The organism is Deltaproteobacteria bacterium (assembly GCA_005879535.1).
Taxonomy (GTDB): Bacteria; Myxococcota; Myxococcia; order Myxococcales; family 40CM-4-68-19; genus 40CM-4-68-19.
Map to the genome: position 1 here is coordinate 1 of VBKI01000077.1, position 56,257 is coordinate 56,257.

Here is a 56,257-nt window from a genome sequence, read left to right on the forward strand (position 1 = left end):
CCCGGATTCGAACCGGGGAATGAGGGATTTGCAGTCCCTTGCCTTACCAACTTGGCGACGGTGCCGGAACGGCGGGGACCGAGCGAGTAGCGCGAGTTTCCGGCGCCGTCAAGGCGACTTCTGCACGACCTTGGGCCGCCGCGGCACCACCAGGCCGCGGGACAGGCGGCGCAAGACGCGGCGGAGCTGGCGGCGCTTGTAGCGGGAGTGCGAGTTCTCGCCGCGCTCGTTGTCGACGGCGGTGTCGCGGTCGACGAGCTGCAGCTCCACCATGCAGAAGACGATGCGGCCGTCGCCGGCATCCACCGCCCGCTCCGGCAGTCGCACCGGCAGCTCGGCAACGAAGTTCAGCACCTTGTAAGAGTCGCCGGAGAACTCGTTCTGCTGTGGCTCCTCCTGCTCTTCGTCCTGGAAGCCGACCTGGAGCTGGGGCGCGAGCGGCTTCAGCGAGGGCCAGTCGCGAACCAGCTCTTTGAAGCAGATGAGCGTGTTCTGCGTCTGCCCGGGAACGACGAAGTTGAACGGGATGAGCAGATCGCAGAGTCGGACCAGCACGGGCAGGACGTGGTCGCGGTCGGCCGTCTCCACCCGGTAGCGGACGCGATCGTAAATCTGCGCCGCCAGCGTCTCCTTCTTCGCCAGGAGCTTGGTGATCAGGCTGTGACGCGTCTTGACGCTGCCGGCGGCGGCAACCACGGGAAAGCCTTCGCGCCGGAGCTGGGCGATGCAGTGATCGACGCGCTGGGTGACGAGCTGGCAGAGCTCGTCCTCGCTGACGCGGGCGCGGTGGAGCAAGCCGCGCGCCTCGACGTGATGGACGACGTGCATCACTTTCAGCACGAGGCAAGCGATGCGGCGGAGCCGCGAGTCTCCAACGCCGGAGGCGAGAAGGAACAGGTCCTGCACCTGCGCAGGCTGCGCGACCTCTTCCGCCACCACGTAGCGGAAGGTGGTCCGCAGATAGTCGACTGCCTCGTCGAGAATACGTTGCAGGCGGGCCCGATCGAAGGGGTCGCTCGGCTCGAACAGACAAAGGCGGAGGTAATGGTCGACCTCTTCCTTGGTCTGGAAGTGCAGCCTGCGCCAATCGATCACCGATCCGCCGCCCAGGATCAGCCGCATGCGCTCCAGATCTCCGAGCGTCCAGCGATCCGGCAATGGAATGGGAGGCTGCGCGAGCATGCCGGCGGCAGCATGCTGCAACCGCGACCCGGCTACAAGCAACCTTCCGGGGGACCTAGAACGTGCAGCGGAGGGACGGCAGGACTGCCATTCCTACCGCGCTGCGCCATGCGACCGCATTCGCCTCGAGGCCAAGCGTGAACCGCGTCATGAACGGCTGGAAGGTGAGCAATGCGCCACCGAAACCCATCGGCCCGTGCTGGCCATCGCCGGCGACCGGCACACCCCATCCAGCTCCGCCGTGCAGCCAAAGGCCGAACTTCCCGCCCGGATCCAGCCGGGTCACGAGGAGACGCGCTCCGCCGCCGCCGGCGAGTAGCGCATGATCGCCCGGCGTTGCGGGCGGCGCGTTTTCCATTGCGCCGCTCAGCCAGAGCTCGGCAGCGACACGGTCGGCGACCGGATATCCCACTTCCACGCGCACGAGCGGACCGCTTCCCACCCCGGCGCGTCCGCTTTCGCGAAGCAGGACAGGCCCGGCGGAGATGCCGATCCACGGTTGCAGCGCCGCAGCCGCGAGCGCCAGCGCGAGCAGCATCATCGCCTCACCCTCCGGGCGTGAAGATGAAGGGATACGTGACGAAGACTTCGCCGCCGCCCTTCGGAATGGGGAAGCGCCAGGTCCTGATCTTGGAAGCGACGCAGCTCTCCACGGTGCGGTCCCGCAGAGTGGTCTCCTGCGTGTGCGCTTCCGTCACGGCGCCGGTGGGATCGATGGTCCAGGCGGACACCAGCTTTCCGGCGAGGTTCGGCTTGCTGGTGAGCTCCGTCTCGTAACAGGTGCGGATCTGCGCGCGGTGCTCGTGCACGACCTTGCGGATCAGCTCAGGGTCGATGGACCCGACCACTTCCGGCTTGCCGGGGCCGAGCCCGATCTCGCCGTTCTCCTTGCCGCGCAGGCCGCCCTTCCCGTCGCCGTAGTTGGCGAGCCCGCCGCCGATGCCGTTGGTCCCGATGCGCGCGAGGCCGAGGCCCGACCCGTCGCCGCCGCCGCCGCGCCCGCCGAGCGACTTCAGACCCATGCCGCCGTCGCCGTGCGCCTCGCCCGCTTTTGGACCCGTGAGATGGCCCATCGCGTCGCGGGTGCCCTTCTCGAGCGCGACGCCGAACACGTCGCTCTTCCCGTTTCCGCCGCCCAGCGCCTTGAGCAGGCCGGTCTGCGCGATCAGCGCGCGGTCATCCATCTTCCGCTCGGCGCGTGCATCGCGGCGCGGCGCGGTCTTGCTGCCCGCCTCGCCCTCCTGCCCCATGTGCCGTGCCACCGCCTTGCCCGGATCGCGGCGCGCCTGGTTGACCTTCTGTGCGTCGAGGACCCGAGTCTCGTTGGGCTTCGGCGGAGCCGTGCGCACCACCAGCGGCCGCGGCTTGATCAGCTCGGGCTCTCCGGCGCTCACCTTCGGCGGCGGCACGCCGGCGCTCCAGAACTTCATGCCGGTGACCATCAGGATCGCGGCGATGCTCGCGACCAGCACGCCCTTCCAGTCCGTCTGTTCTCCACCGACGCGCGCGACCCCGCTCACCCGGCGGATGCGCAGCGCGAGACTGCCGCTGGAGAGGACCGCGATCGAGCGATGCGGCAGCGGAACCACGAGACCATGCGCGTCGGCCTGGCTCCGGCCGCGGACAAGCAGCTCGGGTCCGCCGAGGACGCGGCCCTCCTCCTCGAGCACCAGTTGCAGCGGCCTCGGCGCGGCGACCGTCCATCCGTTGACGTCGCTGGTGAGGACCACGGCGCGGTCGATGCCTTGGAGCAGCGCCTGGCACCCTGGCGCCGATCCGGCATGGAACTGATCGCCGGGCTGGAGCTGCCAGACGCTGACGCGGGTGTCGCCCCAGAACAGCTCCACTTCGGCGCAGTCGCCGCCGAGAGGCGTGGTGATCGGCGGCAGCGACATCGTCGGCAGCGGAGCCGGCTGCTCCGCGCGCACCGCCACCGCGGCAGACTCGTTCACCGGCGCCGCGGCAGGAGGGAGCACGGGTGGATGCGCCGGCGTCGGGGCGGGCGGCAGCGCGGTGGGCTCGGGCTCGGGTGCGACGGGCTCGATCTCGTCGTGCAGGCCCTGATCGGTGCCGGCCTCCACTTCGAAGGCGCCGTCCTCGCGCACGACCTGGAGCGCGGGCACCTGGGCATGGGACCGCTCGAGGAGCGGTTCTTCCTCGCCGTGGATGAGCTGCAGCCGCGGCCTCGGCTTCTGCGTTCCCGGCAAAGGCAGCGTGCGCGCGTGCAGCTCGACCATGATGCGCAGCTCGCCGATGGAGATCAGGTCGCCGTGGCGCAGCGGAGCGGCGAGGATCGGCTGTCCGTTCAGGTACACCGGGGCGGCGGTGGTAGCGCGAAGCACCGCGCCCATCGCGCCGGTCTCGATCACTGCGTGAGTCGGCGCGACGCTCGAGGATTCGAGGACCAGATCGGCGGACGCGCTGCCGATCCGGATCCGCTCCGTCCGGAAGGCGCGGGAGGTCTTCAGCTTCCCGCCATCGTAGACTTTGAGGACGATGGGAATCATCGCGTCTTCGCCTCAGCGGCCCTGCAGGGGCGCGGCCAGCGCGCGGTCCACGAACGAGCGGCGGACGCGGAGCATGCTGGGCTCCGCGACCTTGCGCGGCGCCTGCACCAGCTCGCCGTCGGGGCGGGTGATGTCGCCGCGAATGTCGTCTTCCCCGAAGTGAAGGATGGTCCTGCGTGGGCGATGGGATCCGGGCTGCCTGCTGTCCGCCTCCCTGGCCGCCGCCGCGCCGGTGGCGACGAGTGCGGCTGCCGCCGCGGCAACAACGACGCTTTTCAGCATTCCCCCTCCCCGCCGACGCCCGGCTACCGCGTTTGCACGACCGATGCCTGCGCGCGCTGCTTGAGCGCCTCCTCGCACCGCTGGACGAGCGCGTGGACGGGGTGTGTCGGAGGCGGCGGTTGGGTACTCAGGCTGAGGAAAAGTTTTGCCTCGGCGAGCGCACCTTGGGCATCGCCGTCGCCATCGAGCTTCAGCCGCGCGAGCTCGAAGTGCGGGTCGGCGGCCCGCGGCGAGAGGGCGACCGCCCGGTCGAGCGCCTCCTTCGCCGCCTGGTTCTGCCTCGCCCCGGCAAGCGCCTGCCCGTACGCGAGAGCGGCGGCATACGAAGAGGGATCGAGGTCCGCCGCGTCCTCGAGCGCGTTCAAGGCGGCGTCCTGCTGGCCGCGCTCGTACAACGCTCGGCCGAGTGCGACCTGCGCGCGCGACCACGCAGGATCGAGCTCGACGGCAGCCTGGAGAGCGGCAAGCTCGGCCGCGGGTTCGCCGGTGACCCGCGCGATCTCCGCCTGGACCAGGAGCGCTTCGGGATCGAGAGGGTCCGCCAGCGCCGCGCGGGATGCGAAGAGCTTCGCCGTGCCGGACTGACCCACGGAGAGCTGCGCGCGCGCCATCGTGCAGAGCGCGCTGGAATCGGTCGGCGCCACCGCGAGCACGGATCTGACCGCCGCCAGCGCGCCGTCCGCGTTCCCCAGGGCCAGCTCGATTCTCGCCTGCAGCAAGCGCGCAGCAGGCTCGCTGGCCAGAGCGGTCGTCGCCGCGACGACGGCGTCGCGCGCGGCTTTTGCGTCACCGCGGGCAGCCGCGAGCGCGCCCGCACGCGCACCCGCCTCGTAGCCAAGAGCGCCCTTCTCCGACGCTGCGGCGCGATATGCCTCCTCGGCCTCGATCCCGCGGCCCGCGCGATCGAGGGCGACGGCGAGATCGAACTGCGCCGGTGGCAGGTGCAGCGCCTGCACGAGAGCCTGGAACTTCTCCACCGCCTGTGGCGGCGTCGCGCGCGCGGCAGCCGCGACGGTCTCGCTCATCAGGCGCTTCGGCCGCTCCCCAGCCACGGTGCGCGCGTCGACGAGCTCCGGAATGTCGACGACCGGCGATGCGGCCACGCTGAGCTGGACGCGCTCGGCCGGCTTCACGGACATCTTGTCGAGCAGCGTCGCCACGCGCAGCGCGCAGGGTCCGGTGACGCCGAGCTCGCGCGCCTTCGCCTCCGCGCTCTTCAACGTCTCGCGAGCCTCGCCGTAGAGCGGTTCTGCTCTCTCCGACAGCGCCGCGCGATACAGCTTTCGCTGTTCGCCATTGAGCCCGGGTGGAAACGGGCTGGTCGCGATGGCCTGGCCGAGCAGCATCTGCGCTTCGCCGAGTTGGGCGAGCGCGCACACCGCCGGCTCCGCCTGCCGCATCGCGACGGTCTCCTCGGCGCGGCGCTTGACCGCCTGCAGCAAGGCGATCTTGCGGTTCAGCGTGGCCATCAGCGGCGGCCGGATTTCCTGCTTGCGGAAGCTTTCGAAAGCGCCCGCTCCCAGCTCGAAGTGCGCGTCGGCGGCCGCCGCCAGCGCATCGAGCGGGAGCTTCTCGCGTCCCTTCGGCCCCAGCGCGCGGTACACGCGCTCCAGCTCGGTCCACGACCACTGCGCGTTGCTTGCCTCACCGGCCTTGGCGAAGAGCCGTGCGGCCTCGCGCCAGGCAGCGATCTGCAGGGCCGGCTTCTGCTTCACCGATCGCGCCAGGTCCGCCATGTCGCGCGCCACGCGCGCCGGCTCGTCGACTCTGGCGCGGAGTTGCGCGAGCGCGTAGCGCTGCTCGTCGGGATCCGCCGGGCTCTTCCAGAGCTGGAGGCCGAGCGCGCGATCGGCGACGGCCTGCCGCAGCTCGCCGCGGGCCTCCCGCAGCACGGCGGCATCGTGGAGGGCGACCTGTGCCTTCGACTCTTCGTAGACCGCGCTCTCCGATGGCCGGCTGCCGCGCGAATGCGCCCGCCGGTCGCGCGCTGTTGCGAGTTGCCTCTGGTAGCCCGCGGCGTACCGCTCGAGCAGCGTGGCCGCGTCGCCCAGGTTGCCAATCGCTGCCAGGTCCGAGGCCGACGCGAGCAGGGCACGGGGGACCAGCGGCGAACGCGGCTGTTCCTTCCAGACCCTGGCCCGGGAAACGAGCGCCTCGTCGATGCGGCCTGCCCGCGAGAGGGCGGCGGCAGCTCCGAACAGCGCCTTGTCCGCGAGCTGCCCGCGAGGATGAACCTGGACGAACGCGAGGAGCGCCTCTGCCTTCTTCGGGTCCGGAGCGACCGCGTCGGCAAGGGCATAGGCGCTCTGCTCTTCGACCCGCCGCAGGTCGTGCAGGAGGGCTCCGTGCGCGGTGAGCCGCCGGTCTTCGAGGAATCTGAGCGCCCAGCGGCGCACGGCCTCCCAGTCGCCCCGAAGGTTCTCGATGTCGAGGACCAGATTCGCCGAGTACTCGGCAAGCTCGTGCTCGGGATGGTCGAGCGCGATGAATGAGAGGTGCTTGCGGGAGGCGTCGTAGTCGCCGGAGATGTACTCCAGGCGCCCGACCTTGAACGCCACTTCGACGGCGTGTGGCCCTTGCGGAAGCGCCTTCAGATACAGGTTGCAGGCTTCCGCAAGCCTCTGTTCGTCCGCGGTCAGAGGCCGCTGCGCCCGCCGCTCGCCAGTGTCCTTCTGCTCGGCGCCGCCGTGAAGCATGGCCTCGTTGCGCGCAAGCACCGCGCTCCAGGCGGCCTTCTGCAGCCAGCGGCCTGGCGTTTTCGCGGACAGGTCCTGCTTCACCACCGCTTCGTACTGCTCGGCGGACTCGGCCTTGAGGCCGCGCGCGTACAGGAGCTCGCCGTAGAAGAAGCGCAGATCGTAGGCGTCCGCCGCGTCGGGGAAGAGGCTGAGGTATTCGGCGTACAGAGCGCGGGCCGCGATCCAGGTTTCCTCCAGGCGCGTCTTGCGCGCCTCGTTGTGGATCTCCACCGCCAGGTTGCGCAGGGTCTCCTCACCCAGGCGTCGCGCCTGCTCGTATCGTTCGTCGGCGACCGCCATGCCGCGCGACGGCGCTCCTTCGCGCACGCGCTGGAAGATCTCGACCAGCCTCTTCGACTCGGACAGAAGATCCCGCCTCCTGCCTCCGCGCTGGGCGAGGACGAGGAGCCGGGTCTGATCCAGCGCCGCCGCGGGCACCTCTCCGTGGACGGCAAGGAGCTGGCGGTGGACGACCTGCGCCTCGGGGTCACGCCCGGTGTCGAACAGGAGCTTGCCATACTGCTCGAGCATCTTCAGGCCGTTCTCAGCGCCGAACTTCTTCGCGAACTCGTCCTTCGCCGACTCGGGCTTGCCGATCCGCGCGTACGCCAGCACGTAGTCCCGCCGCGCTTCGCGGGCCAGCTGGACCTTGTTCACGTCTCCCGACTTCTCGGAGATGTCGGCCACCCGTTTGAAAAGCTTCATCGCGTCGGTAAACGCGCTCTGGTTGAACCGGCACCAGGCGGCCTTGTAGAGCGCGTAGGGGTACACGTCGTCGTCCGGAACCTCCGCGGCGGCGCGGTACTCCTTCAGCGCGGCGTCGAGCTTCGCCCCATCGAACAGGTGCTCGCCGATGAAGACATGGCTCGCCGGCGCCCAGACCGAGCGCGGGAACCTCTTCGTCAGCTCACGCGCTACCGCGATGGCTTCGGGATCGCGCCCCGCTTCCTGCAGGGTGTCGGCGAGGAAGAACAGCGTCTCGTCCGTTCTCGGCGCGCGGGGGTACTTCTTCAGCAGCTCGCGGTAGCGGGCGATGGCCTCCGCGCGTGCATCCGCGGCAGCGCGCCGATCCTTCGCGGCGGCCGCCTCGTCACCGCTGTCGGCCGCTGCCTGGGAGCGGATGGTGAGCGCCAGGCCGCGCGCGCGCAAGAAGCCCGCGAGACGTGCGAGCGCCTCGGCTTGACCGGAAGGCGCGCCGCCCAGCTCCAGCATCCTCCGCAGCGTCGCTTCCTGCTCCTGCTCCTTCACGGCGGCGACCGGCGGCGCGCCCCGGTGCAGCAGCGCCGGATCGCGGCCCGGCTGCGCCACTGCCGCGGCGATGAGCAAGGCAAGCATCAACAACCCTCCCTGCCGGCGGCGCGCGGACAGCCGCCTGCCGTCCTTTCGCGGCGGTGCAACCTCCGTTCCCTGCGTCCGTCGCTCTCAGGGTGGGGGAACGGGAACGGCATGGTTGGGAAATCCGGTTCTCAGTTCCCGGGCGTTCCGGCGACCTTCGCCGGAGTCGGTGCCGACTGCGAAGCTGTCGGGATGGGAGCGCGGGGCCGGCGGCACCGCTGGCCGAGCTGATACCGGTAGCTACCCAGCTCGTCGCGCCAGTACTCGCCCTGGAACGGCCACAGCTCTTCGTCGTCCGCCACCTGCGGCGGATCCTTCTGCGGCTGCGCGCCGAGGGCCGCGCCTGGTCCGGACGTCGCCAGCTCACGCTCACGGCCGGCGATCTCGTACGAGAGCCGCAGCGACTGACCGAGCAGCTCGCGGAGCGTGGCGCGCTCGGCGTCGAGCCGCGCGATCAACTTCCTCCCGGCAGTCTCCAGGAGTCGGCTGCGGGCGTGACGGGCGAGCGGAGCCACGCGCGCGACCAGGGCCGAGCCGCGGAACGGTTCCGGGCGCCGATCGATGGAGTCGATTTCCTGCGCGAGCTGCGTTGCCGCCTGCAGCGCCGAGTGCAGGTCGCCGCCCTGCTCGATCCGCGCCACTTCCTCGCGCGCCGCGGCGGGAATGGCCTGCTGGACGCCGACTGCACCTCGGGCGAGAAGTTCAGCTGCGGCCTGCGGACCAGGCAGCGCCGCGAGAGCTTGCACGATCCCGTCGTGGAGCGGCTGGTAGCGCTGCTGGAACTCCGCGAGCGATGCGCGCGCGTCCGCGTAACGGCAGTTCTCGTACAGGACCAGGGCTTTCAGGATGAACGACTCGGGGAAGAACCGCTCCTGGAAGAAGGGCGCGTGCAGCGTGAGGAGGTTTCCCAGGGCCTTCTCGTCCTCGCCGCGACGGAAGTGCGCCCAGCTCGCCTCGAACAGGGCGTCGAGCCATTCGGGCGCGCCGCGGCCGACGCGCTGGTACAGCTGCGCGGCCAGAGCGTCGTCGCCGCGCTGGTAGGCGAGGCGTGCGAGCTGCAGATATGCCTTGTCGCGCCGCTCTGCCGCGGCGGCGTCGCCGCGCCGGACGGGAAGCTCCGCGACCGCGAGGAACTCCTTCGCCGCCGCGGCGGCGTCTCCCGAAGCGAGCGCCGCCAAGGCCCCGACCTCGCGCGCGTCGCCCTCGGCCGCATCGCCGGCCGGAACGGAACCTGCGAGCGTGCGCGCCAGATCGAGCTCGCGCTGCGCTTCGGCTGGAAGCTTCTGCTGCGGAACAGCCGGCGGAGCGGCGGAAGGCTCGGCAGCGGCGAAGCCCATCTCCGCCGCCAGCTCCTTGTCGAGCGGTTTTGGACTCGAAACCAAGGCCGGCTGCGAGTCCGGCGAATCCTGCAGCGGCTCGAAGGCGACTCCCTCTTCCGGCGGAGCGATCTGCAGCGCCCGCTCGAGGTGGCCGCGGGCGATCGTCACCGCCACCGCTGGCGGCAGCTTGCCGGGATCGCCGCGATCCGAGACGAGGAGCTGCGCCAGGGCGCCGTCCGCGCTGGCCCGCGCCACAAGCTGCGCGCGCGCCGCCGTCCGAACGCCCTCGGACTGTTGCGGATCGGAAGCGAGCGCCGCCAGCAGCACCGTTGCGCTCCGCGGCATTCCAGCGTCGTTCAACGCCTCGACGACCGTGGCGATGCGGGCGCGCGCGTCCTCTGCGGTGAGCTTCGCCCGATCGACATCACCGTACGCGCCTACTGGATCCGCGGCCGCCAGAACGAGCGCGAGTACCAGAGTCATCCCAACCCCCGTCAACGCCCGCCGAAGAGCCAGGCGACCCCGCCTTCGATGGTGAGCTTGCGCTCGATTTCGGCGCGTCCCCGCACCCGCCCCGAGTAGACCAGCTCGCTGGCGGCGATCCGCACCATGAAACGGTCGGTGAGGAAGAGGCGTTCACCGATGGAAACACGGCCGCCGAGGGCCCAGCGACCCGACTCCGGCGACGTCGCATCGGGCGCAATCATCTCGCGGACCAACTCGGGACCGGCGGCGATGTACGCGTCGAAATGCAGCGTGCGCTCGCCCATCAACGAGAGCTTCCCGTATACCGGCGCCCACCCCATCTGGACGCCGGCGAGGATCTGGAGCTTGCCCGGAGTGGAGCGGAGCTTTCCTTCCGCCGGGCTGCCGCAACTATCGCTGCACACCTCCACGGGCGCTGCCAGAAGCGAGACCCCGCCAATCGCGTGGGTGGAGATCGACCAGCGCTCGTCGAAATGGTGCTCGACGCGCACCCCCATCCCCAGCGTTCTCCAGAACGGGTCGCCGATGGAGAAGGCGAAGATCGGCTGGATTTCGAGCATCCCGCCGATGTGGAAGAGCTGGGCCGTCACCGGCGGAAGCGATGCCGGAGCGCCATACTTCGGGACCGACGCCACGGGCGGCAGGCTCGCGGGCGTGACCTGGGCGACCTTCGTTTCGGGCGGAGTCGCGGGGTCCTCGGCGGCGCGCGCCTGGACAGCGACGAGCACGAGGGCAGCGAGCAGCCCCTTCATTGTCCGCCACCGAAATAGAAGGAGAGCCCGAGACGCACCGTCCAGAAGCCCATCGCCTTCGTCTGCGCGGAGCCGTCGACCATCACCCGCTCTGCGTAGAGGTTGCCGCCCACCCGCAGGGTCAGCGCGACGCTCTCTCCAAGAGAAATGCGCTGTCCGATGCCGGCGGCGATCATCGGACGGACTCCGCGCGTCGCGTCGGTTTCCGTCCAGGCGGCGCCGAGGCCAGCGTCGAGAAACGTCTCGAAATGCACAAGCGCATCGCCGGGCAAAGCGACCTTTCCGTACAAAGGTGCAATCGCCGCGAAGCCCGCGAGCGAGCCGCGCAACCGCGACTCGACGATGCGCGCGTGCAGCTCCCGCTTGGCGATCACCAGCTCCTGCGTCTCCCACGTACCGAAGCCGCTCCCGTCCACCCCCACCGAAAGGCCCTCGCGCAGATGCCACATCGCCCTCAACCCCGCGCCCCACCGCTGTAGGTATGGATCTCCGATCCCCATCTCCCCGTACGGCGAGATCTCCAGCCGGTTCGCCTGGCGCAAAGGGCGCTTCTGCACCGCGGTGATCGTGTCCGCCGGATCGGCGGATTGCGCCCGCGCTGCAGCGGCGGAGCAGGCGATGACGCACAGCACCCAGGGACGCATGGCGCCGCAAACATGGGGGGTGCTCCACAGGCGGGCAACCCCTTGCGGCCGCCGAGCCGGGAACCAACTTTCCCTCGCCATGGTTGCCCTGCGCAGAGTCGTGCTGCTGACAGTTCTCCTGGCTGCTGCCTGCGCGCGGACGGATTTGGGCGCGGCCTGTCATGTGGAGAATGGGGCTGGCGGCGAGCTGATCCCGCTGCCCGGTCGTCAGTACCTGTACCTGGGTTCGAGCGAATGCGAGAGCTTCGCCTGCCTCGCCACACAGGGCGCCGCGGGTTACTGCTCGCAGCCGTGCAGCGGCGAGGGGGCGACGTGCCCGTCGGGACTGGCGTGCACGCAGCTCGCGCTGAACCAGCAGTACCTCGACATCATGCGGACACGGCTGAGCCCCGATCGGTACCAGCAGCTCTTCGGCCAGCTCGGCTCGACCTGGTATTGCGTCCGTTCACAGTGAGATAACCTGCCGCGCATGCGCCGCATGGTCACCGGCCTTCTTTGCATCGCCGCCTGCCACGGCGAGGCCGCGGTGGAGAAAGGCCCGGCGTTGTCCCAGGGAGCGGTCCGCTTCGAAACGGCGCGGGGGCCGTGGATCGTGCGCGTCGAGATCGCCAGCGACGATGCGTCGCGCACCCGCGGGCTCATGTACCGGCGATCGCTGGAGCCGGATCGGGGGATGATCTTCGTGTTTCCCACCACGGAGGACCATACGTTCTGGATGCACAACACGCTCATCGCTCTGGACATGGTCTTCCTCGACGAGTCGCGATCCGTGATCGGCGTGGTCGCCAGCGCATCCCCGCAGACCGACGCGCTGCGCGGAGTCGGCAAGCCTTCGCGCTACGTCGTCGAGGTCGCCGCCGGCGAAGCCGCGACCCATGCCGTCGGGCCCGGCACCCGCGCGGCTTTCATCGGTATTCCCGAGTAGATGCGCTCTAGCCCGGCGCGGGGTCGCGCCGGCTGTCCCGCAGCGCCGCGGGGGTCCGCGCGCTGCCTCGGGACTCTTCAGCGCCGGAGCAGCCGGCGCGCGATGGTGGGACCGAGGCTCTCTTCCATCATCCGCTCGACGACGCGCTCGAAGCGGCGCCGCCCCGCGTCGTCGGCGAACACGAAGCGCACTCCCATGCCCGGCTCCGCCCCGCTCTGCCGCGCCTGCTCGGCGGAAAGGGCCCAGATGACCTCGCCCTCCATCAGCAGCGGTTCGGACCGCGCGGGCAGCGAGAGCAAGAACTGGCAGCGGGTCCCGACCTCCTCGGGGCGCGTGGTCTTGATGAAGGTCCCACCCTTGGAGATGTTCTTCGTATAGTCCGCGAAGAACGCGTTCATGCGCTCGTAGTCGATGCGCAGCCGCAAGGGCGCGCGCGGGTTCCGACGCTGGTCCTCCGGAGGCGACATCGTAGATCCATCTGACAGCAGCGACCGGCTGGGAGCAAGAATCGGCCCGCGGCTGTACCTGGCGCTCCTCGCCGTGCTCTCGCTCGTCGCCTGCTTCCTGCCGCTCGCGGACCATCTCGGGTACGAGCTCAGTGAGCTGGTCGCGCTCGCGGCAGGGCTGTTCGGCGGCGTGCCCGGCATCGCCGCCGCGCGGATGGAGCGGGATTCGTCGGCGCGGGCGCTCTCGCGCGCTCTCTGGTTCGCGCTTTGGGCGCTCGCCATCCCGGTGACGCTGAGCCTGCTCAACGGCGTGCGCAGGCCAGCGTGCGATCCCCTCGGCGGGTTCGCCTTGTACCTGGCGATCGCGGTTCCTTCGGCGGTGCTGGCGTGCGCGCTCGGCGTGGCCTGCGGCTTCGTCGCGCCGCGGCGCGCCGGCTGGGTCTATGCGGGCGTGTTTGCCGGCTCCCTGGTGGTGGCGCTCTGGCCGGTCGTGCGCGGTCCGCAAGTCTTCGCCTTCCATCATCTCGGCGGGATGTATCCGGGGCCGATCTACGACGAGGCGATCACCACGTCGCGCGCGCTGTGGCTCTTCCGTGCCGATACCCTGCTGTACGCGGGCGCCTGCGCCGGGATCGCGCTGATCGCGGGGCCGCCACGACCGCGCCGCCGGGGGATGCTCGCTCTCGCCGCGTGCGGGCTGGGCGCCATCTGGATGTCGCTGCAGGCGGAGAAGCTCCATTGGAAAGCCGGAGTGGCGCAGCTCGACGGCGAGCTGGGCGGCCGGATCGAGACGGAGCATCTGGTGCTTCATTTTCCCCGGGAGAAGAAGGACGAAGAGCGAGCCCTGATGGCCCGGGACGCGGAGATCGACGTCCGTGCCGTGGCCGCTTTCTTCGGGATCACGCCCGGCCCGCGCATCGACGTCTACCTCTATCGGTCCGCCGACGAGAAGCGCACGCTGATCGGCGCCGCCGAGACCAGCTTCACCAAGCCGTGGCTCCGCCAGATCCACACCAACGACGCTCCCCCGCCACATCCGATCCTCCGCCACGAGCTCGTCCACGCGCTCGGGGCGCAGATCGCCGCCGGCCCCTGGGGAGTTCCCGGCGGGATCGTGCCGCAGATGGCGCTGATCGAAGGAGTGGCAGTGGCGGCGGATTGGCCTGCGGGCGAATTCACGCTTCACGAGGAGGCGCGCGCGCTGAAGGATCTGCGCCGCCTTCCCGATCTTCCCCGCCTCTTCCGGCGGGGACTCTTCTATGCGGAATCCGGAGCGCGCGCGTACACCGCCGCGGGATCGTTCTTGCGCTGGATCTGGGAGACCCGCGGTCCCGCGGTCTTCTTCCGCCTCTACGCCTCACCCGAATCGCTGGAGCTTCCTCCGCTGGTCCCCGACTACCTGCAGTTCCTCGATGGCCTGCGGGAGCCGGAACGCGCCGTGACCCTGGCCACCCAGCGCTATGCGGCGCCGGGAATCGTGCGCAAGCGCTGCGCTCACGAGGTCGCGGCGCTGCAGCGGCAGGCGCAGACCGCGAAGGATCCCCAGCGCGCCTCCGAGCTGTGGGCGCGGTGTGCCTCGCTCGAGCCCGACGATCCCGCGCTGCTCGTCGCGCTGCGGCGCGCCCAGCAGGCGGCGAAGGATCCGGCGGCTGCCGAAGCGACGGAGGCGAAGGCGCTGGCCCATCCCAAGCTTTCGCGACCCCTGCAGGCGCAGGTCCTGATCGACTCCGGCGACGCAGCGTGGAAGGCGGGTGACGTGCCGCGCGCCCTCTCCCGCTATCAGCAGGCGGCTCAGTTCGCACAACCCGAGGCCGGCGAGCGCGGCCTGACCGTCCGGCTTCGCGCCGTCGCCGACCCGCAGAGCTGGCCGGCGCTGCGCCCGTTGCTCGCCGAAAACAACAACGCGCCGGAGGTCCTGCTCCACCTGCGCGATCTCGATCTCGCGCGACCGCGGGACGGTCTGGCCGCTTACCTGTTGGCGAAGCAGATGCAAAACCGCGCCGCCTGGCGCGAGTGCGCGACCTTCGCCGCGAGCGCGCTGCGGCGCGAGCTGCCGGGGGCCCTCTTCGTCCAGGAAGCGCTGCGCATGCGCGGGATTGCAGCGTGGCACGTCGGCGACGATGCTTCCTCGCGCGCGGCGTTCATCGCTCTGGGAAAGGACGCGCCGCCGGGCCGCAGGCTCGAAGTGCAGCGATGGATCGATCGGCTGCGCTAGACGACTTCTGCGTCCGCCGCCTTGCCCGCGAAGATCTCCTGGTTTCCCGCAGGGCGCACACCGCGGATGTTCACCTCGAAGAACAGGCGCTCGCCGGCGAGTGGATGGTTCAGGTCCACCACCACCATGTCGTGTTTCACTTCCTTGACGGTGATGGGATAGCTCTGCCCGCCGCTCGCGCGCGCATACAGGCAGAGACCTTTCTCCAGCTTCACTTCGGCGGGAAAGAGAGTGCGCGGCAGTGAGACGACGTTGTCGTCCTTGCGCTCGCCGTAGGCGTCGCTCGCAGCGATGCTGAACGCGGCCTGCTCTCCCTCTTTCAGGCCGTCGAGCGCGCGCTCCAGGGCTGGAAGGATCTGCCCCGCCCCGTGCAGGTACTCGATGGGCGCCTTGCCGGCGCTCGTTTCCACCACCCGTCCGGTCCCGACGCGGACCATGTAATCGAGCAGCACCACCCGGCCCTGCTTCACGCGCATGAGCTGAAGCTGGCCACAGCTTTGGCGTGGAGCAGCTAGGCGACGGGCGCCCGTTCGCCCGGTCGGGGTCCAAAACGAAGCACCGCGCTTGCGCCGAACGCAAGGAACGCGCCGAAGAGGAGCGCCGCCGTGGGCGATGCGCGTTCCCAGATCTGCCCGGCGAGGACTGAAGCGGCGACGAGTCCAGCGCCGGTGACGAGGTTGTAGATCCCGAGTGCACGGCCGCGCGTTTCGGGCGGTACCGCGTCGGCGACCATCGCGCGCTCGGTGCCTTCGGTCAGCGCCGCCACGAGGCCGTACGCAGCGAAAAGGATCCAGAAGTGCGCGGGAACGCGCGCGGCGGCGAAGCCCGCATAGCAGGCCGCGTACCAGAGCCAGCCCACGATCAGCGTCCGTTCGCGTCCGAGCTGGTCGGCGATGCGTCCCAGCGGCCACGACGCGAGCGCCCGGACGACATGAAGGGCGGCCCAGAGCAGCGGGAGCTGGACGGTCGGGACGCCCAGCGACTCGGCCCGCAGCAACAACAGGGCATCGGTGGAGTTCCCGACCGTGAAGACGCCGATCGCCGTGAGCAACCGCCCCGGTACCCGTCCCGGCGCATCGCCCCCCTGCTCCCGTCGCACGGGCGCCGGCGACTGCTCGCGAACGCCGAGGAGTGCGAACACGGCCAGCATTCCGGGAATGGCCGCGAGCAGGAACACGCGGCGGATCTGCTCCGGCCAGACGACCAGGAACGCTGCGGCGAGCAGCGGACCGATGGCGGCGCCGGCGTGGTCCATCCCGCGCTGGAAGGCGAAGGCCTCCGCCAGCCGGTGCCGTGGCGCGCTCGCCGCCAGCAGCTTGTCGCGCGGAGAAGTGCGGATCCCCTTGCCGATCCGGTCGACGTTGCGCACCGCGAGCACCTGCCAGGGCGCCTGCGCGACGGCGAGAAACGGGCGCACCGATGCCGCGAGCGCGTACCCGACGACGGCCAGAGGAAGCAGTCGCCGCACGCGGTCCGCCCAGCGGCCGGAGACGTACTTGAGGAGCGCAGCGGTACCCTCCGCCGCCCCTTCGATCACGCCGATGTAGGCTGCACCACCGCCGAGCGTCACCACGAAGGCGGGCAAGAGCGGCACCACCATGTCGCCGGAGACGTCGGCGAGCAGCGAGACGATGCCGAAGACGACCACGTTGCGGGAGAGCATCGGCCGCCGCGGCTACGCTCTCTTGAGCTGCTCCGCCTCCAGCACGCGCAGGCGCGGCGGCGGCGCGTCGCTGCGCGACAAGATCCGCTCCAGGGACTCCGCAAAGCTCCTCGCCGTCTGCTCCAGGTCGCGCAGGGTGATCTCGCACTCGTGGAGCTGGCCCTCCGCCACCACGGCCTGGACAGCGCGGTCCACCAGCGCTCGCAGCTTCTCCGGCGCAGGCGCCGCGAGGTTGCGCGAGGTGGCGACGACCATGTCCGCGATCATCACCAGGGCGGCTTCGCGCGTCTGCGGCTTGGGGCCCAGGTATCGGAAGTCGTCCTCGCTCGGCGGCGCCGCTCCGGCCCGCTCCGCCTCCTCCTTGGCCCGGTGGAGGAAGTACGCGATCAGGCGCGTCCCGTGATGCTGCGGGATGAAATCGGTCACCTGCCGCGGGAGGTTCGCCTGATCCGCCAGCTCGATTCCGTCGGCGACGTGGCGGCGGATGATCTCGGCGCTCGCCTGGGGTGTCAGCCCGTCGAGCCGGTTCTCGCCCTTCTGGTTCTCGCCGAAGAAGAGAGGATTCTTGCCCTTGCCGATGTCGTGATAGTAGGCGCCGACGCGCGCGAGCAGCGGGTTTGCCCCGATTTCACGGGCAGCGGCCTCGACCAGCTGACCGATGAGGATCCCGTGGTGGTACGTCCCGGGCGCCTGCACGATCAGGTCTTTCAGGAGCGGATGGTTGAAGTTGGCCAGCTTGAGGAGCTCGATGTCGGTCACGTAGCCGAAGAGCAGCTCCAGCAGCGGCGAGAGCACGAGCGCGCACAAGGGAAGGATCACCGCTCCGGCCAGCCCGCTGGCGAGGACGCCCGCGAGCGTTTCCCACGTCCAGAGACGACCCTGGAACATCGCGAACGTCGCCACCACCACCGCCGTCGTCACTCCCGTGAACAGGCCGGCATGGAAGACGGCGCTCTTGCGCCCTGCATGACCGATGCGATCCGCGGCAACCAGGCCGCCGATGAGCGCCACGGCGGCGATCTGCAACGAACCGCCCACGAGAAGGCCGCAAAGCGGCGCGAATGCCGCGGTCCAAAGCAGCGCGGCTTCGCTGGTGAGCAGGAAACGGACCAGGAGCGAGCCGAGCGCGTAGGGCACCAGCAACGGAAGCGCCTGCGCCACGTATCCGGCGAGCGGCGGTGGGAGCTCGTCGCGAACCGCCTCCTGCAAGACGTCGGCGCCGGAGAGCGCACCTTTGACCGCGAACAGCTGCGCGACGAGCAGCGCCGCGAGCAGGAACACGTCCCGGCTCCGGGGCCGGAACTTGCGCAGATTCCTCCGGCCGAAGCCGAACACCGCGGCGCAGATCAACGCCGCAAACAGGCCGCCGCCCCAGCGCAGCTGGTCGCTGCCGGCCGCCTTTCCCGCGGCGCGCAACGCCTGGAAGATCAAGAGGTGCGTCTTGGTGATCTGCTCGCCGTCTCCGATGATCTTCTCGCCCTTGCGGACCTGAAGGAGGACGTCCTTGACCTGCGCGCGCTTCCCTTCCTGCCGCCGGCGCGTCTCGGCGTCGTCGTACGCGAGGTTCGGCTTCAAGGCGCGCCGGACGAGCTGCGTGACGGCGCGGGCGGTGCGCGGCGGCAGGTCGCCGAGCTGGGCGGCGCCGATGCGCTCCACGTTCTGCCGCGCGGACATGAGATCCTGGATGCGGTCGATGTCGCGCACCGCCTGCTCGGGCGCGCCGACGCCTCCCAGCGTGCGGACCATGATCCCGCGCTCCCGGTCGGCGGCGAGGAGCCCGCGCTCCTCGACCACGAACGCCGAGGCAGCGAGCCCGGCCACCCGCAGCGCGGCCCGCTCCACGGCGGGATCGAACCCGCTGCGCGCGAGGTCGACGTAGTCGTCGTCTTCCACCACGGCCTGTAGCGCCTTCCAGAACTCGTCTCGCTGCGAGCGCAGGAACCGCAGCGTCTCGGCGTCGGCCTTGCGCTCGCTGAGCAACCGCTCAGCCTTCTCCGGGCTCTGCTGCTTCCACTGCGCGATGGCGTCCCGCCCGCGGGCGAACGCGCTGGAGGTGCGCCGCTGCAGCGTCTCTGCCGCTGCGCCGTCGAAGTCGTAGACCGGCCAGACCGATCGCGCGGCCTCCTCGCGCTTTTCACCCGTCGCCGCTGGATCCGGAACGTCGTAATCGCGATTTGCCTTGAGGGTACCTGAGAAGAGCGTCCCCATTGCCTCGTCGCCGGGGATCGCCGGCGTGAACCGCGAGGGCGTGAGCAGGAACGCCGCGCTCACCGCGATGCCCACGAGCAGCAGCAGCGCCAGCGCCTGGCGCACCCTGCGAACGCGGAGGATGCGCGACGTCAAGGACGGTACGGCGGGCTGCATGGCGGGCGGCACTATGCCAGCAAAGCAGGGGGCTTCAAAGAACTCCGCTCACCGGCTAGCGGTGCCGAGCTGGCGCTCGATCTCCGCCTCGCGAGCGGGCTTGCGCTGCGTCTTCGGCAGCGAACGCAGCACATCGAGCTGCTCCCGAAGGACCGCGGTGGTGCTCTTGCCTTCAGCCTTCAGGATCTTCGCCTTCAGATCGAGGATTCCGACCCGACGTTGGCCCCGGTCCATCTTCGCCAGCGCACGATCGACGGCCGCTTCCGCTTCGGGCAGCTTCTTCTCCTCGAAGAGGACGCGCGCCAGACGCGCCGGCGGGTTGTAGTCCGAAGCCATCTCCTTCTCGCGCTGCGCGAGCAGCTTTTCCGCCTTCGCGGGCTCCTTCAGGTACAGGTACGTGTCGGCCCGGTGCGCATCGAACGTGGATGCGAGCGTGGCGTCCGGCGCGGCCGAGGCCGCCTTCTCCAGCACCTGTGCGCGCTCCTGCATGGCCGCGACGGCCTCCGGATGCCTCCCCTTCACATCGAGCATCTCCGACAGAGTCGCCAGGGCGTCGCTCCGGTCGTCCGCGGCCAGCGGAGCATCCGGTTTCGCGAGGATTTCGCGGATGCGCGCGATGGCCAGATCGTGCATCCGGACCGCGTCCGGATCTCCCTTGGGCAGATTTTGCACGCAGGAGAACGCGTAGCTCTGGAAGTCGGTCCCCAGCGCGCTGTCGGGTGTGTTCCGCGCCTCTTTCAAGCCAGTCTGCACGCAGGTGCGGTCATCGCGCGCGCGCAGCAGCGCCGACATGTACAGGTTGAGCCGCTGGGGCCGCTGCGGATCGTCCGCTCTGCCCAGCTGCACCGCGCGTCCGTACGCCTCGGCCGTCGACTTGAGATCTCCGCGGGCGCGCGCCGCATCTCCTTCCCGCTGCGCCGCCCAGGCCGGATCGGCGGGCTTGCCCTTCTCCCGGTACGCGCGAACGCCGTCCTGTACGAAGGCGCGCATGTCCTGGACGGTTCCCGATCCGAGGAAGCGTCCGAGCACTCCCTCCGTGTCGGGGTCGACGATCAGGAACGTCGGCCAGGCATCGACCGGATACTTCTCGACGACCGGCTTGTTCGGCTCGCGCTCCGTCTCCACGGAGCTCCAGACCACCGCGTCGGCGACGGGCTTCATGCCCGGATCGCTGAGGACGAATCGCTGCATCGAGAGACAGGAATGGCACCAGGTCGCCCACAGATCGACGAAGAGCGGCTTGTGCTCTGCCCGCGCGGCTGCGAGGGCCTTGGGATGGTCGTCCTCGATGAAATGCAGGGAGCCGTGGGCGACGGCGATCAGCAGCAGGGCGGGAACCATCCCCGGCTTCTAACCCGGCTCCGCCTTTTTGGCAGCCTGCTCCGCCTCGCGGCGCGCCTGGGCGGCGTCATAGGCGCGCACCACTTCCTGGACCAGGGGATGGCGCACCACGTCGCGGTCGGTGAACTCGCAGAAGCGGATGCCGTCCACATCCTTGAGGATGTGCGTCGCGTCCATCATTCCCGACGCCTTCCCGGAAGGGAGATCGACCTGCGTGCGGTCGCCGGTGATCACCGCCTTGGACCCGAAGCCCAGGCGCGTGAGGAACATCTTCATCTGCTCCGTAGTCGTGTTTTGCGCCTCGTCGAGGATGACGAACGCGTCGTTCAGCGTCCGCCCGCGCATGAACGCAAGCGGCGCAACCTCGATGGTCCCCCGCTCGATCAGGTCCTGCGCCCGATCCATGTCCATCAGGTCATGCAGCGCGTCGTAGAGCGGCCGAAGGTAGGGGCTCACCTTCTCCGCCAGATCCCCGGGAAGAAACCCGAGCTTTTCACCGGCTTCCACCGCGGGCCGGCAGAGCACGATCCGCTTCACGCGCCGCTCGACGAGGGCGGCGACCGCCATCGCCATGGCGAGATAGGTCTTCCCGGTTCCCGCCGGTCCGATGCCGAAGACGATGTCGTGCTTGCGAATCGCGTCGATGTACGCCTTCTGGTTGAACCCCTTCGGCGTCACCGGACGGTTCCGGTTCGTCACGTAGACGGTGTCGAGGAAGATGTCCTTCAGGTCCGCGTTTGCGTCGGCGAGGAGCACCTTGCTCGCCTGCTCCACGTCTTCGAGCCCCAGCGGGTACTTGCGCTGGATCAGCTCGGTGAGGCCGCCGAGCAGCTTCTCCGCGAGGGCGACCTTCGCCGGCTCACCGGAGATGAGGAAGACGTTTCCGCGTTGTCCGATATGGACCCCGAACCTCTGCTCGATCAGCTTGAGGTTCTCGCTGCGCCCGCCGGCCAGCGTCCGTGCACCATCGTTGTCCAGCAGCTCCAGTCGCGCAGAAGGTTCTGCCAATCCCACCTCATGGGCCCAGGAGGGCCTCCACGAATGATCTAATCAAGCGGCGGCAACAAGACAAACCCTTGGGCTGTGCGGCGGTAGTACCACGGCTGTTTCCATGGGTACCGCAAGTCGTTCTCGCTCACGATCTCGCCTTCCACCAAGGCGCGGAGCGCGGCCGGATATTCGCCGTGTTCCATGCGGTACAGCGCCAGTGCGCTCTCCAGCCGGACCAGCTGATCTCGCGAGATCAGGCGGGCCACCGCGCCTTTACGGGCAGGGGTATCCCCGCTCGACGTCCCCAGCGTCGGCGCCATTGACCGGACGAGCAGAAGCGTGGCCCCGAAGAAGGCCAGCGACAGCGCCAGCCGGACGAGCGCTCCCGCCCAGGAGAGCGTCTTGCGATGTCCCTTGCGGATGCCTTCCGCCAGCGCCTTGACCGGACCTGCGGGTACCGCCTTCAGGTACTCCCACTCGATCAGCTCCTGCAGGGCTTTGCGCGCCTCGAACTCGCCAAGACGCGAGGCGTCCACCAGCTGTTTGACGTTCTTCCCGTTGGCGGCGAGCTTGTAGATCAGCTTGTGGCGGCCGGTGGGTTCTCCCTCCTTGACCGCTCCTTCGTCGAGACCGGCGTCGCTGGATGGAAGGTCATCGGTCTCCAGCTCCTTGAGCGGCTCGAACGTCGCATCCGTCCACGGGACCTTCTTCTTCAGCGCCGGCCACTCATCCATCCGCCGGAAGCCTTCCAAAAGGACGCTTTCCGCGCGGATGGGATCGAACGTGCTCCTCGCCGCGTCGACCTGCTCCTGCGAGAACTCGTACGACCCGTTCTTCCAGGAGAACAGCTTGTAGAGGGTCTCGGTGGTCTGCAGCCGCATCATCTGCGCGAGCTGCGGGCGCGTCACCACCGCCGACTCCAGCAGGATGTCGCCAAGGCGCTTCAGCGTGCGCTGCTGCATGGACAGGGCGTCGTCGAGCTGTTCCTTGTTGAGCAGCTCCGCCCGGAGGAGGAGGCTCCCGAGCAGGTCCTTCGAGTCGCGCGCCTTCTCGCTGGCGAACACCACCTTGCCGTCGATGAAGTAGACCTCGACTTCGTCGTTGCCGGTCTTCAGCATCAGCCGGCCGGTCTTGGTCTGATGCCCGATGAGCTGCAGGATGTCGGCGATACCGAAGTCCTTGAGAGTACCGGAGAGCGCCATTACGCGCCCTCTTCCGCCCGCTGCCGGGCCAGCAAATCGCGCAAGCAGATGGCGTAGACGCCAACGAAGAGCACCGCGGTCAGTGCCAGGCGGGCGACCGAGACGCCGCTTCCGACGGCGAGCGGATCGTGCGTGATGCCCCGCCACAGCACGATGCTGGCGAGCAGCGACGCCGTTACCAGCAGATAGAACGTGCCGCGAATCGCCTGGCCCATCATCAGATGGCCGGCGCCGGAGAGCACCGCCAGCGCGCGCACCATGAGGTGCCGCCGCCGGTGGTACGCCTCCACCAGAGACTCCTTGCGCATCCGCTCCTGCGCGTCCACGCCGTTGCGGCGGATGAAGACGTTCACGCATTGGGCGCAGAGCGCCGCGCTCGGCCGGGCGTCGGCATCGCAGCGGCGGCAGACCTCGCGGCCACAGCGGTCGCAGCATCCGCTCGGGCGGATTCGCGCCTTCGAGACCCGGAGGGCAATCAACAGGATGGCCGCGAGGATCGGCATCACCAGGGCCATTGGTGCGGGCAGATTGCCGGCGAGCTGCGCCCGGACCTCGTCTCCGACGACCTCCGCCGCCCTTTCCTGGAGGTCGAGGAGCGGGTCGAGCTGGCTGATGTCGAGCGGAACGTCCATGAGGAACTTGTTCGACTTCCGGTTCGCCTGGAGCTGTCCCCCGGTGAAGGACTCGACCAGCGCCCGATCCAGTTGCAGGGCGCGTGCTTGCTCGGCCTGGACCTTCTCCAGGGTATCCACCCCTCCCATCGCCAGCGCTCGGCTGATGTTGAAGTGGGGCGCGGCGAGGGTTTCTTTCAGGTCGATCGCCTGCTGGTACTGCGCGATGGCCTTCTGCCCGTCGCCCTGCAGCAGGTAGACGTTGCCGAGGTTGTTGCGGACGGCGGCCAGGCCGGCGGAGCTGGCGCCGCCCTGCACTTCCAGCGCCTTCACGTAGAGCTTCTCCGCGGTGACGAGGTCGCCGTCGCGCTTGGCCTTGCGCGCGAGCGCGAAGGAGACGGGAAGCTCGTTCACCGTTTCCAGCCGCTTCTGCAGTCGGGCGATCTCCAGCCCCGTTCCTTCGCCGTGCTCGACCAGCCAGACGTCGGCGGCTGGTCCGGAGAAGGCGGCCACCTGGCCGATCCCCTCCGCCGCCCAGGGAGAGAGTGTGAGGCCGACCAGCAGGGAGATGGAGATGACGGCCTCCGCCGTGGTGGCATAGAGCGCACACGCGAGAAGCGTCGTGAAGACCAGCGGGAGCGGGCCCATCTGCAGCAGGACGGGTGAGAGAAGGAGGACCGCGGCGAGCATCCGCGACTGCCACCCCCGCCGCGTGCCACCTGGGACGAGGTGGTGCACGTCATGCGCGTACAAGCTCGCGTGGCGGAGGAACAGCACGATCACGAACGCGAACCCCGCGACGACGGAGCCGATGAAAAGCACCGCAAGCGCGTTCGCGATCAGCGCGCCGGAGATGCGGGGATCGTTCCAGGCGGCGGCAGCCGCGGCTCCCAAGTGCGTGAAGACCGGCTTCAGCGAGACCGGGCTCTCCGCGAACGACGCCCGGGCGAGGCAAGTGTGCGCCGCGGGCAGAGCTGGAGACAGATCGACGGCGAGCTTGCAGCGCTGGACGGCGACCGCCGTCGCCCCCGAATGGAGCGCCAGCCGGCTCTCCCGGACCAGCGCTGCGCCCACGGAGAACAGGTTCTCGATGGCGAGCTCGTCCTTGAGGAAACGGACGCGCTGCTCCTCGTCATCGGCGCGCCGCTCGTCGCGGTCGCGGACGTATTCCCGCCTGGCCGTCCAGTGGAGCTGGATGTCTGCGCTGCGGCCGCCCGGCATGAGCACGGCGCGGTTCGTCACCGGCATGGTCAACGCCGCTGCGACGGCGGAAGCGGCAACCGGAAGCGGGGGGGCGGGAACCTCCTCGGCGGAGGCCGGCGCGGACGCGGCGAGAGCCGCCGCGGCGACGCTCAGCAGCACGCGCCCGCGCAGGAAGGACCCGCTCGAAGTCACCCGGTCATCCTAGACGGCCACCGCTCGCATCAGCAAGGAATCAGCCCGGAAATCCGGGGCGTGGATGTGGTATTTCGCCGCTCATGCGCGAGGCCGAACAGGCGATGCGGCGGCTGCTCGAGATCATGGACAAGCTGCGCGATCCGGGCGGCTGCCCTTGGGACCGCGAGCAGACGCTGCGGACGCTGACCCCATACCTGCTGGAGGAAGCGCACGAGGTGATCGAGGCCATCGAGGTCGGGGACGTCGCACACCACAAGGAAGAGCTGGGGGATCTTCTCTTCCAGGTCGTCTTCCAGGCGCGGATCGCGCGGGAGGAGGGCAAGTTCGACTTCACGCAGGTGTGCGACTCGATCTCCGACAAGCTCACCCACCGCCACCCCCACGTATTCTCCGACGTCGAGGTGTCGGGATCGAAGGAGGTGGTGAAGAACTGGGAGAGGATCAAGGCCGACGAGCGCAAACAGAAGGGGCAGGCTCCGCGCTCCGCGATCGGCGGCGTCCCCGTCTCGCTTCCCGCCCTGGTCCGCGCCGAGCGGCTGACCGAGAAAGCCGGCGCCGTGGGCTTCGATTGGCCGGATGCAAAGTCCGTCCTCGCCAAGGTGCGCGAGGAGCTGGACGAGCTGGCCGAGGCGATGGAGGGCGACTCGGCCGAGCGCGTCGAGCATGAGCTCGGCGATCTGCTGTTCGCGGTGGCAAACCTCGGCCGCTGGGTGAAGGCGCATCCGGAGGAGGCCTTGCGCGGGTCGCTCCGCCGCTTCGAATCGCGTTTTCACCATATCGAGAACAAGCTGGCGGAGCGTGGGAAGTCGCCGCGGGAATCGACGCTCTCGGAGATGGACGCGCTTTGGGAGGACGCGAAGGAGATGGAAAAATCCGCGAATTGACGCGCCCTCCCGACCCTTACCCACAGTTTCACCCTCCCTGTGGAGAACCTGTGGGTGCGGCCTCCGCCGAAACGGGAAAATATCCGGGCCGTTCAGAAATCGAAAATATTCGTGCCGAATCGCAGCTGAAAACCCACGTAGCTACGCTGGCATAGGCTGATTGCCGCAGCGCGATGACACCTTCGGTGAAAACCCCGATAGTGCGAAAAATCGTTTCGGACAGGACCGTGGACAACCTGTGGCCCCGCCCTGATTTCCTTTGCGCGTCCGCGTTGACAGTGCCGCAGTGCGGTGCTATCTGCCTGCGCCCTTCGCAGGGAAAGATTTTTCTTTTTTTTTGGAGCCATCGTGGCGAATACGCACTCCGCAGAGAAGCAGAACCGCAAATCGCAGAAGAACCGCACCCGCAACGCGCACGTGATGTCGACGCTGCGGAGCAGCGTCCGGAAGTTCCGCGAGGCTGCGGCATCCGGCAACAAGGAACGGACGAAGCAGGAGCTGGCGTTTGCCGTGCGGCAGATCGCGAAGGCCGCCTCGAAGGGCGTGATCCACAAGGGCCAGGCGGCGCGCCGGATTTCGCGGCTCACCAAGGCGGCAACGGGCGCTCCACAGGTACAGGCAAAAACATAGTCGCTAAGCCGCCTCCGGTGGCAGCGGCTACCGGCCCAGCCTCTCGCTGACCTCGTAGCGCTGGATCGCCTCGATCGCCAACGATCGGGCCAGCCGTCGCAGGGCGGCGCGGCGATTCGCCTCGGTCCCGAGCACGTCCACACCAGTCAGATAGTCCTCTCCACCGGTCACCGCGTCCGCGTAGTCGCCGGCGCGGATCCGCAACTCGGCGTCGATGCGGTACGAGACTGCCCCGCCCTCCGCTCCGACCCCGCTGGGGACGGAGCGAAGCATGGCCAGCTCGGCCTGGAGCTCCTTCGCCTGCGACCCGTCGGGTTCGAGCCGGCCACGCCCCGCCAGCTCGTGGCGCAACTCGGTTGCGAAGATGCCGCCCGCCTCCGCCTGCGCAGTCGCGTTCTTCACCGGCGCCACCCGCAGACCCTCGACGGATCGCCCTCGCACGGGCGCGTACCCGCACCCCGACGCGACGACGGCGACGGCGAGGAAAGCGGAAGCGCACCTCATGGGCTTAGGCGACGACAAAGTTGACCAGCCGCTTGGGAATGACCACCACCTTCTTGATCGTCTTCCCCTGCAGCCAGCCAGCCACCTTCGGGTCGCGCGCCGCCGTCTCGCGGATTTCGGCATCGTCGGCGCTCGCCGCCACCTGCACCTCGCCGCGCAGCTTCCCGTTCACCTGCACGGCGATCTGGTACGCGTCGTCGACGACCAGGCCCGGGTCTGCGTCGGGCCAGTGCAGCAGCGCCAGCTCGTCAGTGCGACCGAGCCCGCGCCAGAGCTCCTCGGCGATGTGGGGGGCGAACGGCGCGAGCAGCTGGACCAGCACCTCCAGGCACTCGCGCAGCGATGCGGCATCCCCGGTCCAGTCGGCGGCCGCGTTCGACAATTCCATGAGCGAGGAGATGGCGGTGTTGAACTGCAGCCGCTCCAGCTGTTGCGTCACCCGCAGGATGGTCTTGTGCGTTCGCCGCCTCAGGTCGTCGACGGCGCCGTTCGCCTTGGCTCCTTCGATCTTCGGCAGGCTCGAGTGCACCAGGCGCCAGATGCGCCCGAGGAACCGATGCTGGCCCTGGACCTGTTCGTCGGACCAGTCCATGTCCTTTTCTGCAGGGGCGGCGAAGAGGATGAAGAGCCGGGCGGTGTCTGCCCCGAACTCCTCGATGATCTCGCGGGGCGAGACGACGTTTCCCTTGCTCTTGGACATCTTCTCGCCGTCGCGGCCTTTGACGATGCCCTGCGTGACCAATTTCTGTGCCGGCTCGTCGATGCGGCACAGGCCCAGCTCCCGCATGACCTTGGTCCAGAAGCGGAAGTAGAGCAGGTGCAGGACGGCGTGCTCCGGGCCCCCGACGTAGACGTCGACCGCCAGCCAGCGGTCGGCCTTGGGCCGCGCGAACGGCTCCCGCGAGTTGTGCGGGTCCAGATACCGGGCCCAGTACCAGGCGGAGTCCACGAACGTGTCCATGGTCTCGGCTTCCCGGCGTGCTGGTCCGCCGCAGATCGGGCACTTGGTATTCACCCAGGAGGCCACCTTCGCCAGCGGGGGCTCTCCCAAGCCGGTGAGCACTTCCTTGACGTCGATGTCCGGCAGCTTCACCGGCAGCTGCGAGTCTGGCACCGGGATGCCCTTCCCTTCCGGATCGTCCTTCGGACAGTAGACGATGGGAATGGGCGTGCCCCAATAGCGCTGCCGGGAGATGCCCCAGTCGCGCAGATGGTAGTTCACGGCGGGCTTTCCGATACCGCGCCGCTGCGCTTCGGCGGCGATGGCCAGCCGGGCCTGCTCCGAGGGCATGCCGGAGAACTCCCCGGAATCGAAGAGGACGCCGTAGTCGACGTACGCCTTGTCCTTGGGCAGCTCGGAGTCGTCCGCGGGCCGCACGACGGGGACGATGGAGAGCCCGAACTTCGTCGCGAACTCGTAATCGCGCTGGTCGTGCGCGGGCACGGCCATCACCGCGCCGGTCCCGTATCCGGAGAGCACGAAGTTCGCGACCCAGACCGGGATCTCCTTGCCCGTAAACGGATTTTTGGCTCGGATCCCGGTGTCCAGCCCGTCCTTCTCCGCCGCCTGCGCCCCTTCGCCCAGCTCCTTGGAGGCCCGGCGGACCTTCTCGGCAAACGCCTGTAGCTCACCCTTCTTCGCCGCCGGTGCCAGTTCGGCGACCAAGGGGTGGTCCGGCGCCGCCGCGACGTAGGTGGCGCCGAAGATGGTGTCTGCGCGCGTCGTGAAGACGCGGAAGGACTTCCCGCGCGCTCCCTTGATGGCGAAATCGATCTCCAGGCCGTCGGATCGGCCGATCCAGTTGCGCTGCATGGCCACGACGCGCTCGGGCCAGTCGATGCGGTTCAGCCCCTCCAGGAGCTGGTCGGCGTAGGCGGTGATCCGCAACGCCCATTCCGGAATCTCCCGCTCCACGACCACACTGCCGCAGCGCCAGCAGCGGCCCTCCTCGACCTGCTCGTTGGCGAGGACCGTGTTGCAACTCGGGCAAAAGTTGACCTTGGCGCGCCGCCGGTAGGCGATGCCGCGCTCGAGCATGCGCAGGAAGAACCATTGGTTCCAGCGGTAATACTCGGGGTCGGACGTGGAGATCTCCGTGGACCAGTCGACGGAAATGCCCAGCGAGACGACGTCCTGCTTGAAGGACGCGATGTTCCGGGGAGTGCGCTCCGCCGGGTGTACGCCCTCCTTGATGGCGGCGTTCTCCGCCGGAAGACCGAAGGCGTCCCATCCGAAAGGGTGGAAGACGTCGAACCCGCGCTTGCGCGCATAGCGGGCGAGCACGTCGGTGATCGAATAGACGCGCGCATGGCCCATGTGCATCTCGCCGGACGGGTACGGCAGCATGGCGAGCACGTACTTCTTCGGGGCGCCGGGACGCGTGCCCGCCCGGAAGAGGTCTTTCTTTGCCCAATGATCCTGCCAGCGTGGCTCGATCGACTTCGGGTCGTACCGGTCCTGCACGGTGACGTTCTCCTTGCGGGAGGCGCATTCTAGCCGCTCCCGCGCCGAAGGCGCGGGTTTGCGGCTACGCCTGAGCGCGGTTCATCGTTGGCCCAAGTTCACGAGATCCGTTCTAACGCGGTGCGCCAGATCGTGGGGGTTCGAGTGCGGAAAGGGTCGTCGAATGTACCACCTCGGTGCCCTGCGTCGTCCCGCCAGGCGGCAACCGGCGGGAAGCGCGGCGCGAAGCTTCCGCGGCATCCGCCCGTGAGAGTTCCGCGAGACCCTCGATCCGGATTGCGCGCCCGAATCCGACGGCGAGCTGCGCCCCTTGGGCGAGCAGCCAGGCGAGCGCCAGGGTAGGGACGCCCCGTTGGGGGATCTGGAGCCGGATCGCCATCAGGACGAGGGCGCCCCCCACGCCCAGGACCGTCCCCACGGCCCCGATGCCGGCGGCGCGTAGAGGCAACCGCCAGACCATCTTCGACCCGGTCCAGAGCGCCGCGAGGGCCGAGCGGCGGACCGGATCCGCGGCGAATTGCGCTCGCGCCGCGTCAACGACAAGAGCGGCGATGAAGATGACGAGGGCGGCCGCGCACCCTGCAACGATGAGCGCTCGCCCGGCATCCGTTTCGGTGATCGCGCGATCTGCCGCATGGGCGGCGGCCAGCTTGAGTGCTCCCGCCGCGACCGCAGCGCCCGCGCCGAGCGGAATCAGCCCTGCGACCGCCGTGCGCAACATCCGGCCGTACAGCTCGCCGGCGGAGGCCAGAAGCCGGGAGAAGGGCAGGCTTTCGTCGCCGTGCGCCGACGCGACCATCGCGGCGGCGACGAAGGGTGCCCAGAGGAGCTGCGTGGCCAGGGCCACCGCGAGCGCGACGAGAATCCCCTGCTCCGCGCCGCTCTCGCGGACTTGCCGGACGAGCTCCAGGAGCGTTGGGCCGTCCATCCACGCCACGGCATCGCGCGCGGCCGTCGACCGATCGAGCTGGCCGCGCAGGAAAGCGAACACGGGCGCGACGGCGATGGCGCCAGAGACCGCGAGCGCCGCCCACCAGAGGAGAAGGACGCGCCAGCGCAGCGCGCGACGAAGCGAGCGACGGAAGATTCCCGGCGTGATCACAGCACGCCGACCATGGCCAGGAGCAACTCCATCCAGGCCTTGAGCTCCATCGTCCACCGCCGGGAGGCCGCGGGCGCGCGCTCACGCGTGCGGCCGTCGTCGAGCTTGTTCAGATCGAGCAGCACCTTCCGGTCCGGATCGATCTGGACGGAAGCGACCCGCACCGGCTTTTCGAAGACCCAGCGTTGCCAGCGATCGCCCGCAACCCACTGCACCGTCTCGGCCGTGTCGTCGTCGAAACGGACGACGACGCTCTCGGGGACCGCCGCCGCGTATCGTCGCAGCTTCACGGTGGAGCGCCAAGGGAAAGGGCCCGGTTCGCCGGACTTTGCGTTGGGGTGTGCCCGCCGGAACTCGTCGCGGATCTGTCGCTCCTTTTGCCGCGCCTGGTCCTCGTCCACCTCGACGCGGACACCGCCCGCCTCGAGAAAGGTGCCGGGCCGCGGGACCATCTCCTCCGCCTCGATCGAGTCGACACGGTCGTCCACCGGCACGCGGTCGTGAACCTGCTCGCGGAACCACGCCCGCACCGTCTCGCCGCCGGACTCGGCCAGCACGGCTTCCAGGTCCGCGGTGGACGGGTGCCGGAAATGCCAGCGACGGTAGTATTCGGCGAACGCTCTCGCGAGAACGTCCCCACCGAGGCGCTGCTCCAGATCGTGGAAGACGAGCGCGGTGCGCGTGTAGACGAGCGCGTAGCTGCCGCCCGACCACCGATTCCAGGAGTTGCCGGCGACGGGGTCCGCCTGGAACCTCTGCGTGCCGGTGCGCTCCAGATCGAAGTAGCCGATCTTCGGCGTGCGCAGACCGAGCGCGGCCAGCGGTCCGGGAGCGGGGATCTGGAGGGCTTCATTCAGCAGCATCCGCGCATCCCAGAAGTCGTTCAGGCCCTCGTCGAGAAACGGCTCCTCCGCCTCGTTCGAGGCCAGAAGGCCCATGAACCAGCCGTGCCCGAGCTCGTGCACGGTGACGAACCGCACCAGCGGCAGCAGCGGGGGGCCGAGCGCGCCGATGGTCGTGAAAAACGTCTCGTATTCCATTCCGCCGGATTCGAGCGCGTTCCAGGGCGGGACTACGAGGGTGACCTGCCGGTAGGGATAGGGGCCGAGCGTGCGCGAAAAATAGTCCAGCCCGTCGCGCGTCGCCTGCAGGGCGATGCGCGCAGCTTCGGCGTACTCGGGCGGGTGCAGGACCTTGAGGTGGATGCCGTTCCAGTCCGCCTCCAGAGGCGACGCGTACCCGTCCCATGCCGTGAAGGCGAAGTCGTGCACGTCGTCCTGCGCGACCCGGTGGATGACGCCGGCGGCGCTCTCCGCCGGAGGCGAGGTCTCGACACCCACCGACCCGAAGGTGTACCCGCGCGGCACCGTGATGGCCGCGCGATAGCTGCCGAAGTCCGCGTAGAACTCGCTGTAGAGGTGGAGCTCGTGGCAGTTCCAGCGCGGCTCCGTCGCGCCGCGCTCGCCGGGCAGCTCGAGCACGCCGACCTTCGGAAACCACTGGGCGACGAGATGGTACGAGCCGAACCAACCCGTCCGCGCCACCACGCGCGGAAGCTGATCGTGAAATTCGATCTCGAGAACCGCCGTTCCACCCGGGGATACCGCGCGGGGCAGATCGAAGCGCGCGACGGTGCGATCGGTCGATGGACCGCCATCGGGATGCACGAACGTCCACGGCACCGCCTGCCCGTGCTGCGTCACGCTGCGGAGCTCGATGTAGCCCCACTCGCCGCGTTTCGTCCGGGTCTCGCTGCGGAATCCACCGTACCGCTTCCGTTCGCGCGCGAAAGTGGTCTCCTCTCCCTCGAACGCGTTCAGGTACAGATGGACGTACAGCTCGCGGACGGGCTCGGTGCTCCGGTTGCGCCAGGTGAGGCGCTCGTGCCCGTCGAGACTGTGCCTGACCGGGTCGAGCGTCGCCTCCAGATCGTAGTCCGCGACGCGCTCCGGTCCCTTGCCCTCCCGCACGCCACCCCATGCCGACGCGCTGCTCGCGACGCGCACCGCACCGGCCGAGGCACCGGCAAGATCGGCGGCGAGAAGCAGCGCTGCGAACATACGCGCGTCGTACTCGACGCGCGACCGTGCTGGCAATAGTATCCGCCGTCCGCATGGATCATCGTGTGTACATCCGCGACATCGCCGCCGAGGATGGCCGGGAGGTGCTGCTGCGCGGCTGGCTCTACGGCAAGCGCTCCAGCGGCAAGCTTCACTTCCTCCAGATCCGCGACGGTACCGGCGTCATCCAGTGCGTCGTCTCCAAGAAAGACGTCCCCGAAGAGGCGTTTGCGGCGGCGGACAAGGCGCCGCAGGAGGCTTCCGTCGAGGTTCGCGGGAAGGTGGCAAAGGACCCGCGCAGTCCCATCGGCTACGAGCTGCACGTAACGGGTTTCCGGGTGCTCCAGGGAGAGCCCGGATATCCCATCCAGCCGAAGGAGCACGGAGTCGGCTTCTTGCAGGAGCAGCGCCATCTCTGGCTCCGCTCGTCGCGGCAGCGGGCGATCCTCGCCGTCCGCCATACGATCATCAAGGCGATCCGCGACTACTTCGACTCCCGCGGGTTCACGCTGGTGGACTCGCCCATCCTCACTCCCGCCGCCTGCGAAGGAACTTCGACGCTGTTCGAGGTGCCCTACTTCGATCTGGGAAAGGCCTATCTGACGCAGTCGGGCCAGCTCTATGGCGAAGCCGCGGCGATGGCGGTCGGAAAGGCGTACGTCTTCGGCCCTACCTTTCGGGCGGAGAAGAGCAAGACGCGCCGGCACCTGACGGAGTTCTGGATGGTCGAGCCGGAGGTCGCGTACATGGACCTCGACGGCAACATGGACCTGGCGGAGGACTTCATCGTCGAGATCGTCAAGACGGTGCTGGCGAAGCACGAGCCCGAGCTGAAGGCCGTGCTCGAGCGGGACCTCGAGCCTCTGAAGCGCGTGCAGAAGCCGTTTCCTCGCATCACCTACACCGAGGCCATCGAGGCCATCCGCAAGACCGGCCACCCGATAAACTGGGGCGACGATCTGGGCGGCGACGAGGAGACCATCCTCTGCAGGCAGTTCGACCGGCCGGTGATGGTCCACCGCTATCCGGCGGAGATGAAGGCGTTCTACTTCAAAAAAGATCCGCGTGATCCCAAGGTCGCGCTCGGCGTCGACGTCCTCGCCCCGGAGGGCTACGGGGAGATCGTGGGAGGTGGCCAGCGCGAGGACGATTACGCGACGCTGAAGGCAGAGATCGAAAAGCACAAGCTCCCGCTGGACGCCTTCCAGTGGTACCTCGATCTGCGCAAGTACGGCAGCGTGCCGCACGCCGGCTTCGGACTCGGCGTGGAGCGGACGGTGGCCTGGATTTGCGGCCTGCACCACGTGCGGGAGACCATCCCGTTCCCGCGGATGATGGAACGGCTCACGCCTTGAAGCTGCTGGCCGCGCTGTTCGCGCTGATGCTCGCCGTCGGCCTCGTAACCCTCTGGCTGTGGCGCCGTTCCCCCGAGCCGGAGCCGTGTCAATCGCGCACCGTCGCCCAATCCCGGTCCCCCGACGATCGCTCGGATGCCGAGATCTACGAACTGAAGTGCGGCGCTTCCCTGACCACTCACATCGCGCTGCGTCCCGCGATGGCGTCTCCCAAAGCGCGCGCTGACATCCTCGTCGTGGAAGGAACCGCACCGCTCCGCATGACCTGGACGTCCGCTCGGGAAATCTCGATCGACGCGCCGGAGACACGCATCCTGGTCACGGAAACGCGGTGGCGCGACGTGAGCGTGAAGGTCCGCCCCACGCACTGAAAAACGACTTGGCGTGCTCGGCGGTTGAACTGAGCCGTTACCGTTTCTTCTTCTTGAAGACGTTCTGCTTCGGCTCGGCGGGCACGTACCTTTGGGGCGGAGGCGGCACCGGCTTTCGCCCCGGCCGCGTCGGCGTTTGAGGCGGCGGCGGCTCGGACTCGATCGCCGGCGCGATGGCCGGTTCCGCCGCAATCGGCGGCGGCGGCGCCGGCGACTGTACCTTCACCGTGCGCTGCTCCACCCGCGCCTGCCCGCGCGCCACCTTCGAGAGGGCCGCGATCATCCTCTGCGGCTCGACCGCGAATACCACCGCCCGCCCCGGGCCCTGCATTTCGTCGATCAGCGTGCGCACGCCGGTGTCCGCGGGCAGCCGCGGCGGCAGTTGGAGGGCAGCGTCCTTCACCCCCGCCTGCGTCAACTTGCGCAGCGCCTCCGCTACGTGAGCCTGAAGCTGCTCGTCGCTCTGGTCCGAGGGGCCGATGCCAAAGAGAAACATCTTGCGAAACGCGAGCCGCGGGCCGGGTGAGGTGAGCACCGCCTCGCCCGCCTCGCCCGTGAGCTGCCCTCCGCGCACGAGCTTCGAGAGTCGCGCGGTGAGCCGCCAGTCGACGAGGCCGGCCAGCCCGGTGAGGGGCCGCTCGTCGGAGCTGACGAAGAGGCAAAGGGATTCCGCAGCCGCCTGATCGATCGCGTCCAGTGTGAGGGGGAAGAAGGTCAGATCCATCTAGGCTTTCCTGTCCAGCTTCGGCGTCGCGTTGGGCAAGTCCATGTGCGCGATCCTGTCCAGCACGCCGTTCACGAACGCCGAAGACTCCTCCGAGCCATATTTCTTCCCCAACTCGACGGCCTCGTTGAGCGTCACCCGGACGGGAACGTCCGCGCGCCGCAGGATCTCGTAGACCGCGAGCCTGAGGATATTCCGATCAACACGCGCCATGCGCTCCAGCTTCCAGTGCGTGCTGCTGGTCTGGATCAACGCGTCGATCTGCGGCCTTTCCGACTGGACTCCGCGGACGAGCTCGTCCGCGAACCTCTCGGTGGCTTCGTCGGCTTCCTCGAAGTGCGCCAGCACCCCGCGGACGGCGTCGCGCGGATCGCCCCCGCTCAGGTCGAGTTGATAGAGCGCCTGGAGCGCGCACTCCCGGGCTTTCGTCCGCGAGCCCACGCCTTATTCCGCTCCCGCCGCGCGCAGCGCATGGATCTGCTCCAGGCAGGCGAGCGCGGCCTCGCCGCCCTTGTCCGCCCGCCTCGGGTCGGCGCGCTCCTGCGCCTGCTCGAGCGTTTCACAGGTGAGCACCCCGAAGGCGATCGCGATCGGGTGCGGGCTCGTTCCGCATTCCAGCGCCAGCGCCCCAAGCGCGCGCGCGACCTCGTCGCAGAGGACGCGGTAATGGTCGGTCCCGCCGCGGATCAGGCAGCCGAGGGCCACGATCCCGTCGATGCCGCCTTTTCGCGCGATTCGCGCGGCCAGCGGCGCCAGCTCGAACACGCCCGCGCAGCGATACACGTCCACCCCCGCGGCCTTGCGCTGCGAAAGCGCCTTTTGCGCGCCTTCGAGAAGCTGCTCGACGAGCTCGGCGTTCCAGCGCGTGGCGACGATGGCGATCCGCATCCCTTGCGCCAACAGCTCCCGCTCGGGCGGAGTTCCCCTGCTCATGTGCCGCACATCCTACTTCTTCGTCAGCGAGAGCAGGTGTCCCATCTTGTCCCGCTTCGACTGCAGATAGCTCTCGTTTTCGTGGGAGAGACCCGCCTCGATGGGCACGCGCTCCACCACCTCCAGATCGTACAGGCGCTTGAGGCCGTCGATCTTCTTCGGGTTGTTCGTCATCAGCCGTAGCTTGCGCACGCCCACGTCGCGGAGGATCTGCGCCCCGATGCCGTAGTCGCGCAGATCCGCCTTGAAGCCGAGCTTCACGTTGACCTCGACGGTGTCGTGGCCCTCGTCCTGGAGGTTGTACGCTGTCTCGAGGTAGACGAGCACGCCCTTCCCCGCCTCGTCGATCATCTGCAGCGCGCGGTGGAGCTGCGGGCCGCAGTCGCAGCGGCGGCTGCCGAACACGTCGCCGGTCAGGCACTTGGAGTGGACGCGCACCAGCACCGGCTCGTCGGGCTCCCAGGTGCCTTTGACGAACGCGACGTGCTGGGCGGAGTCGACGTCGTTCTCGTACGCGATGCAGCGCATGTCGCCGCCGAACTCGGTGGGAACGCGCGCTTCCGCGCCGCGCCGCACCAGCGATTCGCGGTGCATCCGGTACTGGATGACGTCCGCGACCGAGAGGATGTGAAGGCCATGGGCGGCCGCGAATCGCTGCAGATCCGGCATGCGCGCCATCGTCCCGTCGTCGTTCATCACTTCGCAGATCACGCCAGCGGGAGTGAGGCCGGCGAGGCGGCAGAGATCGACGCTACCTTCGGTCTGTCCAGCGCGCACCAGCACTCCTCCCTTGCGGGCGCGCAGGGGAAATACATGACCCGGCCGCACGAGATCGTCCGGCTTCGCGTTGGGATCGATGGCAGCGCGGATGGTCGTCGCGCGGTCGTGGGCGCTGATCCCGGTGGTGACGCCCCGGGCGGCTTCGATGCTGACGGTGAAGGCGGTGGTGTACGTGCTCTCGTTCTCGTTGACCATCATGGTCAGACCGAGCTGCTTCACCTGGTGCTCGGTGAGCGAGAGGCAGATCAGGCCCCGTGCGTGCTTGGCCATGAAGTTGATCGCCTCGGGCGAGACGAACTGCCCGGCGAGCACGAGATCGCCCTCGTTCTCCCGATCGGCGTCGTCCACCAGGATGACCATGCGGCCCCGGCGCAGCTCATCGAGCGCTTTTTCGACGCGGGCGATGGTGTGTTCCACTGCGTTGCTCCTTCAGGCCCGGAATTGCATCAGGCGCGCCACGTGTTTTCCGAGAATGTCGGCCTCGACGTTCACCTTTGCTCCCACCTCTTTGATGCCCCAGGTGGTCGCGCGCAGCGTCTCGGGAACGAGGAAGAGCGAGATGCGGTCGGGGTCGACGACCGCGTTGACGGTGAGCGAGATGCCGTCCAGCGCGATCGAGCCTTTCGAGACCACCAGAGGCGCGAGGCCGGCAGGCAGCTTCAATGCGACGAGTACCCCCTCGCCGACGGTCTCGCGGCGCACGATCTCGCCCACGCCGTCCACGTGCCCCAGCACGAGATGGCCATCCAATCGATCGCCGAGCGCCATCGGCCGCTCGAGGTTGACCCTGTCGCCGGCCCTGCGGTCGCCGAGCGTGGTCTTCTCCAGCGTCTCGGCGCTCACGTCGGCGGTGAACTGGTCGCCGGAGAAGTCGACGGCCGTGAGACAGGCGCCGTCCACGGCGATGCTCGCCCCGCGCGGCAAGCCGGAGAGCCGGGTCCGCACCGACAGGCGCGCACCTTTGGGCACCCGATCGACCGCCGTCACGGTTCCAACGTCCTCGATGAGGCCGGTGAACATCGAGGCGGGTATACAACGTCCGTCTCCCGCCCGCTTGCTTGAATCTCCCCCGAGAGTCACCATCCAATGAGCATGAACCCCCTCCGCCCGACCCTGATCTTCGCGTTCATCGCCGCTCTGGCCGGCGCGTCCAGCACCGCGATCGCGCAGGAAAATCCTGCAGCGTACGAGCCGCCTCCGCCGCCCCCCGACGACGGCGTGGAGACGCCTCCGCCGCCCTCCGCACAACCTCCGCCGCAGGCTCCGGATCAGCGGACGTTCGAGCAGCAGCTTTCGCCGTATGGGCGTTGGGTCGACACGCCGGAATACGGGCGCGTCTGGATCCCCGCGAACGTGGGATCCGACTGGCAGCCGTACTCGGACGGGCAGTGGGTGAGCACGAGCTCGGGCTGGTCGTTCGCAGCGCCGGTCCCCTGGGGATGGGCCGTCTATCATTACGGCCGCTGGGGCTGGCGCGCGGGGTTCGGGTGGTACTGGGTACCCGGATACGTCTGGGCTCCCGCCTGGGTGTCCTGGCGTTGGGCGAACGGCTACGCCTGCTGGGCGCCGCTGGCGCCGCGCGGCTACATCTATGGCCGCGGATGGCGAGGCTGGGTGGTAGTGCCGCACGCGCACTTCGCGCATCCGATCCGCCGCTGGATCGTGCCCAGGGCGCAGGTCAGCGTGATTGTCCGCTCTGGCCGTCCGGTCCGTGCCTTCCCCACCTGGCACGCGCGCCAGTTCAACGGGCATCGCGGCGGCGGGCACCGCGCGCACGGCCGCCGGTAAGCGCGCGCCACCCATCTTTTGATACCGTCGCCAGGTCCGACCTGGAGGGCGGATGCCCCTGCCCCTTATCGCCGAGCTGAAGCGCCGGCGCGTCTTTCGCGCGCTGGTCGCTTACGGCGGCATCCGCGGCCGGAGCAAATCTTCTGATGCGCCACCCTCGATCGTCGTCCTCCCGTTCGTGAACCTGAGCGCCGAAAGGGAAAATGAATACTTCTCCGACGGGATGACGGAGGAGATCATCAATGCGCTCGCGAACATCGAGGGATTGCGGGTGGTGGCCCGCACCTCGGCATTTTCCTTCAAAGGCAAGAACGTCGACATCCGCAAGATCGGCGAGGAGCTCAAAGTGTCCACCGTGCTCGAGGGCACGGTCCGGCGCCAGGGCAACCAGCTGCGCGTCGCCGCACAGCTCATTGCCGCCAACGACGGCTATCACCTGTGGTCGAAGACGTACGACCGGGAGCTGAACGACATGTTCCTGGTCGAGGACGACGTGGCCCGTGCCATCGTGCAGGCGCTCAAGCCGAAGCTGGTGCAACCGACGGCGATGGTCGAGCGCACGACCGACAGCAGCGAAGCGCACGACTTGTACCTGAAAGGCCGCTATTTGTGGAACCAGCGCTCGAAGGAGGGTCTCACCAGGGCCATTGCCCTGTTCGAGCGGGCAATCGCCCTCGACGCGGGTTACTCGCTGGCCCATTCCGGCCTGGCGGACTGCTACAACGTTCTGGGGGACTACGGAGGAACGCAAGGCGAGGAGGTTGCGTCCAAAGGAAAGACGCATGCGCTCGCGGCCGTGAAACTCGACGATGGACTCGCGGAAGGTCACGCATCACTGGCGGCGTACATGGACCGTGAATGCGACTGGGATGGCGCGAACCGCGAGTTCACGCGCGCCATCGAGTTGAGGCCGGGGTACGCGACGGCTCATCACTGGTACGGTTTCACTCTTCTCGGCCAGGGGCGGCTGGCCGAAGCGCGAGCAGAGGCAGAACGGGCGCGACAGCTCGATCCCACCTCCGTCATCATCAACACGTTCCTCGTCACCGTGCTGCACCACGCCGGTGAATACGATGCCGCCGTCGATCAGGCGCAAAAAACGCTCGACCTGAACCCGGGATTCGACCTCGCACGCGTGTTTCTCGCCTATTCCCATCTTCGCGCCGGCAGGATCGCGGACGCACTCGTGGCCCTGGACAGGGCACCTGCGCCTTCGTCGCAGCTTTCAGTCGTGCGCGCGCATCTGCTCGCCGCGTCCGGCGCGACGACCGATGCGAGCCGTATGCTGACCGAGGTCGAGGCGCATTTCGACGCCAACCCGGTGCCACGTGGATCCCTCGCGTTGGCTCATCTCGCGCTCGGCGAGGAGGACGCGGCATTCGTTTGGTTGGAAAAGGGCTTCGTGGCGCGCGACCAATCCGTGCGCACGATCAAGTTGAACCCGATGTGGGAGCCGATACGCTCGGACCCACGATATCGCGCCCTGCTCAAACGGATGAATCTCGAGCGCTGACGGAACGAGCGGGTCGGCAGATCACGAGCAGGTCTGGCCCGATCCGCTCGACTGCCTGGAGCCGGACCGCCAATGAGCGCGAGCGCGACTGACCGGCCCACGACAGGGCGTCCGCGCCGAAGATCTTCGGTGCGATGAACAGGCGCAGCTCATCCCAGAGCTGCGCTGCGAGGAACTCGCCGTGCACCTTCGCGCCGCCTTCGACGAGCACGGTGGTGATCCCGCGGCGTCCCAGACGCCGCAGCACCGCCAAAAGGGGGCCGCGCTCCGAGATGGTTTCGCCAGGCTGGCGCAGGATCCGGGCTCGCGGCGGAATCGTTCCGAGGACGACGCGCAACGGATTCCGCCCCCCGCGGACGCCGCGCACGGTCAGTCGGGGGTCATCGACCCGGACCGTGCCGGCCCCGACCAGCACCGCGTCGAGCTCGTTGCGCCAGCGGTGGACCAGGCGGCGCGACGCTTCGGAGCTGATCCACTTCGAATCGCCGGCGGCGGTCGCCAGCTTTCCGTCGAGCGTGATGGCGGCCTTCAACACCACCCAGGGAATCCCGGTGGTGATGAATTTGAACCAGGCCTCGTTGGCGGCGTCGCACTGCGCACGCAGGACGCCGGCGCGAACCTCGATGCGGGCGCGGCGAAGCCGGCGGGCGCCGTGGCCGTCCACGAGCGGATTCGGGTCCGCGCTGCCGAAGAACACGCGCCTGACTCCGGCGGCGATGAGCGCATCGGTGCACGGAGGCGTGCGTCCCTGATGGTTGCAAGGCTCGAGCGTCACGTAGACGTCTGCGCCGCGCGCCTTCGCTCCTGCCGCCCGGAGCGCATTCACCTCCGCATGCGGAAGCCCTGCCCTCTGATGATGGCCGCGGCTGATGACCCGGCGGCCGCGGACGACGACGGCGCCGACGGCGGGGTTGGGATGCGTGCGCCCGCGCCCCTTCTCCGCCTCGTCGAGAGCGAGGAGCATGAATTCCTCGCCGGTCACTTCTTCGGCGCGCTCTTGCGCTCGGAGATCAGCTCCTTCAGCTCGCTCATGAACTCGCCGAGGTCCTTGAAGGAGCGGTAGACGCTGGCGAAGCGGACGTAGGCCACCTCGTCCAGCCGCGCCAGCTCGCGCATCACCGCCTCGCCGATCACGGAGCTGGGCACTTCCTTCTCGCCCATTTCCTGCAGCCGCCGCTCGATGCCGTCCACCACCGCTTCGAGCTGATCCGCGCCGACCGGCCGCTTCTGGCAGGCGAGCTTCAGGCCTTCGAGCACTTTCTGGCGATCGAACGACTCCCGGCGGCCGTCCTTCTTGACCACCATGGGCAGGATCTCTTCGACGCGTTCGTAGGTGGTGAAGCGCCGCTGGCAGCCGAGGCATTCGCGCCTGCGCCGGATGACCGCGCCCTGGTTGGAGAGGCGGGAGTCGATCACCTTGTTCTCGACCTCGGCGCAGAACGGACACTTCACGGGTCAGGTGAGCCTCTTCGCGTAGAGCGGGAACTGGCGGGCGAGCTCGCGCACCTCGCCGCGCACGCGCCCGATCTCCGCTTCGTCGTCCGGACGGTCGAGCACGCGGACGATCAGTCTCGCCACCTGCTTCATCTCCCGGACTCCCATTCCGCGGGTGGTGAGCGCGGGCGTGCCCAGCCGCAGGCCGCTGGTCACGAAGGGCTTCTCCGGATCGCCGGGGATCATGTTCTTGTTGGTGGTGATGTCGGCCCTCTGCAACGCTGCCTCCGCCACCTTGCCGGTGAGCTTCTTCGGGCGCAGGTCGCAGAGCACCAGGTGCGTGTCGGTGCCGCCGGCCACCAGGCGCAGACCGCCCTCGATGAGGCCCGCCGCGAGCGCCTGAGCGTTGTCGAGGATGCGCTGCTGGTACTCCTTGAAGTCCGGCTTCAGCGCCTCGCCGAATGCGACCGCCTTCGCCGCGATGATGTGCTCGAGCGGGCCGCCCTGGATTCCCGGGAACACGTTCGAATCGACGGCCTTGGCGTGCTGCTGCTTGCAGAGGATCAGCCCGCTACGCGGCCCGCGCAGCGTCTTGTGAGTGGTGGTCGTCACCGCATCCGCCAGAGGGACCGGCGAGGGGTGCAAGCCGACGGCGACCATGCCGGCGATGTGCGCGATGTCGCAGATCAGCATCGCGCCCACCTCCTCGGCAATCTCGCGCAGCTTGACGAAATCGAGCGTGCGCGGGTAGGCGGAAGCTCCGCAGAGAAAGGCGCGCGGCCGAACTTCGCGCGCCTGCTTCCGCGTGGCGTCGAAGTCGATGCGCTCGGTCTTGGGATCGAGACCGTAGTGATGGATCTCGAAGAGTTTCCCGGAGAAGTTCACCGGCGAGCCGTGCGTCAGGTGGCCGCCCTGTGCGAGCGAGAGCGACATGATGCGATCGCCCGGCCGCAGCAGCGCAAAGTACGTGGCCATGTTCGCCTGCGAACCCGCGTGCGGCTGCACGTTGGCGTGCTCGGCTCCGAACAGCGCCTTGGCCCGATCGATGGCGAGCTGTTCGACCTTGTCGACCACCTCGCACCCGCCGTAGTAGCGCTTTCCCGGAAGGCCCTCGGCGTACTTGTTGGTGAGCGTCGAGCCCTGCGCTTCCAGAACGGCCTCGGAAACGAAGTTCTCGCTGGCGATCAGCTCCAGCCCCTCCGCCTGCCGCCGCGTTTCTTCCCGAATGAGGCGCGCGATCTCTGGGTCGACTTCCTGGAGGGAGCGGTCCATCGAGGCGGGCGGCATGTGCGCCCGCTTCTATCATTCGAAGCGCTGGAAGGCTACGACCGCGTTGGTGCCTCCGAACCCGAAAGAGTTCGAAACTGCGGTCTTGATCCGCACCTCGCGCGCCTGATTCGGCACCACGTCCACATCGCACTGTGGATCCTGGTGCTCGACGTTGATCGTGGGCGGAATGATCCCGTGGTACAGCGCCAGCGCGGAGAATGCGGCCTCGACGCCGCCCGCGGCGCCGAGCAGATGGCCCGTCATGCTCTTCGTGGAGCTGACCATCAGCCCTTTCTTCGCCCAATCTCCGAAGACGCTCTTGATCGCCTTCACCTCGGCGATGTCTCCGACCGGCGTGGAAGTGCCATGCGCGTTGACGTACTGCACATCCTCCGGCCGGAGCCCGGCATCCTGCAGGCACAGGCGCATCGCGCGCTCTGCGCCGCCTCCACTCGGCTGCGTGATGTGGAAGGCGTCGGCGGTGGCGGCGTACCCGGTCAGCTCGCAATAGATGCGCGCGCCGCGGCGCTTCGCGTGCTCCAGCTCTTCGAGGATGAGGATGCCCGAGCCCTCTCCCGGCACGAAGCCGTCGCGGTCCTTGTCGAATGGCCGTGAAGCCTTTTCCGGCGCATCGTTGCGCTCGCTGACGGCGCGCGCGGACGTGAAGCCGGCGATCCCCAGGAGCGTGATCGTCGCCTCCGCCCCGCCGCTGATCATCACGTCGACGTCGCCGTGCTGCAGGTGGCGCAGGGATTCCCCGAGCGCGTGATTGCCGGTGGCGCAAGCGGAGACCGGAGCATAGTTCACGCCGGCGGCGCCGTAGCGGATGGAGATCTGTCCGCCCACAAGGTTGACGATGATGGAAGGAATGAAGAAGGGGCTGACGCGCCGGTGCCCCTTCTGGACTGCCGTCAGATGCGTTTCCTCGAGAGTGGCGAGTCCGCCCATGCCGGACCCGACGATCACGCCGGTCCGCTCTCCGAGCGGCTTGTCGGTGGGGAGCCCCGCATCCCTGAGCGCAAGCTCGGTCGCCGCCAGTCCGAACTGGATGAAGAGGTCGTTGCGCCGGGCCTCTTTCTTGTCCATGAACTGCGAGGCGTCGAAGTTCTTCACTTCTCCGGCGATCCGGCTGGGTAGCTCCTTCGCATCGAAGCGAGTGATCGGGCCGATGCCGGACTTGCCGGCGATGGCGGCCTCCCACGACTGCTTGGTGCCCGTTCCCAAGGGAGTGACGAGGCCGATTCCGGTGACGACCACTCTGCGTTCGACGCGCTGCATGTGCTGAACCTATTTCTTGTGCTCGTTGATGAAGTTCACCGCGTCCTGGACCGTCTTGATGTGCTCGGCCTCCTCGTCGGGGATCTCGACCTCGAACTCCTCTTCCATCGCCATCACCAGCTCGACGATGTCCAGCGAGTCGGCGCCGAGGTCCTCGATGAAGGCGGATTCCGCCTTGATCTCGTCCTCGCCGACCCCGAGCTGCTCCGCGATGATGCTCTTGACCTTCGCCTCGACGGACATGGGCCGATCCTTTCTATCCCTGAAGCTAAAACTGGCGCGGCCTTGTAGCACGCTTTTGCGCGCTCGCAAGCCCGCCCGCGTCACAAGTTATTGACAGACTCCATTGATGCACCGGTTCTCGGCGGGGCAGTCGAGGTCGCTGCTGCAGCGCAGTGACGCTGGACGGGTGACGCACTGGCCGTAGTAGCACGACTCCGGGTAGATGCAGTCCCGGTTTTCGGTACAGCTTGCCACCGCCTTCCCTCCTCTGTTGCAGATGCCGACCTTGCAGACTTCCCCTTCCTTGCAATCCTTGTGGCCGGCGCACTGCACCGTGCAGTGACCGTTGCGGCAGCGATACGAGTCGAGGCACTGGGGCTGACCGTCCGGGCCCGGCTGCGTGCCGTCGCCCTCGCAGTCTCCGAACGACTGGAACTGACAAGTACGGCCCTGCACTGCGACGCCGCCCTCCGCCGGCGCCGAGCCGTCGACGCATTCGAGCCCATACGCGCAGTCGAAATTCCGGGTGCAGGCGTCGTTCCGCATCTTCTTCTTCAGCTCGCCCTGACCCTGGCACGCGGCGAGCGCGAGGAGCGCGGCGACAGCCGCCTGCTTCACTTGAACACCTCCCGCAACACGGTCGACAGACCCGCCGGGTCCTCCACCGGATAAGCGCGCAAGCCCTTGTCGATGCGCCGCACCAAACCGGAAAGCACCTTGCCTGGGCCGATCTCGACCACGGTGTCGACGCCGTTCACGGCCATCTTCTGGATCGTCTCGACCCAGCGGACGGCGGCGGTGACCTGCGTGAGCAGCAGCGCCACGATCCGCGCCGGATCGGTGTTGGGCTCGGCGGTGGCGTTGGCGATCACCGGCGCATTCGGCTGCTTGATCTGGATGCCGCCCAGCACTTCCGCGAGCTTCGGCTGCACCGGGGACATGAGCGAACAGTGGAAGGGAGCGCTGACCGGCAAGGGCACGGCGCGCTTTGCGCCCTTCGCCTTGCACACCGCGATCGCGCGGTCCACCGCCGCCGCGTGCCCGGCGATGACGGTCTGCTCCGGCGAATTGTAGTTGGCGGGCTCCACCACCTTGCCGGGTTCGTGCTCGCGCGCCTCGGCGCATGCCTCCTTCACCCGCTGCGGCTCGAGGCCGAGGATCGCGGCCATGGCCCCTTCGCCCGCCGGGACGGCGTCCTGCATGAAGGTGCCACGCGCGCGCACGGCCCGCACTCCGTCCTGCAGGCTCATCGATCCCGCGGCCACCAGCGCCGAGTACTCGCCCAGCGAATGGCCTGCGTAGAACGCGGGAAACTGGAAACCGCCGCCAGCTTCACGCATCAGGACGCGGTGGACCGCCGCGGAGACCGCGAGGATCGCCGGCTGTGTGTTGGCAGTCCTGCGCAGATCGTCTTCCGGACCTTCGAACATCAGCTTGAGCAGCCCGCCGCCGAGCGCCGCGTCGGCTTCGTCGAGGGCGGCGCGCGCCGCCGGAAACGCCTCGGCGAGCGCCTGTCCCATCCCCACGTACTGTGATCCCTGCCCGGGAAATACGAATGCGAGCTTCATGGGTCACCAGCGCATGAGCGCGCTGCCCCAGGCCATTCCGCCGCCGATCGCCATCATCAGGATCAGATCGCCGTCCTTGAGCTTGCCGGCGCGGTTGGCCTGATCGAGCGTGAGCGGCACCGAGGCGGAAGAAGTGTTGCCCACCTGATCGATGTTCACCTCGCACTTCTCCAACGGAATCTCCAGCCGCTTCATCACCGCGTCGAGGATGCGGAGGTTCGCCTGGTGCGCGATCACGTAGTCGACGTCCTTCGGCTGATAGCCGTTCCGCTGCAGCGCCTCGCGCGAGGCGGCCTCGAGCACCCGGACGGCCGTCTTGTAGACCTCGCGGCCGTTCATCTTGATGAACTGCTCGCGCTTCTCCCAGACGTCGGGACTGAACGGCTTCTGGCTTCCGCCGCCGGGGATCTTGAGGATGTCCGCCTGCGTCCCGTCGGTGTACAGGTGGGTGGAGAGGATTCCACGGTCCGGCCGAGTCTCGGGGACGACGACCATCGCGCCGGCGGCGTCGCCGAAGAGCACGCAGGTGGCCCGGTCCTTCCAGTCCGAGATCCGGGTGAGAAGCTCGGCGCCGATCACCAGCACCTTCTTCGCCGTACCGCCGCGGAGGAAGCTGTCGGCGATGGAGAGCGCGTACAGGGAGCCTGCACACGCCGCGCTGACGTCGAAGCAGACCGCCTTCTTCGCTCCGATCTTCGCCTGCACGAGCGCCGCCGCTGAAGGAAACGGCATGTCGGGCGTCACGGTGCCGACGACGATCATGTCGAGCTCCGCCGGCGCGATTCCGGCCATCTCCAGCGCCTTGTGCGAGGCGGCCGTCGCCATGTCGCTGGTCGCCTCGTCCGGGGCCGCGATGCGACGCGCGCCAATCCCGGTGCGCTCGCGGATCCAGGCGTCGCTGGTGTTGATGCCGAATTCCTTCACCAGGTCATCGTTCGTGACCTTGCGGGCGGGGAGATACGTGCCGGTTCCGACGATGCGCGAGCGTTGCATGTGCTTCTCCGCAAAAAGGCGCGGAGATTACAGCGTATACGCGCCGCGTCAAGACGCAGCGCGCTGCGCAAAAAGCTCCTCGCCGCGCCGCGCCGCCGCGGTGAGGTCCTCCTCAAGATGCTGCTGCGCGAACGCTTCGGCCCCGGACAGCGCGTTCAGGATCGCGCGGTGTGTGGAGCGCCCGTGCGCGATCATCGCGACCCCTTGGACGCCGAGCAGGGGAGCGCCGCCCACCTCCTCGTAATCGACACGCTTCTTCACCTGTTCCAGCTGCGATTTGATCAAAAGAGCGCCGGCGCTCGCCACCCTGCTGGACTGGATCTGGCGCTTGAGGAGCTGTCCGAATGCCCAGACGGCGCCCTCCGCCGTCTTCAACAGCACGTTGCCGGTGAACCCGTCGGTCGCGATCACGTCGAACAGTCCGGAGAAGACATCCTTGCCCTCGACGTAGCCGGCGAACGCTATCCCGCTTTCGGGCTTGCGCAAGGCCGCTGCGACGGCGCGCGTCAGTTCGGTCCCCTTTCCTTCTTCCTCCCCGTTCGCGACCACGCCGACCTTCGGGTGAAGGACGCGGAGCACGCGTCGCGCGTAGACCTCGCCCATCAGCGCGAACTGGGCGATCTGCAGCGGCGTGCACTCGACGTTGGCTCCCATGTCGACGAGCACCGCCCGGCCGGCGCCGCCGAGAGTCGGCAACGAGCCGCCGATGCACGGCCGGTCGACGTGGTCGAGCCGCCCGAGCACGAACAGCGCGCCGGCCAGCACCGCCCCGGAGTTTCCCGCGGAGACCATGGCCGAAGCCTCGCCGGACTTGCACAGATCGAAGCAGACGCGCATCGAGCTGTCCTTCTTGCGCCGCAAGGCCTGGCCGGGGTGCTCGTCCATCTCCACCACTTCCGAGGCGTGGCGGATCTGCAGCTCTTCTTCGCCGGCGCCGAGCCGCTGCAATTCGGAGCGCAGCCGCGCTTCGTTCCCGACGAGCAGGATCTGCAGGCCCCGCTCGCGATGAGCGCGCAGGGCACCCTCGACGGTCGATGCGGGCGCGAGGTCCCCGCCCATGGCGTCGAGCGCGATCATGGTACAGGCCAAAGCATAGGCGCATACCCGCGCCTTCGGCGCGGGAGCGCCTACTCCTCGGCGCCGGGCTGTACCTGCTTGCCGCGATATTGGCCGCACTTCGGGCAGGCGCGGTGCGGGAGAACCGGCTCGCCGCAGTTGGGGCAAGTCCCGACGTTGGGAGCGGTGGCCTTCCAATGCGCGCGCCGCTGGTCGCGCTTCTGGCGGCTGGTTCTCTTCTTCGGAACGCCCATTCACTTCTCCTTCTTCTGCAGCTGGATGCCCTTCAGGGCGGCCCAGCGCGGATCCACGACGGAGCGGTCGCAGCCGCACTCGCCTTCGTTGAGGTCCTTGCCGCATCTGGCGCAGAGGCCGAGGCAGTCCTCGCGGCAGAGCGGCGAGGAGGGAATCTGCAGAAGGATCTGCTCGCGGAGGGCCGCAGCGAGATCGATCTCCTTGCCGGCGTAAGCCTCCTCGTCGACGAGGCCGGGATCGAAGCTGCCTTCAGCATCGTCGGCGCGGTGCTCTTCGCGCTCGTGCACGGCCTGGGCTTCGGGGACGTAGGTGCGGATCAGCTCGGCGGCTTCTTCGATGCGTACGGCGTTCAGGCACCGCTTGCACGGACCGGTCAGCGGAACGCGGAATTTCGCCTGGACCAGTACCTTGCGGCCCATCTTGGTGGCGGTTCCACGCAGATGCGATGCGCCGGCGGCGTGGAACTCGGTAGGCGGATCGGCGCGCAGGACGCCGTCGAGAAATTCACGCGTCAGGTCCGCCTCGAAGGGCTGGTTTGCCTCTTCGAGGGCATCCACATTGAGAATCAGATCGGCCACGGGCGCCCTGGGAGAGCGGCGTATTAATGGCGGACGCGCCGTGAAGTCAAGGCGATGCATGCCACGCGGAAGCCAGCCGACAGGCCGATCGTCGCGCGGCTCCTTCGAAAGTTGATAGGGTGCGCCACATGAAACGCGTCACGATCTCGTCCCTGATTTTCGCCCTGATCTTTGGCCTCCTCGCCACCTGGCTGGGCCCGAAGATGATCTCCTATTGGTACTCGCCACCGGTGCCCGCCGGCGCCGCGTCGGCATTCAACTGCACGGACGCCGTGAACTGGGCGATGAACAAGCTCGTCCTCACCCAGCTCATCGGCAGCGTCATCGGGTTCGCCGTCGGGATGATCGTCGGCATCGTCATGCGTGGAAAACCGGTGCCGCCGCCCGCGGCGCCACCTACGACGAAGGTCTGATACGGCACATTGACGGGGCGGGGGCATCGGAAGGACAAGGTGTCCCGGGCGCGCTGGCTGGGGGGAACGCGCGCAGGAAGGGGCGGCGGAACCGGGGATGACGCGGTTCCCTCGCCCCTTCCTCGATCCTGAAAGCATGAGGGCCCGGTTTATCGCGATTACCGATCGCGGCCCTTGCGACCCAGCTTCTCTCCGAACACGTCGCCGAGCGACGCCCGGCCTCCCTGCTGGTTGCGCATGTACTCGCGGTAGTCCTCGCCCTCGTGCAGTGCGGCCTTCACCGAGAGCGCCACCTTGCGCTCGTGCGGGTCCATGTCGATGACCTTCACGTCCAGCTCGTCGCCTTCCTTCACCACGTCGCGCGGGTTCTCCACGCGCTCGTCGCGAAGCTCACTAACGTGCACGAGGCCTTCGATGCCGGGCTCGATCTCCACGAAGGCGCCGAAGTCGGCGACCTTGGTGACCTTGCCCTTCACGCGGCTGCCGATCGGGTACTTCGTGGGCAGCTCCGTCCATGGATCCGGATGGAGCTGCTTGATGCCGAGGGAGAACCGCTCGTTTTCGACGTCGATGTTCAGCACCACCGCCTCGACCTCGTCACCCTTCTTGTACAGGTCGCCGGGGTGCTTGATGCGCTGGGTCCAGGAGATGTCGCTCACGTGCACGAGCCCGTCGATGCCCTCCTGCACGCCGACGAAGATGCCGAAGTCGGTGACGTTGCGCACCTGACCGCGGATGACCGATCCGATGGGGTACTGCTCCTCGAGCAGGGTCCAGGGATTCGGCTCGATCTGCTTCATGCCGAGGCTGATGCGCTTCGCTTTCGCGTCCACGTCCAGCACGACCGCGTTCACCTGGTCGCCGATGGCCATGACCTTGCTCGGGTGCTTCACCCGCTTGGTCCAGCTCATCTCGCTGATGTGGACCAGGCCCTCGACGCCAGGCTCCATTTCGATGAAGGCGCCGTAGTCCGTCAGGGAGACGACCTTCCCGGTGACGCGCGTTCCCGGCGGATACTTGTCCGCCGCATGCGCCCAGGGATCCTCCTGGATCTGCTTGAGGCCCAGGCTGACGCGCTCGGTGGCCGGATCGAATTTCAGCACGATCACGCGCAGCTCGTCGCCGACGTTGAGCATCTCGCTCGGGTGCCCGACGCGGCCCCAGCTCATGTCGGTGATGTGCAAGAGGCCGTCGATGCCGCCCAGATCGATGAATGCCCCGTAGTCGGTGAGGTTCTTCACGATGCCGGTGAGGACGGCTCCCTCCTTCAGCTTCTGGAGGGTGTCCTTCTTCAGCGTCTCCCGCTCCTTCTCGAGCAGGACGCGCCGGCTGAGCACGATGTTGCCGCGCTTCTTGTTGAACTTGATGACTTTGAACTTGAACTTCTCGCCGATCAGCTTGTCGAGATTGCGGATCGGCCGGAGGTCCACCTGCGAGCCGGGGAGGAACGCCTTCACACCGATGTCGACGGAGAGGCCCCCCTTGACCCGTCCGACGATGGTGCCCTCGACGAGCTCGTCGCGCTCGCACGCGGCGGAAATCTCGTCCCAGATGCGCATCTTGTCGGCCTTCTCCTTGGAGAGGACGACCATGCCCGTGTCGTTCTCGCGCGACTCGAGCAGCACTTCCACGGTGTCGCCCACCTTGACGTTGGGCTTGCCGTCGGCGAGGCCGAACTCCTGGATGGGAACCTGGCCCTCGCTCTTGTACCCGATGTCCACAACTGCGTAGTCCTTGGTGAGCTGGACCACCGTGCCGCGGACGATCTCGTTCTCCTTCAGCTCGCCGCCCTTCGTCGTGCCCCTTCCCTTGAAGGACTCCTCGAGCATTGCAGCGAAGTCTTCCTCGCCGCCGATCAAGTCACTTTGCGGATTCGCCATTTAAAGGTTTGCCTGCGATTCTTTTCAAGTCGCCCCCTGAAAACGAAAGCGCCGCTTGCCATGGGGAGTGATGGCAAACGGCGGAAACCGGACTCCGCCTGAAAGCGCGGGCGGACCCTACTGAACGCCCCGGATGGTGTCAAGGTTGCCCGGAATTCAGATGCTTCAGCCGCTCCGAGGCTTCGCGACAACACCGTTCCACGACCTGATCCAGGTCCAGTCCGGTGGTGTCCACCAGGATCGCGTCGGAGGCGGCGCGAAGCGGGGCGATGCTGCGCTCGCTGTCGTCCCGGTCGCGCCGCCGCTGGTCGGCCAGGACCTCTGACAGAGGGACGGACAGTCCCCTCTCCACCAGCTCCGCATGGCGCCGCTGTGCCCGCGCCTCGTCGGAAGCGGTGAGGAAGAACTTCACGTCGGCGTCCGGAAAAACGACGGTCCCGATGTCGCGTCCTTCGAGCACGGACCCGCGGCGCGAGGCGTGTCCAAGGTCGCGCTGCAACTGCAGGAGCTCTTGCCGGACGACCGGCCGCGCCGACACGACGCTCGCGCCGCGGCTGATCTCCGGCGTGCGGATCGCGTCGGTCACGTCTTCGCCGCCGAGAAGCACGCGGTCGCCGCGGAAAGTGATGCCCAGGCCGGCATGGAGGAGGCGGCGCAACCCCTCGTCGTCCTCCCAGCCCACCGCCGCGCGACGCGCGGCGAGCGCGACGGAGCGGTAGATGGCGCCCGTATCGATGATGGTAAAGCCGAGCCGCCTGGCGAGCTGACGAGCAACCGTGCTCTTGCCCGCACCGGCGGGCCCGTCGATGGCGACGATGGGCACGGTCACGCCGGGCGAGATAACCCGGGCGGGGACGCGCATCAAGCGCTCAGGCGTGCAGCGTCACGAGCAGCACGAGGCGCACTGCGGCCACGGCGGCGACGCTCCAGGGCAACCAAGGTCGCGGCGCGCGGTCCGTCTCCGGGAGCTGCTCCTCGTCGTCGTCCGGCAAGGGCGGCGTAGACGGTCTCCCCGCCGCATCGATGGCGAGCACCGGCGAGAACGCGCCGGGCGTCAATCTCATGATGACGATGATTGCGAGAGCTGCCGCGATCGCCAGCGCCATTTGCTCCATGGTGGTCGCAAGCTGTGCGCTCTCACCGCGGAGTGGCTAGTGCCGCGGAGCGGACAGGCGAGCAGGCGCTTTGCTATGGTGCGCCGCCATGCGCGCCTTCATCGCCTCGATGCTCGCTTTCGCCTCCGCGGCCTTCGCTCAGCAGCAGGATTTCTCGAAGGTGGAGGTGAAGGCGGCGAAGGTTGCGGGCAACGTCTACGTGCTCACCGGCTCCGGGGGAAACATCGGCGCCACCGTCGGCGATGACGGAGTCGCGATCATCGACGATCAGTTCGCGCCGCTGGCCCCGAAGATCCAGGCGGCGCTCCGGCAGCTCTCGCCCAAGCCGGTGCGATTCGTGATCAACACGCACTGGCATGGCGACCACACCGGTGGCAACGCGGAGTTCGCCGACACGGCAGCGATCCTGGCTCACTCGAACGTGCGGAAGCGGCTGATGATGGGCGGCAAGACCACCTTCATCGAGTTCCCGCCGGTGACGGGAAAGGCCCTTCCCGTGGTGACGTTCGAGCAGGGCCTGTCGCTGTGGTGGAACGGAGAGGAGATCCGCGCCATCCACCCCGGCATCGGCCACACCGACGGCGACAGCGTGATCTGGTTCATGAAGAGCAACGTGGTCCACATGGGCGATGATTACTTCGCCAGCGCCTTTCCCTTCGTCGACCTCGGCAGCGGCGGGAGCGTGGTCAAGCTGATCGCCTCGCTGGATGTGATCCTCGGACAGATTCCCGCGGATGCGAAGGTCATCCCGGGACATGGGCCCGTGACCGACGTGGCGGGCCTTCGCAAGTATCGCCGCATGCTGGACGAGGTGGTCGCCACCGTGAAGAAGGCGCGCGCCGCGGGCAAGACCGTCGAGCAGATGCAGAAGGAAAAGATCCTCGCGCCCTGGGACGAGTGGGGAAAGGGATTCATCAAGGCGGACATCTTCATCGCGACCGTCGCCGAGGATCTGGCGAAGAAGTAGGCAGGTGCGCAGCTTCGCCACATGCCGATCAAGTCCTTGCAACAGCGAGCGAAGAAGGCGAAGCGCGAAGGAGTACCGGCTGCGATCCGGGACACGGACTTCGGCGGCGCCGCGAAGAGCCGCCATGCGGCGAAGAAGAGCCGCAGCATCCGGGCCCGCGCCGGCCTCGAGCAGCGAAAGGTCTCCCGGAAGAAGGCGCCTGGCGAGGGACTGGCGGCGCGCAAGCAGGCCGACTTTCCCCGGCCGGCCGGCGAGCCCGCACCGCGCAACCGGGCACGGCGCCGGATGGCGGGAACCGATCTGAAGGCGCCAAAGATCGGGTCGGACCGGTCTACGCTGGTGCCGTTCTAGCGCGGCGCTATGCCCCGTTCGACCCAGGTTGGGTCACCGGGCCGAGCTTGCGGAACTTTGCGTACCGGTCGTCGACGATGGCGCCGGGGCCCAGCTGCCGCAGGGCGCGCAAGTGGCGGCGCAACGCTCCGCCGAGGTTCTGGGCAGTGATGTCGGGATCGCGGTGTGCGCCGCCAGAGGCTTCCTCGACCAGCTCGTCGACGATGCCGAGCTCGTATGCATCGCGCGCCGTCAACTTCAGGGCTTCCGCGGCCTTCTCGCCCTTCGAGCTGTCGCGGTACAGGATCGCGGCGCAGGACTCGGGCGAGATCACCGAGTACCAGCTGTATTGAAGCATCAGCAGCCGGTTGCAGACCCCGATGGCCAGCGCGCCGCCGGACCCGCCTTCTCCGATGACGACCGAGATCACCGGTACCAACAGTCCCGCCATCTCCTCCAGGCAGACCGCGATGGCTTCCGCCTGGCCGCGCTCTTCCGCGTCGATTCCCGGGTAGGCGCCGGGAGTGTCGATGAAGGCGATCACCGGGCGCCCGAAGCGCTCCGCGAGCTTCATCAGCCGCAGCGCCTTGCGGTAGCCCTCCGGGCGCGGCATCCCGAAGCTGCGCACGATGTTTTCCTTGGTCGATCTCCCCTTCTGCTGTCCGATGACCATCACCGGCTCGCCGTCGAACCGGGCAAGTCCGCCGATCAGCGCCTGATCGTCGGCGAACGAACGGTCGCCGTGCAGCTCGAGCCAATCGGTGAACAGGCGCTGGACGTAGTCGAACATGTACGGACGGTTCGGGTGGCGCGACAGTTGGACCACCTGCCACCGCGACAGCTCGTTGAAGATCTCCTGCTGGAGCCTGGCGCAGCGCTTCTCCAGTCGGCGGATCTCGCCGTCCAGCGTGCCGGCGCTGCCCGAGCCCTCCCCGGTCGCTGCGTGCCGCTTCAACTCCGCGAGCTTCGTCTCCAGTTCCAGCAGCGGCTTCTCAAAATCGAGCGCGTATGTAGCCATCGAACCTTTCACGAAGGGGCGCCCTCGTACCACCGCCCCGCCTGCTCGCAAAGGCGCACCGCGTCGAACGGCCACTCCAGCGGCGCGCCGGCATCCTTGGCGAACCAGGTGCGCTGCCGTCGGGCGTACTGCCAGGTCCGCGCGTTGGTGCGCTCCTCCGCGAGGGCCCAGTCGCCGATCCGCAGCGCCTCGGCGCACTCCGCATAGCCGATGATCTTCAGCGCTTTCGTCGCTCCCCGCTGGATCAGCCATTCGGTCTCGCGCCGCAGCGAGCCGTCGCCAAACATCCGCCGCGTGCGCGTTTCGATTCGGGAGCGCAGGACGTCGCGAGGCGGATCGAGAAACCAGAGCGCCGCGTCGTAGCGCGCCTCCGCGAAGCCGTGCTCACGCTGCAGCTCACTCAGCGGCCTTCCCGACAGGGCGTGCACCTCCAGCGCCCGTTCGATGCGGACCCGGTCGTTGGGGAGGATCTTCGCGGCCGCCGCCGGATCGACTCCACGGAGCCGTTCGTGCAGCGCCGGCACGCCCTGCCCCTCGAATTCCTCGCGAAGCGCCTCGCGGAACTCCGGCGACGCGCCCGGCGCATCGAGCAGCCCGCGGAGCAAGGCGCGGATCCACAGCCCGGTCCCGCCCGCGATGATCGCGCGCTTTCCTCTGCTCGCGATCTGGGCAATGGCGGCATCCGCCAGCTCGACGAACCGCGCCGCGTCGAGCTGCTCCTCGGGTTCGGCGACGTCGAGCAGATGATGCCGCGCACGGGCCCGCTCCTCGGCCGTCGGCTTGGCCGTCGCAGCGTCGAGCCCGCGGTAGCACTGCTGGGAGTCCGCCGACACGATCTCCGCCCCGAGCTTTTCCGCCAACTCGACGGCCAGCGCGGTCTTCCCCGACGCGGTCGGGCCGCAGATCACGACCACCCGCTGCATCCGGCAACGTTACAACAGCTTGTCGGGCGTGATCGGAAGGGCGCGGATGCGCTTGCCCGTCGCATTGAACACGGCGTTGGCGATGGCCGCGGCGGCGCCGGTGATCCCGATCTCGCCGATGCCTTTCACCCCCGCCGGATCGACGATGTCGTCCTTCTCGACGGGAATGAAGATCGGGTCGATGACGACGACGTCCTTGTGAGACGGCACGTGGTAGTCCGCCAGGTCGCGCGTCATGACCCTGCCGAGCTTTTCGTCGTAGACGGAGTGCTCGTGCAGCGCCATGCCGATTCCCCAGACCATCCCGCCCATGAACTGGCTGCGGGCAAGGCGCGCGTTGAGGATGCGACCCGCAGCGAACGCGCCGATCAGCCGCGTCACCCGTACCATGCCGAGCTCCGGGTCCACTTCCACCTCGGCGAACTGGGCGCCGAACGAATGCAGCGCATATCTCTTCCGATCCTCGGACGGCGCGACTTCTCCCACCGCTTCCACCGATTCGCGAGGGCGGCCTCCGATCGCGTCGAGCTTCTGCCGCAACGCCCGACACGCCGCCTCCACTGCCGAGGCGACGCTCGCGGCCGTGATCGACCCGCCGGACCGCGGCGCCTCGGGCATCTCCGTGTCGCCGAGATCGAATCTGACCTTCTCGTACGGAACACCGAGCGTCTCCGCGGCCACCTGCGCCATCACCGTGTAGGTCCCACCACCGATATCGACGGCGCCACTCCGGACCAGCACGCTTCCGTCAGGGTCCATCCGCGCGAGAGCGGACGCCTTGGTGTAGTTCGCGGGATACGAGGCGGTCGCCATCCCGGTGCCGACCAGCTTCCCCGCCCGCAACGCCAGCTCGGGCCTTCGCGTCCGCTTCTGCCATCGGAATCGCTCCGCGCCCAGCTCGTAGCAGCGCCGCAACGACTTGCTCGAGAACGGTTTGCCCTCGGTGGGATCGATCTCCGCGTAGTTCTTCAGACGGAACTCCACCGGATCGATCCCAAGCTCGTGCGCCAACTCGTCGATGGCGGACTCCAGCGCGAAGCTGCCGCTCGACTCCCCCGGCGCCCGCATGTACGTAGGGGTGCCGATGTCCAGGCGCACGAGCCGGTGTTTCGTCTCCACGTTGTCGCACTGGTACTGGTGCCGCGAGACCAGCGCGGCCGGCTCGATGAAGTCGTCGAAGCGGGAGGTGGTGGAGACGCTCTCGTGCCTGAGCGCAATCAGCTTCCCGTCCTTGCCGGCCGCCACCGAGACCTTCTGCCGCGTCCGCGGACGGCCGCCGACCATCCCGAACATCTGCGGGCGCGAGAGCGCGATCTTCACGGGCCGCCCGAGCTGCTTCGCCGCGAGCGCCGCGATCAACACGTGCGACCACGCAGAGCCCTTGCAGCCGAATCCGCCGCCGACGAACTTGGCGATCACGCGCACGTTGCCGGGCGGCACCGCAAATGCT

General features: G+C 68.4%; 52 protein-coding genes and 1 pseudogene (1 of these 53 cut by a window edge). 12 read left to right on the forward strand and 41 right to left on the reverse strand.

All coding sequences use genetic code 11. The features are described 5' to 3' along the window. Positions 1-108 precede the first annotated feature (108 nt). The 7 genes from E6J58_17445 to E6J58_17475 all read right to left on the reverse strand — a co-directional run bounded on the left by E6J58_17445 (position 109) and on the right by E6J58_17475 (position 11,408). A complete protein-coding gene (locus E6J58_17445) occupies positions 109-1,182 on the reverse strand; it encodes a TIGR04552 family protein (GenBank protein TMB34796.1) in 1,074 nt (357 codons plus the stop codon). Positions 1,183-1,237: 55 nt separating this feature from the next. Then, on the reverse strand, positions 1,238-1,723 hold the full coding sequence (locus tag E6J58_17450) for a hypothetical protein (GenBank protein ID TMB34797.1): 486 nt from the start codon (positions 1,721-1,723) through the stop codon (positions 1,238-1,240). A gap of 4 nt (positions 1,724-1,727) precedes the next feature. Continuing rightward, positions 1,728-3,689 (reverse strand): AgmX/PglI C-terminal domain-containing protein, encoded by a 1,962-nt coding sequence (locus E6J58_17455; protein TMB34798.1) that lies wholly within the window; start codon positions 3,687-3,689, stop codon positions 1,728-1,730. A 12-nt stretch (positions 3,690-3,701) separates the two neighbouring features. Then, on the reverse strand, positions 3,702-3,971 hold the full coding sequence (locus tag E6J58_17460) for a hypothetical protein (GenBank protein ID TMB34799.1): 270 nt from the start codon (positions 3,969-3,971) through the stop codon (positions 3,702-3,704). Between the two features lie 23 nt (positions 3,972-3,994). Then, on the reverse strand, positions 3,995-8,044 hold the full coding sequence (locus E6J58_17465; protein TMB34800.1) for a hypothetical protein: 4,050 nt from the start codon (positions 8,042-8,044) through the stop codon (positions 3,995-3,997). Between the two features lie 131 nt (positions 8,045-8,175). Further along, positions 8,176-9,846, reverse strand: coding sequence for a hypothetical protein (locus E6J58_17470; GenBank protein ID TMB34801.1), 1,671 nt, complete (start codon positions 9,844-9,846; stop codon positions 8,176-8,178). A gap of 11 nt (positions 9,847-9,857) precedes the next feature. Then, positions 9,858-11,408 (reverse strand): outer membrane beta-barrel domain-containing protein, encoded by a 1,551-nt coding sequence (locus tag E6J58_17475; GenBank protein ID TMB34871.1) that lies wholly within the window; start codon positions 11,406-11,408, stop codon positions 9,858-9,860. Between E6J58_17475 and cglD the strand changes: the two genes are divergently transcribed. Together cglD and E6J58_17485 are read left to right on the forward strand one after the other, a co-directional pair. After that, the gene (gene cglD / locus E6J58_17480) at positions 10,749-11,699 is read left to right on the forward strand and encodes an adventurous gliding motility lipoprotein CglD (protein TMB34802.1); all 951 of its coding nucleotides are present in this window, start codon (positions 10,749-10,751) and stop codon (positions 11,697-11,699) included. The two genes, E6J58_17475 and cglD, sit on opposite strands and share 660 nt — an antisense overlap. Positions 11,700-11,714: 15 nt before the next feature. Then, a complete protein-coding gene (locus tag E6J58_17485) occupies positions 11,715-12,170 on the forward strand; it encodes a DUF192 domain-containing protein (GenBank protein ID TMB34803.1) in 456 nt (151 codons plus the stop codon). 77 nt (positions 12,171-12,247) lie between these two features. On the opposite strand, the gene E6J58_17490 is transcribed toward E6J58_17485, so the two are convergent. Next, the gene (locus E6J58_17490; GenBank protein ID TMB34804.1) at positions 12,248-12,637 is read right to left on the reverse strand and encodes a TIGR02266 family protein; all 390 of its coding nucleotides are present in this window, start codon (positions 12,635-12,637) and stop codon (positions 12,248-12,250) included. Between the two features lie 73 nt (positions 12,638-12,710). On the opposite strand from E6J58_17490, the gene E6J58_17495 reads away from it, so the two are divergent. Then, the gene (locus E6J58_17495; GenBank protein ID TMB34805.1) at positions 12,711-14,831 is read left to right on the forward strand and encodes a hypothetical protein; all 2,121 of its coding nucleotides are present in this window, start codon (positions 12,711-12,713) and stop codon (positions 14,829-14,831) included. Here the strand turns inward: E6J58_17495 and E6J58_17500 are convergent. From E6J58_17500 to E6J58_17530, 7 genes are read right to left on the reverse strand one after another with little or no spacing between them, the layout of a single operon-like run. Beyond that, positions 14,828-15,307: a peptidylprolyl isomerase gene (locus tag E6J58_17500; GenBank protein TMB34806.1), complete on the reverse strand. Its 480-nt coding sequence runs from the start codon at positions 15,305-15,307 to the stop codon at positions 14,828-14,830. The genes E6J58_17495 and E6J58_17500 overlap by 4 nt on opposite strands. Before the next feature lie 35 nt (positions 15,308-15,342). Next, a complete protein-coding gene (locus E6J58_17505) occupies positions 15,343-16,494 on the reverse strand; it encodes an MFS transporter (GenBank protein ID TMB34807.1) in 1,152 nt (383 codons plus the stop codon). A gap of 12 nt (positions 16,495-16,506) precedes the next feature. Next, positions 16,507-18,858: an HDIG domain-containing protein gene (locus E6J58_17510; protein TMB34808.1), complete on the reverse strand. Its 2,352-nt coding sequence runs from the start codon at positions 18,856-18,858 to the stop codon at positions 16,507-16,509. A gap of 48 nt (positions 18,859-18,906) precedes the next feature. Next, a complete protein-coding gene (locus E6J58_17515) occupies positions 18,907-20,199 on the reverse strand; it encodes a hypothetical protein (GenBank protein ID TMB34809.1) in 1,293 nt (430 codons plus the stop codon). Between the two features lie 9 nt (positions 20,200-20,208). Further along, complete coding sequence (locus tag E6J58_17520) at positions 20,209-21,213, reverse strand: PhoH family protein (GenBank protein TMB34810.1); 1,005 nt, start codon at positions 21,211-21,213, stop codon at positions 20,209-20,211. A 32-nt stretch (positions 21,214-21,245) separates the two neighbouring features. Continuing rightward, the gene (locus E6J58_17525) at positions 21,246-22,391 is read right to left on the reverse strand and encodes a DUF4388 domain-containing protein (GenBank protein TMB34811.1); all 1,146 of its coding nucleotides are present in this window, start codon (positions 22,389-22,391) and stop codon (positions 21,246-21,248) included. Then, complete coding sequence (locus E6J58_17530) at positions 22,391-24,397, reverse strand: tetratricopeptide repeat protein (GenBank protein ID TMB34812.1); 2,007 nt, start codon at positions 24,395-24,397, stop codon at positions 22,391-22,393. Before E6J58_17530 ends, E6J58_17525 begins: the two co-directional genes overlap by 1 nt. An 83-nt stretch (positions 24,398-24,480) precedes the next feature. On the opposite strand from E6J58_17530, the gene mazG reads away from it, so the two are divergent. Beyond that, positions 24,481-25,284, forward strand: a complete 804-nt coding sequence (gene mazG, locus E6J58_17535; GenBank protein TMB34813.1) for a nucleoside triphosphate pyrophosphohydrolase — start codon at positions 24,481-24,483, stop codon at positions 25,282-25,284. Positions 25,285-25,632: 348 nt separating this feature from the next. Next, a complete protein-coding gene (locus E6J58_17540; GenBank protein ID TMB34814.1) occupies positions 25,633-25,914 on the forward strand; it encodes a 30S ribosomal protein S20 in 282 nt (93 codons plus the stop codon). A gap of 27 nt (positions 25,915-25,941) precedes the next feature. Here the strand turns inward: E6J58_17540 and E6J58_17545 are convergent, their stop codons facing one another. The 4 genes from E6J58_17545 to E6J58_17560 form a co-directional block, all read right to left on the reverse strand. Continuing rightward, positions 25,942-26,541 carry a hypothetical protein gene (locus E6J58_17545; GenBank protein TMB34815.1) on the reverse strand — a complete coding sequence of 200 codons (600 nt, stop codon included), beginning with the start codon at positions 26,539-26,541 and terminating at the stop codon, positions 25,942-25,944. Next, a complete protein-coding gene (locus tag E6J58_17550; protein ID TMB34816.1) occupies positions 26,423-28,882 on the reverse strand; it encodes a leucine--tRNA ligase in 2,460 nt (819 codons plus the stop codon). The genes E6J58_17545 and E6J58_17550 overlap by 119 nt, the downstream gene beginning before the upstream one ends. Positions 28,883-28,994: 112 nt before the next feature. After that, a complete protein-coding gene (locus E6J58_17555; GenBank protein ID TMB34817.1) occupies positions 28,995-29,984 on the reverse strand; it encodes a hypothetical protein in 990 nt (329 codons plus the stop codon). Then, complete coding sequence (locus tag E6J58_17560; protein TMB34818.1) at positions 29,981-32,044, reverse strand: M1 family metallopeptidase; 2,064 nt, start codon at positions 32,042-32,044, stop codon at positions 29,981-29,983. Before E6J58_17560 ends, E6J58_17555 begins: the two co-directional genes overlap by 4 nt. A gap of 53 nt (positions 32,045-32,097) precedes the next feature. On the opposite strand from E6J58_17560, the gene asnS reads away from it, so the two are divergent. Then, the gene (gene asnS / locus E6J58_17565; GenBank protein ID TMB34819.1) at positions 32,098-33,399 is read left to right on the forward strand and encodes an asparagine--tRNA ligase; all 1,302 of its coding nucleotides are present in this window, start codon (positions 32,098-32,100) and stop codon (positions 33,397-33,399) included. Beyond that, positions 33,396-33,770: a hypothetical protein gene (locus E6J58_17570; GenBank protein TMB34820.1), complete on the forward strand. Its 375-nt coding sequence runs from the start codon at positions 33,396-33,398 to the stop codon at positions 33,768-33,770. Before asnS ends, E6J58_17570 begins: the two co-directional genes overlap by 4 nt. A 37-nt stretch (positions 33,771-33,807) precedes the next feature. On the opposite strand, the gene E6J58_17575 is transcribed toward E6J58_17570, so the two are convergent. From E6J58_17575 to E6J58_17595, 5 genes and pseudogenes are all read right to left on the reverse strand, one after another. Further along, positions 33,808-34,494 (reverse strand): hypothetical protein, encoded by a 687-nt coding sequence (locus E6J58_17575; protein ID TMB34821.1) that lies wholly within the window; start codon positions 34,492-34,494, stop codon positions 33,808-33,810. Continuing rightward, positions 34,495-34,935, reverse strand: a complete 441-nt coding sequence (gene nusB / locus E6J58_17580) for a transcription antitermination factor NusB (protein ID TMB34822.1) — start codon at positions 34,933-34,935, stop codon at positions 34,495-34,497. A gap of 3 nt (positions 34,936-34,938) precedes the next feature. Then, positions 34,939-35,427 (reverse strand): 6,7-dimethyl-8-ribityllumazine synthase, encoded by a 489-nt coding sequence (gene ribH, locus E6J58_17585; protein ID TMB34823.1) that lies wholly within the window; start codon positions 35,425-35,427, stop codon positions 34,939-34,941. Between the two features lie 12 nt (positions 35,428-35,439). Next, positions 35,440-36,606: pseudogene (gene ribB, locus E6J58_17590) on the reverse strand (3,4-dihydroxy-2-butanone-4-phosphate synthase). Between the two features lie 30 nt (positions 36,607-36,636). Next, positions 36,637-37,227 carry a riboflavin synthase gene (locus E6J58_17595; GenBank protein ID TMB34824.1) on the reverse strand — a complete coding sequence of 197 codons (591 nt, stop codon included), beginning with the start codon at positions 37,225-37,227 and terminating at the stop codon, positions 36,637-36,639. 72 nt (positions 37,228-37,299) lie between these two features. Here E6J58_17595 and E6J58_17600 point away from each other — a divergent pair, with 72 nt between their 5' ends. Both E6J58_17600 and E6J58_17605 read left to right on the forward strand, forming a co-directional pair. Continuing rightward, positions 37,300-37,995, forward strand: coding sequence for a hypothetical protein (locus E6J58_17600; GenBank protein TMB34825.1), 696 nt, complete (start codon positions 37,300-37,302; stop codon positions 37,993-37,995). Between the two features lie 52 nt (positions 37,996-38,047). Further along, entirely contained in the window at positions 38,048-39,508 is a 1,461-nt protein-coding gene (locus E6J58_17605; protein TMB34826.1) for a tetratricopeptide repeat protein, read from the forward strand. Here E6J58_17605 and ribD read toward each other — a convergent pair. The 11 genes from ribD to E6J58_17660 all read right to left on the reverse strand — a co-directional run bounded on the left by ribD (position 39,483) and on the right by E6J58_17660 (position 48,221). Next, complete coding sequence (ribD, locus tag E6J58_17610) at positions 39,483-40,472, reverse strand: bifunctional diaminohydroxyphosphoribosylaminopyrimidine deaminase/5-amino-6-(5-phosphoribosylamino)uracil reductase RibD (GenBank protein ID TMB34827.1); 990 nt, start codon at positions 40,470-40,472, stop codon at positions 39,483-39,485. The two genes, E6J58_17605 and ribD, sit on opposite strands and share 26 nt — an antisense overlap. Before the next feature lie 14 nt (positions 40,473-40,486). Further along, positions 40,487-40,960: a transcriptional repressor NrdR gene (gene nrdR / locus E6J58_17615; GenBank protein TMB34828.1), complete on the reverse strand. Its 474-nt coding sequence runs from the start codon at positions 40,958-40,960 to the stop codon at positions 40,487-40,489. A 3-nt stretch (positions 40,961-40,963) separates the two neighbouring features. Next, on the reverse strand, positions 40,964-42,214 hold the full coding sequence (locus E6J58_17620; GenBank protein ID TMB34829.1) for a serine hydroxymethyltransferase: 1,251 nt from the start codon (positions 42,212-42,214) through the stop codon (positions 40,964-40,966). A gap of 30 nt (positions 42,215-42,244) precedes the next feature. After that, positions 42,245-43,489 (reverse strand): beta-ketoacyl-ACP synthase II, encoded by a 1,245-nt coding sequence (gene fabF / locus E6J58_17625; protein ID TMB34830.1) that lies wholly within the window; start codon positions 43,487-43,489, stop codon positions 42,245-42,247. Positions 43,490-43,498: 9 nt separating this feature from the next. Next, positions 43,499-43,732 carry an acyl carrier protein gene (gene acpP / locus E6J58_17630; GenBank protein TMB34831.1) on the reverse strand — a complete coding sequence of 78 codons (234 nt, stop codon included), beginning with the start codon at positions 43,730-43,732 and terminating at the stop codon, positions 43,499-43,501. A gap of 87 nt (positions 43,733-43,819) precedes the next feature. Further along, positions 43,820-44,329 (reverse strand): hypothetical protein, encoded by a 510-nt coding sequence (locus E6J58_17635; GenBank protein TMB34832.1) that lies wholly within the window; start codon positions 44,327-44,329, stop codon positions 43,820-43,822. Beyond that, on the reverse strand, positions 44,326-45,279 hold the full coding sequence (gene fabD, locus E6J58_17640; GenBank protein ID TMB34833.1) for an ACP S-malonyltransferase: 954 nt from the start codon (positions 45,277-45,279) through the stop codon (positions 44,326-44,328). The genes E6J58_17635 and fabD overlap by 4 nt, the downstream gene beginning before the upstream one ends. A gap of 3 nt (positions 45,280-45,282) precedes the next feature. Next, on the reverse strand, positions 45,283-46,272 hold the full coding sequence (locus E6J58_17645; GenBank protein ID TMB34834.1) for a ketoacyl-ACP synthase III: 990 nt from the start codon (positions 46,270-46,272) through the stop codon (positions 45,283-45,285). A 48-nt stretch (positions 46,273-46,320) separates the two neighbouring features. Continuing rightward, the gene (gene plsX, locus E6J58_17650) at positions 46,321-47,349 is read right to left on the reverse strand and encodes a phosphate acyltransferase PlsX (protein TMB34835.1); all 1,029 of its coding nucleotides are present in this window, start codon (positions 47,347-47,349) and stop codon (positions 46,321-46,323) included. 50 nt (positions 47,350-47,399) lie between these two features. Then, positions 47,400-47,582, reverse strand: coding sequence for a 50S ribosomal protein L32 (locus tag E6J58_17655; GenBank protein ID TMB34836.1), 183 nt, complete (start codon positions 47,580-47,582; stop codon positions 47,400-47,402). Further along, a complete protein-coding gene (locus E6J58_17660; GenBank protein TMB34837.1) occupies positions 47,583-48,221 on the reverse strand; it encodes a DUF177 domain-containing protein in 639 nt (212 codons plus the stop codon). Positions 48,222-48,289: 68 nt separating this feature from the next. On the opposite strand from E6J58_17660, the gene E6J58_17665 reads away from it, so the two are divergent. Beyond that, positions 48,290-48,574 (forward strand): hypothetical protein, encoded by a 285-nt coding sequence (locus E6J58_17665; protein TMB34838.1) that lies wholly within the window; start codon positions 48,290-48,292, stop codon positions 48,572-48,574. A gap of 158 nt (positions 48,575-48,732) precedes the next feature. Here the strand turns inward: E6J58_17665 and E6J58_17670 are convergent, their stop codons facing one another. The 3 genes from E6J58_17670 to E6J58_17680 form a co-directional block, all read right to left on the reverse strand. Beyond that, positions 48,733-50,454 carry a 30S ribosomal protein S1 gene (locus E6J58_17670; GenBank protein TMB34839.1) on the reverse strand — a complete coding sequence of 574 codons (1,722 nt, stop codon included), beginning with the start codon at positions 50,452-50,454 and terminating at the stop codon, positions 48,733-48,735. A 139-nt stretch (positions 50,455-50,593) separates the two neighbouring features. Continuing rightward, complete coding sequence (locus tag E6J58_17675) at positions 50,594-51,316, reverse strand: (d)CMP kinase (protein TMB34840.1); 723 nt, start codon at positions 51,314-51,316, stop codon at positions 50,594-50,596. Positions 51,317-51,323: 7 nt separating this feature from the next. Then, the gene (locus E6J58_17680) at positions 51,324-51,560 is read right to left on the reverse strand and encodes a hypothetical protein (protein ID TMB34841.1); all 237 of its coding nucleotides are present in this window, start codon (positions 51,558-51,560) and stop codon (positions 51,324-51,326) included. Between the two features lie 97 nt (positions 51,561-51,657). On the opposite strand from E6J58_17680, the gene E6J58_17685 reads away from it, so the two are divergent. Further along, the gene (locus E6J58_17685; protein TMB34842.1) at positions 51,658-52,536 is read left to right on the forward strand and encodes an MBL fold metallo-hydrolase; all 879 of its coding nucleotides are present in this window, start codon (positions 51,658-51,660) and stop codon (positions 52,534-52,536) included. A 21-nt stretch (positions 52,537-52,557) separates the two neighbouring features. Next, positions 52,558-52,887: a hypothetical protein gene (locus E6J58_17690; GenBank protein TMB34843.1), complete on the forward strand. Its 330-nt coding sequence runs from the start codon at positions 52,558-52,560 to the stop codon at positions 52,885-52,887. 7 nt (positions 52,888-52,894) lie between these two features. On the opposite strand, the gene E6J58_17695 is transcribed toward E6J58_17690, so the two are convergent. The 3 genes in view from E6J58_17695 to E6J58_17705 are tightly spaced (at most 9 nt apart) and all read right to left on the reverse strand, a layout consistent with a single transcriptional unit that may run on beyond the window. Next, positions 52,895-53,884 (reverse strand): acetyl-CoA carboxylase carboxyltransferase subunit alpha, encoded by a 990-nt coding sequence (locus tag E6J58_17695; GenBank protein TMB34872.1) that lies wholly within the window; start codon positions 53,882-53,884, stop codon positions 52,895-52,897. Positions 53,885-53,892: 8 nt separating this feature from the next. Next, positions 53,893-54,807, reverse strand: a complete 915-nt coding sequence (miaA, locus tag E6J58_17700) for a tRNA (adenosine(37)-N6)-dimethylallyltransferase MiaA (protein TMB34844.1) — start codon at positions 54,805-54,807, stop codon at positions 53,893-53,895. A 9-nt stretch (positions 54,808-54,816) separates the two neighbouring features. Further along, positions 54,817-56,257 carry the 3' portion of a xanthine dehydrogenase family protein molybdopterin-binding subunit gene (locus E6J58_17705; GenBank protein ID TMB34845.1) on the reverse strand. 629 nt of this gene lie beyond the right edge of the window, so only the last 1,441 of its 2,070 coding nucleotides appear in the window; its start codon lies beyond the right edge, outside the window; it ends in the stop codon at positions 54,817-54,819.

Excerpts from the sequence above, each read along its gene's own strand:
- ribD (TMB34827.1), bottom strand. The coding sequence starts at position 40,472 with ATGCTCCTCGCTCTCGACGAGGCGGAGAAGGGGCGCGGGCGCACGCAT.
- E6J58_17690 (TMB34843.1), top strand. The coding sequence starts at position 52,558 with ATGCCGATCAAGTCCTTGCAACAGCGAGCGAAGAAGGCGAAGCGCGAA.
- mazG (TMB34813.1), top strand. The coding sequence starts at position 24,481 with ATGCGCGAGGCCGAACAGGCGATGCGGCGGCTGCTCGAGATCATGGAC.
- E6J58_17595 (TMB34824.1), bottom strand. The coding sequence starts at position 37,227 with ATGTTCACCGGCCTCATCGAGGACGTTGGAACCGTGACGGCGGTCGAT.
- E6J58_17470 (TMB34801.1), bottom strand. The coding sequence starts at position 9,846 with ATGACTCTGGTACTCGCGCTCGTTCTGGCGGCCGCGGATCCAGTAGGC.
- E6J58_17455 (TMB34798.1), bottom strand. The coding sequence starts at position 3,689 with ATGATTCCCATCGTCCTCAAAGTCTACGATGGCGGGAAGCTGAAGACC.
- E6J58_17670 (TMB34839.1), bottom strand. The coding sequence starts at position 50,454 with ATGGCGAATCCGCAAAGTGACTTGATCGGCGGCGAGGAAGACTTCGCT.
- E6J58_17510 (TMB34808.1), bottom strand. The coding sequence starts at position 18,858 with ATGCAGCCCGCCGTACCGTCCTTGACGTCGCGCATCCTCCGCGTTCGC.
- E6J58_17685 (TMB34842.1), top strand. The coding sequence starts at position 51,658 with ATGCGCGCCTTCATCGCCTCGATGCTCGCTTTCGCCTCCGCGGCCTTC.
- E6J58_17575 (TMB34821.1), bottom strand. The coding sequence starts at position 34,494 with ATGGATCTGACCTTCTTCCCCCTCACACTGGACGCGATCGATCAGGCG.
- E6J58_17680 (TMB34841.1), bottom strand. The coding sequence starts at position 51,560 with ATGGCGCTGGCGATCGCGGCAGCTCTCGCAATCATCGTCATCATGAGA.
- E6J58_17460 (TMB34799.1), bottom strand. The coding sequence starts at position 3,971 with ATGCTGAAAAGCGTCGTTGTTGCCGCGGCGGCAGCCGCACTCGTCGCC.
- fabF (TMB34830.1), bottom strand. The coding sequence starts at position 43,489 with ATGCAGCGCGTCGAACGCAGAGTGGTCGTCACCGGAATCGGCCTCGTC.
- E6J58_17445 (TMB34796.1), bottom strand. The coding sequence starts at position 1,182 with ATGCTCGCGCAGCCTCCCATTCCATTGCCGGATCGCTGGACGCTCGGA.
- E6J58_17665 (TMB34838.1), top strand. The coding sequence starts at position 48,290 with ATGAAACGCGTCACGATCTCGTCCCTGATTTTCGCCCTGATCTTTGGC.
- E6J58_17525 (TMB34811.1), bottom strand. The coding sequence starts at position 22,391 with ATGGCGCTCTCCGGTACTCTCAAGGACTTCGGTATCGCCGACATCCTG.
- miaA (TMB34844.1), bottom strand. The coding sequence starts at position 54,807 with ATGCAGCGGGTGGTCGTGATCTGCGGCCCGACCGCGTCGGGGAAGACC.
- E6J58_17675 (TMB34840.1), bottom strand. The coding sequence starts at position 51,316 with ATGCGCGTCCCCGCCCGGGTTATCTCGCCCGGCGTGACCGTGCCCATC.
- E6J58_17505 (TMB34807.1), bottom strand. The coding sequence starts at position 16,494 with ATGCTCTCCCGCAACGTGGTCGTCTTCGGCATCGTCTCGCTGCTCGCC.
- E6J58_17500 (TMB34806.1), bottom strand. The coding sequence starts at position 15,307 with ATGCGCGTGAAGCAGGGCCGGGTGGTGCTGCTCGATTACATGGTCCGC.
- plsX (TMB34835.1), bottom strand. The coding sequence starts at position 47,349 with ATGATCGCGCTCGACGCCATGGGCGGGGACCTCGCGCCCGCATCGACC.
- ribH (TMB34823.1), bottom strand. The coding sequence starts at position 35,427 with ATGAGCAGGGGAACTCCGCCCGAGCGGGAGCTGTTGGCGCAAGGGATG.
- asnS (TMB34819.1), top strand. The coding sequence starts at position 32,098 with ATGGATCATCGTGTGTACATCCGCGACATCGCCGCCGAGGATGGCCGG.
- E6J58_17600 (TMB34825.1), top strand. The coding sequence starts at position 37,300 with ATGAACCCCCTCCGCCCGACCCTGATCTTCGCGTTCATCGCCGCTCTG.
- E6J58_17450 (TMB34797.1), bottom strand. The coding sequence starts at position 1,723 with ATGATGCTGCTCGCGCTGGCGCTCGCGGCTGCGGCGCTGCAACCGTGG.
- E6J58_17490 (TMB34804.1), bottom strand. The coding sequence starts at position 12,637 with ATGTCGCCTCCGGAGGACCAGCGTCGGAACCCGCGCGCGCCCTTGCGG.
- E6J58_17515 (TMB34809.1), bottom strand. The coding sequence starts at position 20,199 with ATGGTTCCCGCCCTGCTGCTGATCGCCGTCGCCCACGGCTCCCTGCAT.
- E6J58_17485 (TMB34803.1), top strand. The coding sequence starts at position 11,715 with ATGCGCCGCATGGTCACCGGCCTTCTTTGCATCGCCGCCTGCCACGGC.
- acpP (TMB34831.1), bottom strand. The coding sequence starts at position 43,732 with ATGTCCGTCGAGGCGAAGGTCAAGAGCATCATCGCGGAGCAGCTCGGG.
- E6J58_17645 (TMB34834.1), bottom strand. The coding sequence starts at position 46,272 with ATGCAACGCTCGCGCATCGTCGGAACCGGCACGTATCTCCCCGCCCGC.
- E6J58_17695 (TMB34872.1), bottom strand. The coding sequence starts at position 53,884 with ATGGCTACATACGCGCTCGATTTTGAGAAGCCGCTGCTGGAACTGGAG.
- cglD (TMB34802.1), top strand. The coding sequence starts at position 10,749 with ATGCGCTGTCCGATGCCGGCGGCGATCATCGGACGGACTCCGCGCGTC.
- E6J58_17620 (TMB34829.1), bottom strand. The coding sequence starts at position 42,214 with ATGGACCGCTCCCTCCAGGAAGTCGACCCAGAGATCGCGCGCCTCATT.
- E6J58_17465 (TMB34800.1), bottom strand. The coding sequence starts at position 8,044 with ATGCTTGCCTTGCTCATCGCCGCGGCAGTGGCGCAGCCGGGCCGCGAT.
- E6J58_17560 (TMB34818.1), bottom strand. The coding sequence starts at position 32,044 with ATGTTCGCAGCGCTGCTTCTCGCCGCCGATCTTGCCGGTGCCTCGGCC.
- E6J58_17475 (TMB34871.1), bottom strand. The coding sequence starts at position 11,408 with ATGACAGGCCGCGCCCAAATCCGTCCGCGCGCAGGCAGCAGCCAGGAG.
- E6J58_17545 (TMB34815.1), bottom strand. The coding sequence starts at position 26,541 with ATGCCGAAATCCGCGAGACGGCGGCGCGCGACCCGAAGGTGGCTGGCT.
- E6J58_17655 (TMB34836.1), bottom strand. The coding sequence starts at position 47,582 with ATGGGCGTTCCGAAGAAGAGAACCAGCCGCCAGAAGCGCGACCAGCGG.
- E6J58_17605 (TMB34826.1), top strand. The coding sequence starts at position 38,048 with ATGCCCCTGCCCCTTATCGCCGAGCTGAAGCGCCGGCGCGTCTTTCGC.
- E6J58_17660 (TMB34837.1), bottom strand. The coding sequence starts at position 48,221 with ATGCATCGCCTTGACTTCACGGCGCGTCCGCCATTAATACGCCGCTCT.
- fabD (TMB34833.1), bottom strand. The coding sequence starts at position 45,279 with ATGAAGCTCGCATTCGTATTTCCCGGGCAGGGATCACAGTACGTGGGG.